Origin of the sequence: Arcobacter suis CECT 7833, from assembly GCF_003544815.1 — a bacterium.
Classification (GTDB): domain Bacteria; phylum Campylobacterota; class Campylobacteria; order Campylobacterales; family Arcobacteraceae; genus Aliarcobacter; species Aliarcobacter suis.
Genome location: NZ_CP032100.1, coordinates 346028 through 403698 on the forward strand (window position 1 = coordinate 346028; position 57671 = coordinate 403698).

The 57671-nt window shown below is 27.6% G+C and carries 60 protein-coding genes (2 of these 60 running past the window's edge); 29 read left to right on the plus strand and 31 right to left on the minus strand.

Annotated elements, in window-relative coordinates; all coding sequences use genetic code 11:
* Positions 1-1437: the 5' portion of a fatty acid cis/trans isomerase gene (locus tag ASUIS_RS01665; RefSeq protein WP_118885415.1), read on the minus strand. It extends 897 nt beyond the left edge of the window; the window shows 1437 of its 2334 coding nt (coding positions 1-1437); the start codon lies at positions 1435-1437; its stop codon lies off the left edge, out of view.
* Between the two features lie 101 nt (positions 1438-1538).
* Here ASUIS_RS01665 and ASUIS_RS01670 point away from each other — a divergent pair, with 101 nt between their 5' ends.
* The 3 genes from ASUIS_RS01670 to ASUIS_RS01680 are packed head-to-tail and all read left to right on the plus strand — an operon-like array spanning position 1539 to position 3975.
* On the plus strand, positions 1539-2417 hold the full coding sequence (locus ASUIS_RS01670; RefSeq protein ID WP_118885416.1) for an aspartate carbamoyltransferase catalytic subunit: 879 nt from the start codon (positions 1539-1541) through the stop codon (positions 2415-2417).
* Between the two features lie 3 nt (positions 2418-2420).
* Positions 2421-3392: an aminodeoxychorismate synthase component I gene (locus ASUIS_RS01675; protein WP_118885417.1), complete on the plus strand. Its 972-nt coding sequence runs from the start codon at positions 2421-2423 to the stop codon at positions 3390-3392.
* A 10-nt stretch (positions 3393-3402) separates the two neighbouring features.
* Positions 3403-3975, plus strand: a complete 573-nt coding sequence (locus ASUIS_RS01680) for an aminotransferase class IV family protein (RefSeq protein ID WP_118887613.1) — start codon at positions 3403-3405, stop codon at positions 3973-3975.
* Here ASUIS_RS01680 and ASUIS_RS01685 read toward each other — a convergent pair.
* Complete coding sequence (locus tag ASUIS_RS01685) at positions 3957-4595, minus strand: transglutaminase-like cysteine peptidase (protein WP_118885418.1); 639 nt, start codon at positions 4593-4595, stop codon at positions 3957-3959. The two genes, ASUIS_RS01680 and ASUIS_RS01685, sit on opposite strands and share 19 nt — an antisense overlap.
* Positions 4596-4635: 40 nt before the next feature.
* On the opposite strand from ASUIS_RS01685, the gene ASUIS_RS01690 reads away from it, so the two are divergent.
* Genes ASUIS_RS01690 through ASUIS_RS01700 form a run of 3 tightly spaced genes read left to right on the plus strand, consistent with a single transcriptional unit; the run spans position 4636 to position 6084 of the window.
* The gene (locus tag ASUIS_RS01690) at positions 4636-5070 is read left to right on the plus strand and encodes a hypothetical protein (RefSeq protein WP_118885419.1); all 435 of its coding nucleotides are present in this window, start codon (positions 4636-4638) and stop codon (positions 5068-5070) included.
* Between the two features lie 14 nt (positions 5071-5084).
* Entirely contained in the window at positions 5085-5771 is a 687-nt protein-coding gene (locus ASUIS_RS01695) for an AzlC family ABC transporter permease (RefSeq protein WP_204513367.1), read from the plus strand.
* Positions 5764-6084: a branched-chain amino acid transporter permease gene (locus ASUIS_RS01700; protein WP_118885420.1), complete on the plus strand. Its 321-nt coding sequence runs from the start codon at positions 5764-5766 to the stop codon at positions 6082-6084. The genes ASUIS_RS01695 and ASUIS_RS01700 overlap by 8 nt, the downstream gene beginning before the upstream one ends.
* Positions 6085-6110: 26 nt before the next feature.
* Here the strand turns inward: ASUIS_RS01700 and ASUIS_RS01705 are convergent, their stop codons facing one another.
* The 6 genes from ASUIS_RS01705 to ASUIS_RS01730 all read right to left on the minus strand — a co-directional run bounded on the left by ASUIS_RS01705 (position 6111) and on the right by ASUIS_RS01730 (position 9509).
* A complete protein-coding gene (locus tag ASUIS_RS01705) occupies positions 6111-7109 on the minus strand; it encodes a beta-ketoacyl-ACP synthase III (RefSeq protein ID WP_118885421.1) in 999 nt (332 codons plus the stop codon).
* A 31-nt stretch (positions 7110-7140) separates the two neighbouring features.
* The gene (gene plsX / locus ASUIS_RS01710; RefSeq protein WP_118885422.1) at positions 7141-8145 is read right to left on the minus strand and encodes a phosphate acyltransferase PlsX; all 1005 of its coding nucleotides are present in this window, start codon (positions 8143-8145) and stop codon (positions 7141-7143) included.
* Entirely contained in the window at positions 8145-8297 is a 153-nt protein-coding gene (gene rpmF / locus ASUIS_RS01715) for a 50S ribosomal protein L32 (RefSeq protein WP_118885423.1), read from the minus strand. Before rpmF ends, plsX begins: the two co-directional genes overlap by 1 nt.
* A gap of 11 nt (positions 8298-8308) precedes the next feature.
* Positions 8309-8644: a hypothetical protein gene (locus tag ASUIS_RS01720; RefSeq protein WP_226799956.1), complete on the minus strand. Its 336-nt coding sequence runs from the start codon at positions 8642-8644 to the stop codon at positions 8309-8311.
* A gap of 68 nt (positions 8645-8712) precedes the next feature.
* Positions 8713-9126, minus strand: coding sequence for a nucleoside-diphosphate kinase (ndk, locus tag ASUIS_RS01725; protein WP_118885425.1), 414 nt, complete (start codon positions 9124-9126; stop codon positions 8713-8715).
* Positions 9127-9233: 107 nt separating this feature from the next.
* Entirely contained in the window at positions 9234-9509 is a 276-nt protein-coding gene (locus ASUIS_RS01730; RefSeq protein ID WP_118885426.1) for an NADH-quinone oxidoreductase subunit I, read from the minus strand.
* Between the two features lie 264 nt (positions 9510-9773).
* On the opposite strand from ASUIS_RS01730, the gene ASUIS_RS01735 reads away from it, so the two are divergent.
* From ASUIS_RS01735 to ASUIS_RS01755, 5 genes are all read left to right on the plus strand, one after another.
* Positions 9774-10370, plus strand: coding sequence for a peroxiredoxin (locus ASUIS_RS01735; protein WP_118885427.1), 597 nt, complete (start codon positions 9774-9776; stop codon positions 10368-10370).
* 183 nt (positions 10371-10553) lie between these two features.
* Complete coding sequence (gene rho, locus ASUIS_RS01740) at positions 10554-11882, plus strand: transcription termination factor Rho (RefSeq protein ID WP_118885428.1); 1329 nt, start codon at positions 10554-10556, stop codon at positions 11880-11882.
* A gap of 120 nt (positions 11883-12002) precedes the next feature.
* Positions 12003-12959: a methionine ABC transporter ATP-binding protein gene (locus tag ASUIS_RS01745; RefSeq protein ID WP_118885429.1), complete on the plus strand. Its 957-nt coding sequence runs from the start codon at positions 12003-12005 to the stop codon at positions 12957-12959.
* The gene (locus tag ASUIS_RS01750) at positions 12959-13597 is read left to right on the plus strand and encodes a methionine ABC transporter permease (protein WP_118887615.1); all 639 of its coding nucleotides are present in this window, start codon (positions 12959-12961) and stop codon (positions 13595-13597) included. Before ASUIS_RS01745 ends, ASUIS_RS01750 begins: the two co-directional genes overlap by 1 nt.
* Before the next feature lie 10 nt (positions 13598-13607).
* A complete protein-coding gene (locus ASUIS_RS01755; protein WP_118885430.1) occupies positions 13608-14426 on the plus strand; it encodes a MetQ/NlpA family ABC transporter substrate-binding protein in 819 nt (272 codons plus the stop codon).
* Positions 14427-14638: 212 nt separating this feature from the next.
* On the opposite strand, the gene ASUIS_RS13540 is transcribed toward ASUIS_RS01755, so the two are convergent.
* The gene (locus ASUIS_RS13540) at positions 14639-14815 is read right to left on the minus strand and encodes a hypothetical protein (RefSeq protein ID WP_192894415.1); all 177 of its coding nucleotides are present in this window, start codon (positions 14813-14815) and stop codon (positions 14639-14641) included.
* On the minus strand, positions 14812-15336 hold the full coding sequence (locus ASUIS_RS01760; RefSeq protein ID WP_118885431.1) for a toll/interleukin-1 receptor domain-containing protein: 525 nt from the start codon (positions 15334-15336) through the stop codon (positions 14812-14814). Before ASUIS_RS01760 ends, ASUIS_RS13540 begins: the two co-directional genes overlap by 4 nt.
* Positions 15337-15438: 102 nt before the next feature.
* Here ASUIS_RS01760 and gdhA point away from each other — a divergent pair, with 102 nt between their 5' ends.
* The 6 genes from gdhA to ASUIS_RS01790 all read left to right on the plus strand — a co-directional run bounded on the left by gdhA (position 15439) and on the right by ASUIS_RS01790 (position 22105).
* Positions 15439-16791, plus strand: a complete 1353-nt coding sequence (gene gdhA / locus ASUIS_RS01765) for an NADP-specific glutamate dehydrogenase (protein ID WP_118885432.1) — start codon at positions 15439-15441, stop codon at positions 16789-16791.
* Between the two features lie 114 nt (positions 16792-16905).
* Complete coding sequence (gene murI / locus ASUIS_RS01770; protein WP_118885433.1) at positions 16906-17691, plus strand: glutamate racemase; 786 nt, start codon at positions 16906-16908, stop codon at positions 17689-17691.
* On the plus strand, positions 17688-19682 hold the full coding sequence (locus ASUIS_RS01775) for a DNA polymerase III subunit gamma/tau (RefSeq protein WP_118885434.1): 1995 nt from the start codon (positions 17688-17690) through the stop codon (positions 19680-19682). The genes murI and ASUIS_RS01775 overlap by 4 nt, the downstream gene beginning before the upstream one ends.
* A 65-nt stretch (positions 19683-19747) precedes the next feature.
* Positions 19748-20587, plus strand: a complete 840-nt coding sequence (locus ASUIS_RS01780; protein WP_118885435.1) for a thioredoxin domain-containing protein — start codon at positions 19748-19750, stop codon at positions 20585-20587.
* An 18-nt stretch (positions 20588-20605) separates the two neighbouring features.
* Entirely contained in the window at positions 20606-21544 is a 939-nt protein-coding gene (gene hemC / locus ASUIS_RS01785) for a hydroxymethylbilane synthase (protein WP_118885436.1), read from the plus strand.
* An 18-nt stretch (positions 21545-21562) separates the two neighbouring features.
* Positions 21563-22105 carry a hydrolase gene (locus tag ASUIS_RS01790; RefSeq protein WP_118885437.1) on the plus strand — a complete coding sequence of 181 codons (543 nt, stop codon included), beginning with the start codon at positions 21563-21565 and terminating at the stop codon, positions 22103-22105.
* A gap of 10 nt (positions 22106-22115) precedes the next feature.
* On the opposite strand, the gene ASUIS_RS01795 is transcribed toward ASUIS_RS01790, so the two are convergent.
* The 5 genes from ASUIS_RS01795 to prpB all read right to left on the minus strand — a co-directional run bounded on the left by ASUIS_RS01795 (position 22116) and on the right by prpB (position 29316).
* A complete protein-coding gene (locus tag ASUIS_RS01795) occupies positions 22116-23120 on the minus strand; it encodes a GGDEF domain-containing protein (RefSeq protein ID WP_118885438.1) in 1005 nt (334 codons plus the stop codon).
* A 120-nt stretch (positions 23121-23240) separates the two neighbouring features.
* Entirely contained in the window at positions 23241-24419 is a 1179-nt protein-coding gene (gene prpF, locus ASUIS_RS01800) for a 2-methylaconitate cis-trans isomerase PrpF (RefSeq protein WP_118885439.1), read from the minus strand.
* A 100-nt stretch (positions 24420-24519) separates the two neighbouring features.
* Positions 24520-27120 (minus strand): Fe/S-dependent 2-methylisocitrate dehydratase AcnD, encoded by a 2601-nt coding sequence (acnD, locus tag ASUIS_RS01805; protein WP_118887616.1) that lies wholly within the window; start codon positions 27118-27120, stop codon positions 24520-24522.
* A 105-nt stretch (positions 27121-27225) separates the two neighbouring features.
* Positions 27226-28377: a bifunctional 2-methylcitrate synthase/citrate synthase gene (gene prpC, locus ASUIS_RS01810; protein WP_118885440.1), complete on the minus strand. Its 1152-nt coding sequence runs from the start codon at positions 28375-28377 to the stop codon at positions 27226-27228.
* Positions 28378-28431: 54 nt separating this feature from the next.
* Complete coding sequence (prpB, locus tag ASUIS_RS01815; protein ID WP_118885441.1) at positions 28432-29316, minus strand: methylisocitrate lyase; 885 nt, start codon at positions 29314-29316, stop codon at positions 28432-28434.
* Positions 29317-29491: 175 nt separating this feature from the next.
* Here prpB and ASUIS_RS01820 point away from each other — a divergent pair, with 175 nt between their 5' ends.
* The gene (locus ASUIS_RS01820) at positions 29492-30469 is read left to right on the plus strand and encodes a hypothetical protein (RefSeq protein WP_118885442.1); all 978 of its coding nucleotides are present in this window, start codon (positions 29492-29494) and stop codon (positions 30467-30469) included.
* An 8-nt stretch (positions 30470-30477) separates the two neighbouring features.
* Complete coding sequence (locus ASUIS_RS01825) at positions 30478-31404, plus strand: D-2-hydroxyacid dehydrogenase (RefSeq protein WP_118885443.1); 927 nt, start codon at positions 30478-30480, stop codon at positions 31402-31404.
* 19 nt (positions 31405-31423) lie between these two features.
* Here the strand turns inward: ASUIS_RS01825 and ASUIS_RS01830 are convergent, their stop codons facing one another.
* Genes ASUIS_RS01830 through ASUIS_RS01845 form a run of 5 tightly spaced genes read right to left on the minus strand, consistent with a single transcriptional unit; the run spans position 31424 to position 35183 of the window.
* Entirely contained in the window at positions 31424-32083 is a 660-nt protein-coding gene (locus ASUIS_RS01830; RefSeq protein WP_118885444.1) for a hypothetical protein, read from the minus strand.
* On the minus strand, positions 32080-32787 hold the full coding sequence (locus tag ASUIS_RS01835; RefSeq protein ID WP_118885445.1) for a hypothetical protein: 708 nt from the start codon (positions 32785-32787) through the stop codon (positions 32080-32082). Before ASUIS_RS01835 ends, ASUIS_RS01830 begins: the two co-directional genes overlap by 4 nt.
* Before the next feature lie 24 nt (positions 32788-32811).
* Positions 32812-32946, minus strand: a complete 135-nt coding sequence (locus ASUIS_RS13880; RefSeq protein WP_268877101.1) for a hypothetical protein — start codon at positions 32944-32946, stop codon at positions 32812-32814.
* Positions 32946-33953 (minus strand): OmpA family protein, encoded by a 1008-nt coding sequence (locus ASUIS_RS01840; protein ID WP_118885446.1) that lies wholly within the window; start codon positions 33951-33953, stop codon positions 32946-32948. Before ASUIS_RS01840 ends, ASUIS_RS13880 begins: the two co-directional genes overlap by 1 nt.
* A 6-nt stretch (positions 33954-33959) precedes the next feature.
* Entirely contained in the window at positions 33960-35183 is a 1224-nt protein-coding gene (locus ASUIS_RS01845) for a MotA/TolQ/ExbB proton channel family protein (protein ID WP_118885447.1), read from the minus strand.
* Positions 35184-35353: 170 nt separating this feature from the next.
* Here ASUIS_RS01845 and ASUIS_RS01850 point away from each other — a divergent pair, with 170 nt between their 5' ends.
* The 8 genes from ASUIS_RS01850 (at position 35354) to ASUIS_RS01885 (ending at position 40321) form a co-directional block, all read left to right on the plus strand.
* Positions 35354-36646 carry a L,D-transpeptidase gene (locus ASUIS_RS01850; protein ID WP_118885448.1) on the plus strand — a complete coding sequence of 431 codons (1293 nt, stop codon included), beginning with the start codon at positions 35354-35356 and terminating at the stop codon, positions 36644-36646.
* A 21-nt stretch (positions 36647-36667) separates the two neighbouring features.
* Positions 36668-37234: a TetR/AcrR family transcriptional regulator gene (locus ASUIS_RS01855; RefSeq protein WP_118885449.1), complete on the plus strand. Its 567-nt coding sequence runs from the start codon at positions 36668-36670 to the stop codon at positions 37232-37234.
* A 92-nt stretch (positions 37235-37326) separates the two neighbouring features.
* Positions 37327-37713, plus strand: coding sequence for a tautomerase family protein (locus ASUIS_RS01860; RefSeq protein WP_118885450.1), 387 nt, complete (start codon positions 37327-37329; stop codon positions 37711-37713).
* Complete coding sequence (locus tag ASUIS_RS01865; RefSeq protein WP_118885451.1) at positions 37710-38582, plus strand: DMT family transporter; 873 nt, start codon at positions 37710-37712, stop codon at positions 38580-38582. The genes ASUIS_RS01860 and ASUIS_RS01865 overlap by 4 nt, the downstream gene beginning before the upstream one ends.
* Positions 38579-39121 carry a cysteine hydrolase family protein gene (locus ASUIS_RS01870; RefSeq protein WP_118885452.1) on the plus strand — a complete coding sequence of 181 codons (543 nt, stop codon included), beginning with the start codon at positions 38579-38581 and terminating at the stop codon, positions 39119-39121. Before ASUIS_RS01865 ends, ASUIS_RS01870 begins: the two co-directional genes overlap by 4 nt.
* A gap of 164 nt (positions 39122-39285) precedes the next feature.
* Complete coding sequence (locus ASUIS_RS01875) at positions 39286-39855, plus strand: BON domain-containing protein (RefSeq protein WP_192894416.1); 570 nt, start codon at positions 39286-39288, stop codon at positions 39853-39855.
* 4 nt (positions 39856-39859) lie between these two features.
* Positions 39860-40006, plus strand: a complete 147-nt coding sequence (locus tag ASUIS_RS01880) for a lmo0937 family membrane protein (RefSeq protein WP_118887617.1) — start codon at positions 39860-39862, stop codon at positions 40004-40006.
* 42 nt (positions 40007-40048) lie between these two features.
* The gene (locus ASUIS_RS01885; RefSeq protein ID WP_118885454.1) at positions 40049-40321 is read left to right on the plus strand and encodes a sll1863 family stress response protein; all 273 of its coding nucleotides are present in this window, start codon (positions 40049-40051) and stop codon (positions 40319-40321) included.
* Positions 40322-40488: 167 nt separating this feature from the next.
* Here ASUIS_RS01885 and ASUIS_RS01890 read toward each other — a convergent pair whose 3' ends face one another.
* Positions 40489-40971, minus strand: coding sequence for a hypothetical protein (locus ASUIS_RS01890; RefSeq protein ID WP_118885455.1), 483 nt, complete (start codon positions 40969-40971; stop codon positions 40489-40491).
* A gap of 183 nt (positions 40972-41154) precedes the next feature.
* On the opposite strand from ASUIS_RS01890, the gene recQ reads away from it, so the two are divergent.
* Complete coding sequence (recQ, locus tag ASUIS_RS01895) at positions 41155-43260, plus strand: DNA helicase RecQ (RefSeq protein ID WP_192894417.1); 2106 nt, start codon at positions 41155-41157, stop codon at positions 43258-43260.
* A gap of 4 nt (positions 43261-43264) precedes the next feature.
* Here recQ and ASUIS_RS01900 read toward each other — a convergent pair whose 3' ends face one another.
* Positions 43265-43828 (minus strand): HPP family protein, encoded by a 564-nt coding sequence (locus ASUIS_RS01900; protein ID WP_118885457.1) that lies wholly within the window; start codon positions 43826-43828, stop codon positions 43265-43267.
* A 137-nt stretch (positions 43829-43965) separates the two neighbouring features.
* On the opposite strand from ASUIS_RS01900, the gene ASUIS_RS01905 reads away from it, so the two are divergent.
* Complete coding sequence (locus tag ASUIS_RS01905; protein WP_118885458.1) at positions 43966-46152, plus strand: response regulator; 2187 nt, start codon at positions 43966-43968, stop codon at positions 46150-46152.
* A 24-nt stretch (positions 46153-46176) separates the two neighbouring features.
* Here the strand turns inward: ASUIS_RS01905 and ASUIS_RS01910 are convergent, their stop codons facing one another.
* The 9 genes from ASUIS_RS01910 to ASUIS_RS01950 all read right to left on the minus strand — a co-directional run.
* Positions 46177-47289 (minus strand): glycosyltransferase, encoded by a 1113-nt coding sequence (locus ASUIS_RS01910; RefSeq protein WP_118885459.1) that lies wholly within the window; start codon positions 47287-47289, stop codon positions 46177-46179.
* A 77-nt stretch (positions 47290-47366) separates the two neighbouring features.
* Entirely contained in the window at positions 47367-47858 is a 492-nt protein-coding gene (locus ASUIS_RS01915; RefSeq protein WP_118885460.1) for a YgjP-like metallopeptidase domain-containing protein, read from the minus strand.
* A gap of 36 nt (positions 47859-47894) precedes the next feature.
* Complete coding sequence (locus ASUIS_RS01920) at positions 47895-48596, minus strand: hypothetical protein (protein WP_118885461.1); 702 nt, start codon at positions 48594-48596, stop codon at positions 47895-47897.
* A 174-nt stretch (positions 48597-48770) separates the two neighbouring features.
* Complete coding sequence (locus tag ASUIS_RS01925; protein WP_118885462.1) at positions 48771-50798, minus strand: dynamin family protein; 2028 nt, start codon at positions 50796-50798, stop codon at positions 48771-48773.
* On the minus strand, positions 50798-53152 hold the full coding sequence (locus ASUIS_RS01930; RefSeq protein WP_118885463.1) for a dynamin family protein: 2355 nt from the start codon (positions 53150-53152) through the stop codon (positions 50798-50800). Before ASUIS_RS01930 ends, ASUIS_RS01925 begins: the two co-directional genes overlap by 1 nt.
* A gap of 93 nt (positions 53153-53245) precedes the next feature.
* A complete protein-coding gene (locus ASUIS_RS01935) occupies positions 53246-53977 on the minus strand; it encodes a fumarate reductase iron-sulfur subunit (protein WP_118885464.1) in 732 nt (243 codons plus the stop codon).
* A complete protein-coding gene (locus ASUIS_RS01940; RefSeq protein ID WP_118885465.1) occupies positions 53977-55962 on the minus strand; it encodes a fumarate reductase flavoprotein subunit in 1986 nt (661 codons plus the stop codon). The genes ASUIS_RS01935 and ASUIS_RS01940 overlap by 1 nt, the downstream gene beginning before the upstream one ends.
* Positions 55962-56762, minus strand: coding sequence for a fumarate reductase cytochrome b subunit (locus ASUIS_RS01945; RefSeq protein WP_118885466.1), 801 nt, complete (start codon positions 56760-56762; stop codon positions 55962-55964). Before ASUIS_RS01945 ends, ASUIS_RS01940 begins: the two co-directional genes overlap by 1 nt.
* 210 nt (positions 56763-56972) lie before the next feature.
* Positions 56973-57671 carry the final stretch of an NADH-quinone oxidoreductase subunit N gene (locus ASUIS_RS01950; protein ID WP_118885467.1) on the minus strand. 822 nt of this gene lie beyond the right edge of the window, so the window shows 699 of its 1521 coding nt (coding positions 823-1521); its start codon lies off the right edge, out of view; it ends in the stop codon at positions 56973-56975.

Genomic DNA, 57671 nt, shown 5'->3' on the forward strand with positions numbered 1-57671 from the left:
TCCTTTATGAACTGATGCTGAATCAAAATGTCTATATATGGTTAATATTGAATCATTTTCTAGGTTTTTATTACCTTTCCAAATAGCATCTAATTTTAATCCATTTGGATAATATTGATTATAAATTAAAGCTTTATTTGTGTGATATTTTTTAGATAATTCATAATCATCTAAAGCTTGAAAAGTTTTATATAAACTTGGGTCTTCTCCATATTCATTTGGAATTGAAAGATTAGGAATATTATCATGTAAAAAATATTTATCTTGGATTGATAAATCATATTTTGGATCTAAAAAAGTTACCCAGAAATGATCTTGAATTACATTTAAAGCAATTTGTCCTTTGCAAACTGGTCCTCTAATAAAAGTTGTAATTATATAACTAACATCGTCAAGTAAAAATTGGTATCTACTTGATGCTGGAATTTGTTCAAATGTTTTTAGAGCATTTGCTGATATTCTTGTATCATAAGGAGGTAAAAAAGGTTTCTGTTCCCAGCTTGGGTCAATAAATAATTCTTTATATCTTTTAAGTTTTTCATCATTTAATTTATAAAGCATATGAGTTTTGTGAACAATTGTAGATTCTATTTTTTGAAATCTATAATAAAACGGTTTTTTTATTTCATCATAGGGAAATCTTGTAGCAATAATTTGTGGTTTTATACCTGTTGGAGTGCTTGACCGAATTAATTCATAAAAATCCCCACTTTTTTCATCAAATGAAATATGAGCTAAAAAAAGATGTTCATAAATATATCTAGCTGTTACTTGATGTTTTATATCTTCATTATTAAAAAAGTTTTCAAATTTTTTAATTTGTTCCTTTTCAAAATTCGTACCAATAATATTTTTTGTATCATTTATAGCACCTTGTTTAAGCCAAGTCATTAAAAGATTATATTCTTCTTTTTTTAAAGCTGGAAAACCATAAGGCATTCCTTTATGTGGATTTTCATCAAAATAGTCTGTTAATTCTTCTTTATTTTCCACACAAGATAATTCATCATTTTCAGGAGAATATGTTCCTATACTCAAAGGATTCTGCTGTTTTTGGAAAAGATACTGCATCATTATAGATTCATTTGATTCTTCCATTGAATCAAGAACTGAAGTAAAACCTTTTTTTCTCCATTGTTTTTCATTTGTTGCATCAATAAAAAGTCTAGTTGGATTTGCAGCAGTAATTCTATTTTCATAAATGCTTTTTTTAGTTGAACCTCTTTGAATTCCTTCAAAAGATGATAGTTTTAGTTGGCAAGGTGAATTATAACAAGAGTGACAAGATACACATCTTTTATCTAAAATAGGTTTTATTTCATTTATAAAAGATATATTTTTATTTAGTTCTTCAAATTTTACAGGTTCAAGAGGTTTTGTAGAACAAGCGGTAAAAAGTGTAATAAATAGTATAAGTAAAAAAAATTGAAATTTCATATGTATATTAAATCCCTAAAAATAAAGTTTGTCATTATACAAAAAGTTTTATTTTTTAAACAGCTTTTTGCTAGAATCCAAATTAAAATTAAAGGAAGAAAATGCAGCACTTGATTAGAACTTCTGATTTTTCAAAAGAAGAAATATTAGCCATTTTTGATGATGCTAGAGAGTTTTTAAAATTTAAACCAAATGAAATTTTAAAAGGCAAAATCATTGTTACTTTGTTTTTTGAGAATTCTACAAGAACTAGAAGTTCATTTGAAATTGCAGCTAAAAGATTGGGTGCAGAAGTTGTATCTTTAGATGTTGGAACATCTTCAGCTTCAAAAGGTGAAACAATATACGATACTGTTGCAAATATAAATGCAATGAACCCTGATGCTATTGTTGTTAGACATTCTGAGTGTGGTTTACCTGAAAGTTTAAAAGGTTTTGTAAATTGTCCAATTATAAATGCTGGTGATGGAAGACATTCTCATCCAACTCAAGCTTTTCTTGATTTATTTACAATTTATGAACATTTTAATGGTCAAACTGAAGGAAAAAGAATAGCAATTGTTGGAGATGTGAGAAATTCTAGAGTTGCTGGATCAAATAGAAGATTGCTTCCAAGATTTGGAATAGAAGTAAATTTAGTTGCACCTGATTGTTTTAAATATGAAAGTGATGATTTTAAACAATATAATAATATTAGAGAAATAATTGACGAACTAGATATTATTATGAGTTTAAGAAGTCAGCTTGAAAGACATAATTTAACTTATTTTGAATCTTTAAATGAATACGCTAAAGATTATTGTATTACAAATGAATTAGTGGGAAATAGAGATATTATACTTTTACATCCAGGTCCAGTTAATAGAAATATTGATATTAGTGATGAAATGTTAAAAGACCCAAGAACAAAAGTATTAACTCAAGTTACAAATGGTGTTGCAATAAGAGCAGCAATTTTGAAAAAATTAATTCTAAAATAAAATTTGAGTAAAGAGTTAATAAAAGAAAGACTAAATAAACTTGGTTCTTCAAAAGAGCCATTTTTATTTGTTTTATCTTATGATTTAGATAAATTTTATATTGAAAAAATTTCAGAAATTTCTTCAACAATCAAATTTGAATTAAACTTCAAAGAACATCAAAAAATAAAAACAACTCAAAACAGCAAATTAGAAAAGTTTCCTCTTTCTTTTGAAAATTATAAAAGAAAATTTGATATTTTACAAAATGAGATAAAAGAAGGAAACTCTTATCTTTTAAATTTAACTGCAAAAACAAATATAAAAACTACTTTTTCATTAGATGAAATTTATGAAAATACTAATGCAAAATTTAAATTAAGATTTCAAAATCAAGATGAAAATTTTGTTTGTTTTTCTCCTGAAAGATTTATAGAAATAAAAAAGAATAAAATCTTTACTTATCCCATGAAAGGAACTATTGATGCTTCTTTTGTGAATGCTGAAGCTAGAATTTTAGGTGATATAAAAGAGATGGCTGAACATACAATGGTAGTTGATTTGTTAAGAAATGATTTGGGAATAGTTGGTTCAAAAGTTAGAGTTGATAAATTTAGGTATGTTGAAAAAATAAATGCAGGAAATAAAAAACTTTTCCAAGTGAGTTCAAAAATATCTGCAACTTTGCAAAATAATTGGCATGAAAGAATAGGAGATATTATCACTTCAATTCTACCAGCTGGATCAATTACTGGAACACCAAAAAAGAAAACAGTTGAGATTTTAAATAAAGTTGAAGATTATGATAGAGGATTTTACACGGGAATTTTTGGAGTTTTTGATGGAGAAAATCTAGATTCTTCTGTAATGATTAGATTTATAGAAGTTGATAAAAATGGCGAATTATTTTATAAAAGTGGTGGAGGAATTACTAGTGATTCCAATGTAAATTTAGAGTATCAAGAATTACTTGATAAAATATATTTACCTTTTTAAAGGACAAAAAATGAAAAATAATATCTATTTTGAAACTATAAAATGTGATGATTTTGAGATCTTTAATTTAGATTTTCATAATAAACGAGTTGCTAATACAATTGGTTTAAATATAAATTTACAAGAGTATATTTATCCATTAAGTGAAGAGTTGCTTCGATGTAAAGTTACTTATAATGATTTTGAAGTTATAAATGTAGAATATTTTGTTTATAAAAAAAGAGAAATTAACTCTTTTAAATTGATATTTGATAATAAAATTTCATATTCAAAAAAATATTTAGATAGGGAAAATTTAGATAATTTATTTTTACAAAAAGAAGATTGTGATGAAATTATTATTGTAAAAAATGGTATTGTAACAGATACAAGTATTGCAAATATAGCGATATTTTATGATGATGTTTGGATAACTTCTAAAAACTGTATATTAAAAGGAACAACAAGAGCTAGGCTTTTGGAAGAGAAGTTTTTAATAGAAAAAGATATTAGTATTGAAATGCTTCAAAAAGCTTCTAAAATCGCTTTAATGAATGCAATGATAGGTTTTGATATTAAAGAAAATTATTCATTTAAAGTATAAACTCTATTTAAAAGTTTTTCCCATTTATTATCTTTACCCCAATTTATATTTACATTTTGTGTGAATTTTTCATGAGAAAATCTATAAGAATCAATTTCATTAAAAGCAAATTTTGGGATTAATTTTGTCCTTTTTGTAAGAGGAATAACTACAGAACTTAAATTATCTAAAACTAAAGAAGTTGATTCTTTTGTTTCTAAATATAATAAAATCATATGTGAAGTTTTTTCGCCTTTTATATCTACAACTGCAAAATATAATTTTTCTTTAGGAATACCTAATTCTAATAATGTAAAGTATTTAGCAATAACATAATCTTCACAATCTCCATGTCCTTGAAGTAAAAATTCTTTTGGTGTTGCCCAATAATCAAGTGAAGCTTGAGTTGATATATCATGTGCTGGAAGTATTTTATTTATAAAAGAGTTTACATGTGATAATTTTTTAAGAAGCTCATAATCTTTTATTTGTATTTTTAACTCTTTATATTTATTTAATCGATTTTCAATAAATGATTTTTTATTTGAGTTAGTTATATATTTAAGATCTTTTTCATTTAATTTAAATTCATAAGCAAGAGCATAATTGATAAGGAAAATAAGGAAAATAAGTTGTTTCATGAGTTATAATAACATTAAATTTTTGAAATAGGTATTAATTATGGTTAAAGATATTATAGAAGACAATGGGTATAAAAGTTTAGTTGAAAAACAAATAAAAGAGAATGTACTTTTTTTATTAGAAAAAAATAAAGAGTTTTCAATCACCGCAAATATTGAACCTATTAGTTTCACACCAGAACTACCAAAAGTTATAAAAGATCAAATGCACAAATTTTCTTTATTTATTTTGAGTAACTATACATATACAACAGTTCAAGTTGACGATAATTATATTAGTTTTGAAGCAGGATTTGGAAATGAAAATTTTGGAAGTGTGGTTAAAATTCCACTTTATGCGATTTTCCAGATTATTATTGATGAATCAATTTTATATATAAATTCAGTTGCAACTGTAGAAAAATTTAATAAAGATTTGAAAAAGAATTCATTTAATATTTTTAAAAATAATCCAAATAATAAAAAATTTAACTAAATAGCAACATCAAATTGAAGTATAAAAATGAACTAAAAAAAGCATTTCAGATTTCTATCCCCATTATGATGGGATATTTAGTTTTAGGTTTTGCTTTTGGTTTATTGTTGGTATCTTTTGATTACTCTTGGTATATAGCTCCGATTATGTCTTTTTTTATTTACACAGGAGCATTACAATTTCTTGCAATAAACTTTTTTAATATAAAAGTAGGTTTTGTTGATATTGCAATAGCTTCATTATTTGTAAACATTAGACAATCTTTTTATGGATTATCCCTTTTAAAAAGATTTAAAGATACTGGAAAGTTAAAAGCATATTTAATTTTTGCCTTATCAGATGAAACATATGCTTTATTAACTTCCATCCAAGATGATGAAAGTTTGAATAAAAAATGGTATTACTTTTTTTTACTTTTTCTTAGCCAATTGTATTGGCTTATTGGTTCAACTTTAGGCGCAATAATTGGCATTAACATAAAATTTAATACACAAGGTTTGGAATTTTCATTAACAGCACTTTTTGTTGTACTTTGTATAGAACAATACAAAAATTTACAAAATGTTATACCTTTTATAATAGCACTAGTTTCATCTATTTCTACACTTGTTTTTATTCCAAGTGATAAAATGTTAATTGTTTCAATAATTTTATCTTTAGTATTAATGTTTACTTTCAAAAAAAGAATTGAAAATGAATAATAATGAAATATTTATAGCAATTCTAATTATGTCAATAATTAGCTATTTTATAAGAGCTCTTCCTTTTTTATTTTTTAGAAATAAAGAATTACCTTCATGTTTCTTATTTATAGGAAAATATTTTCCCTCAGTTGTTATAACAATATTAATAATTTATACTTTAAAAGATGTAAACTTTTTATTAGTGCCTTATGGATTAAAAGAGATTTGTAGTATTGTTTTTACAGGAATATTGCATTTAATTTTCAAAAATTATTTGATCTCTATATTTTTTGGGACGATTTTATATATGGGATTAGTGCAGTTAGTATAAAATAATATAGGTTAAATTAACCTATATTATTTTTTTGGTGCGAATTTAAATAGAGCAGAACCCCAAGTTAATCCACCACCGAAGGCATCAAAAAGTATAGTATCACCTGCTTTTATCTTACCTTCTTCAAAGGCATAGTTCATAGCCATAGGAATAGATGCAGCTGATGTATTACCATATTTATCTACAGTAACAACTGTTTGCTCATCACTGAATCCTAAAGCTTCACCTACAGCTTTTATAATTCTAAGGTTTGCTTGATGAGGAATAAAGTGAGTTATTTCCTCATTTGAAAGATTATGTTTTTGCATCATTACTTGAACATCTGATGTTAATGTTTTAACAGCAAGTTTGAAAGTTTCGTTTCCTTTCATTTTTATGCATGCCATTTTGTTTTCTAAAACTTCTTTTGAGCAAGGATGTTTACTCCCCCCTCCAGCCGTTTTAATTAAATCTTCATAATTACCATCACTTGAACAATTCACATCTATAATTGATTCTTCTTTATTTGATGTAGCTGAAATGATTGCAGCACCTGCACCATCTCCAAAAATAAAACAAGTTCCTCTATCTGTATAATCAAGAATAGAAGAATAAGTTTCTGCACCAATAATTAGTACATTTTTTTTCATTCCTGATTCTATGAATGCTTTTGCTATTGAAACAGCATATACAAATCCAGTACATGCAGCACTAATATCAAATGCCATAACAGGAGGAAGTCCTACTTTTGACGCTATTAAACACGCTGTTGATGGCATACATAAATAATCAGGAGTAACAGTAGCACAAATTACTAAATCAATTTCTTCTTTAGATATTCCTGCTCTATCAATTGCAACTTGAGCTGCACGTGCACCTAAATCAGATGAAGCTTCATCAACTTCAGATATTCTTCGCTCTTTAATACCAGTTCTTTTTGTAATCCACTCATCACTTGTATCAATGATTTTCTCAAAATCTGCATTCGTCATAATCTTAGGAGGAATATAAGCTCCAATAGATCTAAAAGCTGCATATGTCATTTACATATCCTTAAATTAAATACCGTAATAATTAAATTTCTTGATTATTACTATATTTTGCTAATCTTTGTTCAATAATACTATCTAAATTTGAACTTGCTGCATTTATTGCCTGAAATATGGCATTTTGAATTGCTTTTGGATTTGATTTTCCATGGGCAATAATCACGGGAGCTTTTACACCTAATAGTGGAGCTCCTCCATATTCAGCATAATCAACTCTTACTTTTAAGTTTTTGAAAACTTTTCTCATAAGAACTGCACCAGCTATTGAAATTAATGATCTTTTCAAATTCTTCTTAATAATTTTTCCGATTGTATCTGCAACACCTTCGGCAGTTTTAAGTAAAATATTACCAACAAAACCATCGCAAACAACAACATCAACTGTTCCTTTGAATATATCACTACCTTCAACATTTCCTGCGAAATTGGGAATTTTTGATATTAATTTGTAAGCTTCTTTTGTTACTTCATTACCTTTACTATCTTCTTCACCATTACTTAATAAGCCAACAATTGGTTCATCAAGTCGAAGAACATATTGAGCATAAACTTGACCCATAACCGCAAACTCAAATAAGTTTTTAGCATCACTATCAACATTTGCTCCAACATCTAATACTAAGGTATTTTGATTTTCACTTGTAGGCATTAAAGTTGCAATTGCAGGTCTATTTACGCCTTTTATTCTTCCAATTCTTAATGTTGCTAATGACATTGAAGCACCAGAATGTCCAGCTGAAACTACAGCATCAGCATTTCCTTCACGAACAAGTTCAATAGCTTTATAAATTGTTGATTCTTTTCTTTTAAGTGCATCTGTAGCAGAATCGCTCATACTAATTACATCATCTGTATCTAATATTTCAATTCTTGATAAAAAAATTTGTGGAATAAGAGGTAAAAGTTCATCTTTTTTACCAACTGCGATAGCAGTAAAGTTATTATTTTTTTTAAGTGCGGCAACTAAGCCTTCTATTATAGGCTCAGGACCGAAGTCCCCACCCATAGCATCTATTGCAATTTTTAGCATTAGTTTTTATATTCACCAGTAGTTGGATTAACCATATGAGGCATTTTCCAAGTTCCATCACTATCTTTAACAGGTTTTTTTAATGTTATTTTGTAGTGAGTTCTTCTTTTTGCTGATCTAGTATGAGATACTCTTCTCTTAGGTACTGCCATTTTAATTCTCCTTAAAATTCTTTTTCAAAATTATCACCAAGTTGTACGCATTCGTTACACATGTGATAGTCGCTTTTGATACTATTTAATTCGCTTTCGATAATTTCATCAAAATCAATTAAACTGTTTTCAACTTCTATTACTAAATATTCACTTTCATCACTTTTGTAAACACCATCACTTAATAGCAAATGAAGTTCTTCATCAACTTCAATTTCTTCAGTTATGCCACATCTACAACAATCGATGTCAGTACTACCTTTGAGTACTGCGTCAATCTTTACTAATGATTGCGATATTTTACAAAAAGTACCTTCAATTTTAACTGAATTGTGAACAATTTCCAATTCTTTGCTTAATTGTGGTACTTTTCTAAATTCTATTTTCATTATAAATTGTATTAATTAACTATAAATTAACAAATTTCTTTTTGAGCAAAGAAAAAATTAATTTCATTTGCTGCATTTTCTAATGAATCAGAACCATGAACTGCATTTGCGTCAATTGATTCTGCAAAATCTGCTCTGATTGTTCCAGCTGCTGCTTCTTTAGGATTAGTTGCACCCATTAATTCTCTATTAATTGCCATTGCGTTAACACCTTCTAAAACTGTAACTACAACTGGTCCTGAGATCATAAATTCAACTAAATCTTTAAAGAAAGGTCTTGCTGCATGAACTGCATAAAAAGCTTCAGCATCAGCTTGGCTTAATTGCATTTTTCTTGTTGCTGCAATTCTTAATCCAGCTGTTTCAAATCTGTCTAAGATTTTCCCAACTACATTTTTTGCTACAGCGTCTGGTTTAATGATTGATAATGTTTGTTCCATTACTTGTATTCCTCGATTTTTTTAAAGTCGCGGATTATACCTAAAAATAAAAAAAAAGGCAAGTAGTTAAAACTACTCACCTTTTTTTATTTAAATAATGGTTAAAATTAATCTTCAACTACAGGAGTACCAGCAGTTCCTCTGTCTTCTTTTTCAATTGAACCAGAACCAGCTTCATCCCATACAATACATCCTTCAGTTGGACATGCATCAGCACATGCAGGAGCATCATTATGTCCTACGCATTCAACACATTTGTCAGCGTATACATAATATGTATCTGCTCCTGTTGGATTCTCATCATTATCAACGATTGCTTCTACTGGACACTCATCTAAACAAGCATCACAACTAATACAGATATCAGTAATTTTTACTGCCATAGTATATCTCCTAATTAAAATTTAGAAAACTTTATCACAGTAAATATAAAATTATCTTTAAAATATTTAGATTATCATTCTTAAAATGCCCTATATTAAATGAATGAAGAATCATTTATATCATTAATGTATTATAAGATAAAAATTATCAAATGATAATATTTTTTACAAATTTAGAAATTTAAGGAAACTCACAGTTTCTTTTATAAAATATTGTTATATAATTTCAATACAAAATTTATTATTAAAAAAAGGAATTAAAATATGTTAGTAACTAAAAAAGCTCCAGATTTTACAGCAAAAGCTGTACTTGCAGATGGTCAAATTGTAGAAAATTTTAACTTATATGAAAACATTGGTGAAAAAGGTGCAGTATTATTCTTTTACCCACTAGACTTTACGTTTGTTTGTCCATCTGAAATTATTGCTTTCTCAAAAAGAATTGAAGATTTTACTTCAAGAGGAATTTCTGTAATTGGTTGTTCAGTTGATTCTCAATTTTCTCACTTTGCATGGAGAGAAACACCAGTTGAGCAAGGTGGAATTGGAAGAGTTAAATTTCCATTAGTAGCTGACCTTTCAAAATCAATCTCAAGAGACTATGATGTATTATTTGGTGAATCAGTTGCATTAAGAGGATCATTTTTAATTGATGCTGATGGAACTGTAAGACATGCTGTAATTAATGACTTACCATTAGGAAGAAATATTGATGAAATGATTAGAATGGTAGATGCAATGTTATTTACAAATGAGCATGGTGAAGTTTGTCCTGCTGGATGGGCAAAAGGTGACGAAGGTATGAAAGCTAACACTGCTGGTGTTGCTGAATATTTAGCAAAAAATGAAGGAAAATTATAATATTTAACTATATTATATGAAAAAAAAGGTATCAAATTTTTTTTGATACCTTTTTTTATGTAAAGCTGTTTTATTGACAATTTTTCAAATAAACACTACAATGATGCCAATACTTTAACAAAAACTACAAATAAACTACAAAAACTACATAAACATATGTAAAATCAAAGGTAAAAAACACTCATGGAAGAGTCTATAGAAGAAACAAAAACAAAAACCCCAACTTCGAAAAAAGCAAGAACACATATCCCTGTTGAAGGTTATAAGATTGAACAATTAAGGGAATTTCCTTTAGAAGAACTTATAAATATTGCAAATGAGCTTGAAGTTGAAAATCCACAAGAGTTAAAACGACAAGATTTAATGTTCACAATTTTAAGATCACAAATTGATGCTGGTGGATTTATTTTATTTACTGGTATTTTAGAGATTAAAGAGGGTGGATTTGGTTTTTTAAGAGCAATTGATGGGAATTTTTCTGATACTTCTAATGACTCTTATGTAAGTGCTACTCAAATTAGAAAATTTGCACTTAGAACTGGAGACATCGTCTCAGGGCAAGTTAGACCTCCTAATAAAGAGAGTGAAAAATACAACGCTTTATTAAAAATTGAAGCAATAAACTACTTACCCGTAAAAGAGTCTAAAAATAGACCTTTATTTGATAACTTAACTCCACTTTACTCAACAAAAAGATTTAACTTTGAATATGAATCAACAAGAATGACAGGAAGAATGCTTGACTTATTTGCTCCAATGGGTAAAGGTCAAAGAGGTCTTATTGTTGCACCTCCAAAAACTGGTAAAACTGAACTTTTAAAAGAATTAGCACATGCAATCAGTAGAAATCATCCTGAAGTTACATTAATGGTTTTATTAATTGATGAAAGACCAGAAGAAGTAACAGATATGCAAAGAAGTGTAAGGGGTGAAGTTTATAGTTCAACTTTTGATTTACCTGCTCATAACCATGTAAGAGTTGCAGAAATTGTTATTGAAAAAGCAAAAAGACTTGTAGAGATGAAAAAAGATGTAGTTATTTTACTTGATTCTATTACTAGACTTGCACGTGCTTATAATACGGTAACACCATCATCTGGAAAAGTTCTTTCAGGTGGAGTTGATGCAAATGCTTTACATAAACCAAAAAGATTTTTCGGAGCTGCTAGAAATATTGAAGAGGGTGGAAGTTTAACTATTATTTCAACTGCACTTATTGAAACTGGTTCAAAAATGGATGAAGTTATTTTTGAAGAGTTCAAAGGAACTGGAAATAGTGAAGTTGTACTTTCAAGAAATGCAGCAAATAAAAGAGTTTACCCAGCTCTTGATATTACAAAATCTGGAACTAGAAAAGAAGAATTACTTCTTACTCCTGATGTTCTACAAAAAACTTGGATTTTAAGAAATGCAATTTCTCAAATGGATGAAGTTGAAGCTCTTAAATTCTTATACTCAAAAATGCAAAAAACTAAAAACAACGAAGACTTTTTTAACTCAATGAATGAATAGACGAAGTGCATATAGCACTTCTTTATTTTATTAATTATACTAACTTACTTAAAAATTACATTTTTAACTCATATCTTATTCCTTTTTCTATATTATTGCGTCTCTTATAAGGATAAAAAATTGATTAAAATTAAAAATTTAAACAAACATTATGGTGATATTAAAGTTTTAAATGATATTTCTATTGACATAAAAAAAGGTGAAATTTTTGCTATTGTTGGACATAGTGGTGCAGGAAAATCCACATTAATGCGTTGTATTAATGGCCTTGAAAATTATACTAATGGCTCACTAAAAGTTAATGATAAAGAGATTAAAGATTTACAAAAAAATGAATTAAGAGAATTTAGGAAAAATGTGGGAATGATATTTCAACATTTTTCATTGATTCAAAGGAAAACAGTATTTGAAAATATTGCTTTGCCAATGCAACTTTGGGGATATAAAAAAGAAGAGATTTTAAAAAAAGTAAATGATTTATTAGTGCTAGTTGGTTTAGAAAAAAAAATAGATTCTTATCCAAATCAATTAAGTGGAGGACAAAAGCAACGTGTTGCAATTGCTAGAGCTTTAACTTTAGATCCAGATATTTTACTCTCAGATGAAGCAACATCTGCTCTTGATCCAAATACTACAACATCAATTTTGAATCTATTAAAACAGATAAATGAAAAGCTAAATATAACTATTATTTTAGTTACACATGAAATGGAAGTTGTAAAACAAATTGCTCAAAAAGCTCTTTTGTTAGAACATGGAAATATTATTGGTTTTGATACAACAGAAGAGTTATTTTTAAAGCCTGATATAAAAATGAAAGAATTTCTAGGTGAAATAGAAGTTGTACCAAATTATGGAGTTAATATAAAAATCTATTTTCCAAAAGATAATGCTTTTCAATCTTTTATTACCAAAATGGCTAGGGAACTTGACAAGGATTTTAATATTGTGTGGGGAAAACTTGAAGAGATAAATGGTCATATTATTGGAAATATGGTTATAAATATTGAAGAAAAAGATAAAGAGTTAGTTACTAATTATATAAAAGAACATGATATTGTTTGGGAGATATTATAATGACAGATATTTTAACTACAGCACTTGGCGAAACTATTTATATGTCATTTGTATCTACATTTTTTGCTGTTATAATTGGTTTCTTTTTAGCAATTATTTTAACACTTACTTCAAAAGATGGTTTAAGAGAAAACCTAAAAGTATATGCAACTTTAGATGTTGTTATTAATACTTTGCGATCTTTTCCTTTTATTATTTTAATGATAATTTTATTTCCTGTTACAAAATTTTTAATAGGTAAAAGTATTGGAACAACGGCTGCTATTATTCCTCTTACAATTGGAGCTGCACCATTTATTGCAAGATTAATTGAAAGTGCATTTAAAGAAGTAGATTTTGGAGTAATTCAAGCTGCAAAATCATTTGGAGCGAGTGATTTTCAAATCATATTTAAAATTATGTTAGTAGAAGCCCTTCCTTCTATCATCTCAGCAATTACCTTAACTTTGATTACAGTAATTGGATTTTCAGCAATGGCAGGTGCTGTTGGTGGCGGAGGATTGGGTGATGTTGCCATTAAATATGGTTATTATAGATTCCAAACAGAAACAATGATTTATACAGTATTAATCTTAATTATTTTGGTACAAGCTGTTCAAAGTTTGGGCAATTATTTATATAAAATTACAAAAAAATAAAGGAAAAATTATGTTAAAAAATATTTTAAAATTTGCACTTGCATGTGTTTTGACACTTGGATTTAGTGCTTGTAATGATTCTAAAGAAGTTAAAGAAACAAAAGTTGAGAAAAAAGAGATAGTTATAAAAGTTGGAGCAACTCCAGTTCCCCATGCTGAAATATTAGAAGCTGTTAAACCTATATTAAAAGCAAAAGGTTATGATTTACAAATTGTAGAGTTTACAGATTATGTAACTCCAAATATTGCTGTAAATGAAGGTGAATTAGATGCAAATTTCTTCCAACATTTACCATACTTAGAAGAGTTTAACAAAAACAAAAATACAGAACTAGTAAAAACTGTAAATGTACATTTAGAACCAATGGGATTATATTCACATAAAATAAAAGCATTAAGTGAATTAGCAGATGGTGCAACAATTGCAGTTCCAAATGATCCAACAAATGAAAGTAGAGCTTTAGATATTTTAGCTAAACAAGGTCTTTTAACATTCAAAAATGTTCCATTTAAAACAGTAATTGATATTGTAAATAATCCAAAAAATCTACAAATCAAAGAGTTAGATGCACCTCAATTACCAAGAGTTTTAGATGAAGTTGATGCTGCAATTATTAATACAAACTATGCGCTACCTGCAAATTTAAATCCATTATCAGATGCAATAGTTTTAGAATCTAAAGACTCTCCTTATTCAAATATTATTGTAGTAAAAAGAGGAAATGAAAATAAAGATTCGATAAAAGCATTAGATGAAGCTATTAATTCAGAAGATATTAGAACATTTATTAAAGAAAAATATAAAGGTTCTATAGTAGAAGCTTTTTAAAAATACATAAAAAGCAGGGCAGTATTACATAGATAATATTGCTTATGCTTATTTTAAATAGGAATAATTACTTACTAATTCTATAAAAAGAATATATCTCAGTATAAAGATTATTAGATTAACTTATCATAGAAGAAAAGAAACTTTTAGAAGTTAAATACATAATCGTAATTCTTTCTATATTGGATTAAATGAATCCTTTTAATGAAATTTTATTTTAAATAATCTGGCTTACTTCCAATTTGAGGTTTTGAAATTAATGGTTTATCAAAAATACAATGTATTAGCTCTTTGATTTGCTCATCATATTTTGAATCATCTGGCATATATAATGAAATTAGCTGTTGAAGAAATGAAGGAATACTCGTTTCCGCTGTACCACTTCTCAATATGGGTATATATTTTTTATTATCCGTAATATTTTGCAAATTTCTGCATTTAGTATTGAGTATTCATATCCTACTCCACCACGTCTTCCTATTGCCTCTGTTTGATAATTTTCAGTAAATATAATAAGTACTTTATCTGATTCTTTTAACGCTGTTTCCATAAAATACGGAGCATTAGCTCTTGGTCTTAATTCATATCTATCTAATATAGGCTCTATACCATTTTCAGCTAGGTTATTTGCTAAATTTAATACCGAATCTTTGTGTTCATCATTATCCCAAGAAACTTCTTGCTTATCTTTATTATGAGTTATTTGAGATAATATATATTTGTTAAATAAATCAATATATAGCTTATTAATAAAGTAATAATTTTCATCAGGATGAATAATTAAAAAATCAAAGTCAATAAGAAATCTTTTGATAATCATATATTTTAATTTAAAGGATGATGAGTTAATTAAAACAGCTTTATTATATGTATTATCAGAAATAAAAGATTTAGAAAATATATTATTCAAATAGTATATTATTTATGTATATGATTAAATTTTATAATTATTGTATAAAATATAGACTATTTTTGATAAAATATATTCCAATTTTAGAAACAAGGAATATATATGCCATATTTAGAAGAAGTTTTTAACTATCTTAAAAGAACAAGTCCTGCACAAACAGAATTTTATCAAGCAGCGGAAGAAGTTTTATATTCACTGCAACCTTTGTTAGATAAATACCCAAAATATAGAAAACACAAAATTATTGAAAGAATTGTTGAACCGGAGAGACAAATTATGTTTAGAGTAAATTGGCTTGATGATAATGGTGAAATTCAAGTAAACAAAGGTTTTAGAATAGAGTTTAATTCTGCACTTGGACCATATAAAGGTGGATTAAGATTTCATCCAAGTGTAAATGCAGGAGTTATCAAATTTTTAGGATTTGAGCAAATATTTAAAAATGCACTAACAGGTCTTCAAATTGGTGGAGGAAAAGGTGGAAGTGATTTTGACCCAAAAGGAAAATCTGACAATGAAATCATGAGATTCTGTCAAGCATTTATGAGTGAATTATTTAGACACATTGGGGCAAATACTGATGTTCCTGCTGGGGATATTGGAGTAGGTGGTAGAGAAATTGGATATATGTTCGGTATGTACAAAAAACTTGCAAATAGATATGAAGGTGTATTAACTGGAAAATCATTAAAATGGGGTGGTTCACTAGCTAGAACGGAAGCCACTGGTTATGGGTGTGTTTATTTTGCTAAATATATGCTTTCTGCTCGTGGTGAAACATTAGAAGGTAAAAAATGTTTAGTTTCTGGTTCTGGAAATGTGGCAATTTATACAATTGAAAAATTATATCATTTAGGAGCATTACCAATTACATGTAGTGATTCAAAAGGTATGATATTAGATGAAGAAGGAATAGATTTACTTTTATTAAAAGATTTAAAAGAAAATCAAAGAGTAAGTTTAAGTGAATATACAAAATATAGACCAAAAGCTGTTTATACACCAGTTGCACAATATCCTCAAGGAAGAAATGCAGTTTGGTCAATTCCTTGTTTTGCAGCATTTCCAAGTGCAACACAAAATGAATTAAATTTAGAAGATGCAAAAGTTCTTCTTGCAAATGGTTGTGTTTGTGTGAGTGAAGGAGCAAATATGCCATCAACTGCAAAAGCTGTTGATTTATTTGTGGAAGCAAAAATTGCTTATGGACCTGGAAAAGCTGCAAATGCAGGTGGAGTAGCAACTAGTCAACTTGAAATGGCACAAAATGCTTCTATGGTTTCTTGGACTTTTGAAGAAGTTGATGCAAAATTAGCACAAATTATGAAAAATATTTTTGATACAGCAAGTTCAACAGCAGCTGAATTTGGACAACCTACAAATTTAGTTTTAGGAGCTAATATTGCTGGATTTAAAAAAGTAGCTGATGCTATGATTGAGCAAGGTTTAGTATAATCTTTTTTTACAATACTCTAATTTTAGAGTATTGTATCTCTTCTTATCTTTCCCTAATAAATATATATAAAAACTTATGTTAAAATAATTCCTTATTACAATAAAAGGTACAAATTGAAAGTAGGCGTGTTTGATTCTGGGCTTGGCGGATTGACTGTTGTTAGTTCAATTCAAAAAGTGTTTAAAGGTGCAGAACTTTTTTATATTGCTGATACAGCTTATGCTCCTTATGGGGAGAAAACAGCTGAAGAAATTCTAAATAGATGCGATAATATTACTAGATACCTTTTAGAAAAACATGGAATTGAAGCTTTGATTGTTGCTTGTAATACAGCAACTAGTGCTGCAATTAAACATTTAAGAGAAAAATTTCCTTTTTTAATAGTAATTGGAACAGAACCTGGAATCAAACCTGCTATTTTAAATACAAAAACTTCGCATGTTGGAGTATTGGCAACACCTGCAACTTTAAAAGGCGATAAATATCAACTTTTAGTAAATGAGTTATCAAATATAAAAAAGGTAACCCTTTATGAACAAGCTTGTGTCGGTTTAGTTGAACAAATAGAAAAAGGTGAAATAAACTCACCAAAAACTTTTGATATGTTAGCAAAATGGTTAGAACCTATGAAAAAAAATGGTGTTGATACTATTGTTTTAGGTTGTACTCACTATCCATTAGTTGATGAAGTTATAAAAAAAGTTATGGGAAATGATATAACTTTAATAGAAACAGGAAATGCAATTGCTAATAGATTAAAACTTTTAAGTGAAGAAATAGGGCATATAAACGAAGGAAAACTTGAAATAAGTGTTTGTTTTACGGGTGAAATAAATAAACAGATGATTGAAAAGATTTTAGAAAATAAAAATATAGAAGTTAGGAAGTGTACAATATGAGTCAAGAAGTTTTAGAAAAAAGAGTTTTAGCATTAAAATATAGACCTCATAGATTTGAAGATTTAGTTGGCCAAAGTACAGTTTCTCAAACTCTTTCATTAGCTTTGGATTCGGATAGATTATCACATGCTTATTTATTTTCAGGTCTTAGAGGAAGTGGAAAAACTTCAACTGCCAGAATTATGGCAAAAGCGCTTTTATGCTCAAATGGACCAACTTCAAAACCTTGTGAAGTTTGTCCAAATTGTGTAAGTTCAAACTCAAATAGACATCTTGATATTATTGAGATGGATGCTGCATCAAATCGTGGAATTGATGATATTAAAGATTTGATTGAACATACAAAATATAAACCAAGTAGCGCTAGATTTAAAGTATTTATAATCGATGAAGTTCATATGCTTACAACTCAGGCATTTAATGCTTTATTAAAAACTTTAGAAGAACCTCCTGGTTTTGTGAAGTTTATATTAGCTACTACTGACCCATTAAAATTACCAGCAACAATTCTTAGTAGAACTCAACATTTTAGATTTAATAAAATTGCGACTTCTGATGTAATTCATCATTTAGCTCATATATTAAATGAAGAAAATATAAATTATGAAAAAGATGCTTTGGAAATACTTGCAAGAACTGGACAAGGAAGTTTAAGAGATACTTTGACTTTACTTGACCAAGCTATTATTTTTTCTAAAGGAAGAATAAATACAACAAGTGTTGTTGATATGTTGGGATTAATTGACCCAAAACTTATGGATGATATTTTTTCAATTATTTTAAATAAAGGTGATATAAATCAAATAATTAAAGACTTAGAAAGTTATGAAGTTTCTCAAATTTGTGATGAAATGACTATTTATTTAAAAGATAAAATGCTCTCACGTGATACAAAATTTGACTTGCTTTTATTTGATAGATTTTTTAGAATTTTAAGTGATGCAAAACATTTACTTGCAATAAATAGTGATGGTGGTTTTGTTTTAATTTTAACTTTTATGAAAATGATTGAAGCTACAAATTTAAAAACTATTGATGATATTATAAATCAAGTTGAGAAAATTGAAGTTAGAAAAGAAACTCCTATTTCTAAAGCTGTTGAAAAAATAGTAGAAAAAGTTGTTGATGTTCCTATTGAAAAAACTGAAGAAAAAGTAATTGAAAGAGTTATTGAGAAAATAGAAGAGATAAAAGAAGTTTTTGTTGAACCTGAAACAAAAATAGAAGAAGTTACACCTTTTGATGAGGTATTAATCCAAAGTAATACTATTATGGATTTAGGAATCATTGATGCTATTGAAGTTGTTGATTATTCAACTCCATTTGATGATTTACCAATGACTCCTCCAACTGTTATTGCAAAAGAAATTGAAATTGAAAAACCAAGAGAGATTGCAATTGAGCCAATTATTGAACATCAAGTTCAAGCAAATATTTTTGAAGAGATAGAAATCGTTCCTATTGAAGAAGTATTTGAAGAGGAAGATGATATTCAAAATGAGTTATATGAAAAATTAACTGCAAAAGTTTATGATAGAGACCCTGATTTAGGTGAATGTTTTGAAAAAAACTTTATATTTAGTGGTTTTGAAAATAATAAACTATACATAACTTCTTATGCTCAAGATGAAGATAGAAAGTTTTTATATAAACATTTTGGAATAATAAAAACTTTTGCTCAAGATATTTTTGGAAATGATGTTGAGTTAGATTTCAAAAAGGAAGAACCCTCCGTACTAGAGAATCAAAAAGTAGAGATTGAAACTCAAGAAAAAGAAGAGGCATTTCAAGAAGAGATTTCAAATGATACAGGTTCAATGCTCGAAGAGATTGAAATGGGTTCAGGTTGTGTGGCTGATATGCATAAAAGTGCAGTTACTCAACCATCACAACAAGAGTTACAGTTGAATGATATTTTAAATTCAAAAATGCTTGATAAAGCGAAAGAGCTTTTTGATATAAAAAAGATTACAGTAAAAGCAAGAAGTTAAAATATTAACTTTTTATTAATATAAAATAGATAGACTATAAATTAGCTTTAAAAAAGGAAAAATAGATGAATAAATTCTCAAAAATATTATCAATAAGTATTTTATTATCAAGTGCATTATATGCAACATCTAGTGATGAAAATGTTATTAACTTTGAGCAAAAAAGAATATCACAAAATCCAAATGTAAAAATTAAAAATATAAAAATAAGTACAAAAAAAGAGTTACCTTTAAAAGGTTGGAATGGTTATATCTTAGATGTTGAAGCAACAGTTCAAGGCAAAGATATAAATGCAAAAGATATTCTTTTCTCTGATGGAAAATATATATCTTTAGAATTAATTGATTCAGAAACTGGTAAATCTTTAAAAGATTTAGTAACTCCAAATTTAACTGATAATTATCATGATAAATCAAAACTAATTGCAGGTAATCATAATGCAAAAGATAAAATAGTAATTTTTTCTGATCCATTATGTCCATTTTGTAAAGATTATGTACCAGATGTTATAAAATATGTAAATAAAAATAGTAATAATATTGCTTTATATTATTATCATTTTCCATTAATGGCACTTCATCCAGCAGCAGCACCTTTATCAAAATTGATTGAAATTGCAAAAGAAAAAGGTATAAAAGATGTTGAAGTAAAAGTTTATGAAACAGATTGGGAAAAATATTTTGATGTTAAATCTGTAGATGAAACTAAAATTTTAGAAGCATTTAACAAAGAGTTTAATACAAGCATAAAATTAGAAGAGATTTCTTCTTCTGCTATAAATGCAGTTCTTGAAAAAGATATTTCAATGGGTGAAGAAGTTATGGTTTCTGGAACTCCTACAATATTTGTAAATAAAGTAAAAGATTCTACAAAACTTAAATATGAAACATTAGGTAAAAAATAAATTTATTAAGAAGGTAATATGGAAAAATTAGTAATAGCAACAAGAAGAAGTCAATTAGCTCTTTGGCAAAGTGAATATGTAAAAGCAAAACTTCAAGAACACTATCCAAATATGCAAATTGAACTTCAAGAATTTGTAACAAAAGGTGATAAGATTTTAGATGTTCCACTAGCAAAAATTGGAGGGAAAGGTCTTTTTACAAAAGAACTTGAAGTTGCAATGCTTGAAGGAACTGCGCATTTAGCTGTTCACTCTTTAAAAGATGTACCAACTCAATTTGAAGATGGTTTACAACTTGCTGCTGTTACTAAAAGATTTGACCCAAGAGATGCACTTTTAAGTAATAAATATTCTTCAATAGATGAATTACCAATTGGTGCAATTGTTGGAACTACAAGTTTAAGACGAAGAATGGCTATAAAAATGCTAAGACCAGATATTGTTTTAAAAGATTTACGAGGGAATATCAATACTAGAATTGCTAAGTTAAATGCTGGTGAATATGATGCTATTATTTTAGCAGCTACTGGAATTCAAAAATTACAAATTGAAAATGAAGTTAAGTATTTTAATCCAATTTCAACAGATGTAATGATTCCATCAATGGGACAAGCAACACTTGGAATTGAAACAACAAATGACCCAAAAGTTTTAGAAATAGTAAAAGTTTTAAATGATAAAGATGCACATATAGAATCAACAATTGAACGAAGTTTTGTGGATACTTTACAAGGTGGTTGCCAAGTTCCGATTGGTGTAAAAGCAACAATTATTGATGAAAATTCAATCAGAGTTCAAGCTATTGTTGGACTTCCTGATGGAACTGAATATATTAGTGAAGATATAACAGCTAGTATAAAAGATTATGAAAAAGTTGGTCAGAAATTAGCTCAAAATTTTATTGACCAAGGTGCAAAAGAGTTGTTAGATAGAGCAGAGAAATTAGCTTTTAAATAAATCCCAAGGAGAGATAAAATGAGAATAAATGTAGAAGACGCACTTTTTTGTTTAGTGGATGTTCAAGAAAAGTTATATCCACATGTTGTAAATAAAGATGAAATTGAGAAAAATTTAATCACATTAGTAAAAGGATTAAAAGTTCTTGGAGTTCCTTTTGTTGTGAATGAACAATATAAAAAAGGAATAGGGGAAACAATTCCTTCTTTAAAAGAATTAGTTGAAGAGTATCCTCATTTTGAGAAAACAACTTTTTCTTGTTATAAAAATGAAGAAACAATTGATGCTATAAATGCTACAGATAAAAGAGTTATAATAGTTGCAGGAATTGAAACACATGTTTGTGTTTTACAAACTTGTATAGATTTACTTGAAGGTGGATTTGAAGTTGTTTTAGTTACTGATTGTTGTACTTCAAGAAAACAAAAAGATACAGATATGGCAATAACAAGATTGCTTCAAGCAGGAGTAATTCCTACAACTTATGAATCTTTACTTTTTGAATTAACAGTAAATGCAAAAAATCCAGTTTTTAAAGAGATTTCAGGTTTAGTAAAATAAGAATTTTTTCTTATTTTACTATTGTATTTTTACCACTTTTTTTAGCTTCATACATTTTTTTATCAGCCAAGCTTAGAATCTCATCATAAGAAGCATATTTTTTATCAAACTCTACAATTCCAATACTAAGAGTGATCTCTCCAAATCTTGTAGCTAAGAATTTTTCTGAAGTTACGCTCATGATTCTATTCATATGTTCATTTGCATATTGAAGAGAGTTATCGATGCTAATTATACAAAACTCTTCGCCACCGAGTCTAAATACATAATCCAAACCTTTTCTTGTATTATCTAATAATATTTCTGCAAAATATTTTAGTACAACATCTCCACCTTCATGACCAAATCGGTCATTTATACTTTTGAAGTTGTCTATATCAATATATGCTAAAGTTGCTTGAGTAGAACCTCTATTTACTTGTGCAAAAACATCAGAACAAACTTTTCCAAAATATCTTCTATTAAACAAAGAAGTTAAAGTATCAGTAATAGTTAATTCTTGAAGTTGATTTCTAATTATTTGATTTTCTTTTTCTAACTCGATTCTTCGCATTTCTCTTTCAATCTTTCTTGAGTAGATTAATGCAATATCATTTATTTCTTCCGGTAATTCTCTAACTAATTTAGAATAAATAGCTATATGTCCTACACAACTACCTTTCCCATCAGTTATGGGAATTCCATAAAAACTTTCAAATTTTTCTTCTATTAAATCTAAAAAATTATATTTTACATGTTCATTTATTTTTATAATTTTATTATCAAAAACAAATTTCCCTGGAATTCCATTTAAATCTATAATATTTGGAACTTTGTCATTTGTAGAATATAAAATTTTTACTTTTGTTGTAGGATTGAAATCTATTGCTTTTGTAATATAAACTAAATCAGCTTGAAATAATTTTTTAATTTCAATTGCTGTATGTTCTATAAATTCATCACCTGTATGGTAAGAAGTTATTTCAAGTATCGATTTTAGAGCTTCATATGGATTAAATTTAAATGAATGATCCATTATTACTTATCTCCTAAATTTTATTGCCAATATGGTAACATAATATTAATAATTAAAGGATAAAAAAAGGCCTGGAAAAAACCCAGACCTTTTTAAAATTGAATAAAGATTTAGAAATTTTTATTTCATAGTGTCAGCAGGAACATGTACTAAACCACTCATAATAATTCTTGCACTTCTACTCATAGTTGCTTTATCAACAATAAATTTTCCATTTTCTTTTTGAATAACTGCACCAACTTTTAAAGTTCCTGATGGATGTCCAAATTCAACTGCTGATTTTTCTCCACCACCAGCAGCAATATTTACTAAAGTACCTTCAATACAAGCAGCAACACCAATAGCAACAGAAGCAGTTCCCATCATAGCGTGATGTAATTTTTGCATAGATAAAGCTCGTACATGTAAATCAATCTCATTTGCTTTAACTTCTTTACCACTTGAAGTAATAAAATCACTTGCTGGTGCAACAAAAGCAATTTTTGGAGTGTGTTGTCTTGTTTCTGCTTCTTTTAAATCAGAAATTAATCCCATTTTAAGTGCAGCATAAGATCTAATTGTTTCAAATCTTGCTAAGGCTTCAACATCAGAGTTAATATCTCCTTGAAGTTCAGTTCCTTTATAGCCAATATCAGCAGCATTAACAAAACATGTTGGAATTCCAGCAGTTATCATAGTTGCTTTAAATGTACCAATTCCTGGAACTTCTAAATCATCTACTAAGTTTCCTGTTGGAAATAACTCTTCACTTGGATCTACAGGTTCTGCAAATTCTAAAACGATTTCTTCAGCAGGAAATGCAACACCATCGATATAATAATCACCCATTTCTTTAACCATACCATTTTCCATAGTTACATAACAAAGGATAGTTTTTTTGATATTTGCTTGCCAAATTCTTACACAACAAACACCATTTTCAGGTACATTTTCAACTAGACCTTCTTTAATTGCAAAAGGTCCAACTGCACTTGATAAATTTCCACAGTTTCCACTCATATCTACAAAATCTTTATCAATTGCAACTTGACAGAAATAGTAATCAACATCATGACCAGGAACATCTGATTTACCAACTAAAATAGCTTTAGATGTGCTTGAAGTTGCTCCTCCCATTCCATCCATTTGTTGTTTATAAACATCAGGACTTCCTACGATTCTTTGAAGTAATTTATCTCTTTTTTTTGGATCTTCTTGTGCCTCTTTAGGTAAATCAGCAATATTAAAGAATGTACCTTTTGAAGTTCCACCTCTCATATATGTTGCTTTTACTGTAAATTGTGGTTCGTAATTACTCATGTTTTTCCTTTAAAATATTTGATAAAATTGTTTGAAAAAATCTTAGGATTTCTTTAAACAGTTTTAGAAAATTCTAAAGAGCAAAAAGCTCTTTAGATATTTATTTTTTTGAAGATGCAATAACATCTTTAGCGAATTTTTGTAAAATTCCACCATTTTTGTAAACATCAACTTCAGCTGAAGTATCTAATCTACATAAAACATCGAATTTAACAACTTCACCATTTGCTCTTGTCATAACAACTGTTAAATCACATCTTGGAGTAATTTCACCATCAATGTCAAATACTTCAGTTCCATCAATAGAATAAGTATGTCTAGTTTCACCTTTTTTAAATTGTAATGGTAATACACCCATTCCAACTAAGTTAGTTCTATGAATTCTTTCAATTGATTCAGCAATTAAAACTTCAACACCTGCAAGTCTAACACCTTTTGCAGCCCAGTCTCTTGAAGATCCTTGACCATAGTTAGTTCCAGCGATTATAATTAAAGGTTGTTTTCTAGTTGTGTAAGTTTCAATTGCTTCCCACATTCTTGATTCAACACCCTCTGGCATAATTTTTGTCAAACTTCCTTGTTTAACTTTTCCATTTTCATCTTTAACCATTTCGTTAAATAATTTTGGATTTGCTAAAGTTGCTCTTGAAGCAGTATGATGATCCCCTCTATGTGTTGCATAAGAGTTTAAATCTTCAACAGGTAATCCCATTTTTAAACAATATTCACCAGACGCAGATGTTGGTAAAATTGCATTTGATGGAGATAAGTGGTCTGTTGTAATATCATTAGGGAATACACCTAATGGTCTCATATTTTTAAGAGCTGGCATTTGCATATATTCATCTTCCCAGTAAGGAGGTTTGTTAATATATGTTGATCTTGTATTCCATTTGTAGAATGGATCTACTTTAATTCCAGCTAAACCATTTCTTGCAAACATTGGGTCATAAATAGCAGCAAACATTTCAGGTTTAACAGCACTATTTACAACAGCATCAATTTCAGCATCAGATGGCCATAAATCTTTTAACTTAATGTCATTTCCATTTTTATCTTTTCCTAAAACATCAGTTTCAATATTAAATCTGATACTTCCAGCAAGTGCATAAGCAATTACAAGTGGAGGTGATGCTAAAAATGCTTCTTTAATAAATGGGTGAATTCTTCCATCAAAGTTTCTGTTTCCAGATAATACAGCTGTTGTATAAATACCCGCATCAGCAGCAGCTTGTTGAATTTTTGGATCTAAAGCACCTGACATACCATTACAAGTAGTACAAGCAAAACCTACAATTCCAAATCCTAATTTTTCAAGTTCTGGCAATAATCCTGATTCTTTTAAATATAATTCAGCAACTTTTGAACCCGGTGCTAAAGATGATTTAACCCATGGTTTTCTTGTAAGCCCTAGTTCATTTGCTTTTTTAGCTAATAATCCAGCTGCAACAACATTTCTAGGATTTGATGTATTTGTACATGAAGTAATTGCTGCAATTAAAACAGCACCATCTGGCATAACATCATCAGAAATTGTAATATGTTTAGAAATTCCTGCTGCTTCTAAAGTTGAAACAGGAAGTAATTTATGAGGTTGAGATGGACCAGCTAAAGTTCTTGTAACTGTTGATAAATCAAATTCAATAGTTCTAGCATAAGTAGCATGTTCAAAAGCGTCAGCCCATAAACCATTTGCTTTAGCATAAGCTTCTACTAATTTAACTTGTTTTGCTTCTCTACCTGTTATTTTTAAATAATCAATAGTTTTGTCATCAATAGCAAACATCGCAGCACTTGCACCATATTCAGGAGTCATATTAGAAATAGTTGCTCTATCTCCTAAATCAAGATATTTGATTCCAGTTCCAAAGAATTCTAAGTATGCAGAAATAACATTGTTATCTCTTAAGTAAGAAGTCATAGAAAGTGCAATATCAGTAGCAGTTATACCTTCAGATCTAACACCTACAATATTAACACCAATAATTTCTGGAACCCTCATATAAGAAGGATTTCCTAACATTACGTTTTCAGCTTCTAATCCACCAACACCAACAGCAATAACACCAAGTGCATCAACGTGAGGAGTATGTGAATCTGTACCAACTAATGTATCAGGAGATGCAATACCATCGATATTGTGAACAACTGGAGACATTTTCTCAAGGTTAATTTGGTGCATAATTCCATTACCTGGAGGAATAACGTCAACATTATTAAATGCTTCTTTAGTCCAGTTAATAAAGTGGAATCTATCTGCATTTCTTCTATCTTCAATATCTCTATTTTTTTGGAATGCATCTGGATCAAATCCACCACACTCAACTGCTAATGAGTGGTCAACTATTAATTGAGTAGGAACTACTGGATTAACTTTTTGTGGATCACCACCTTCTTTAGCAACTGCTTCTCTAAGACCTGCAAGATCAACAAAAGCTGTAAGTCCAAGAATATCGTGACAGATAACTCTTGAAGGGAACCAAGGAAAATCTTTGTCGGTTCTTTTTTCAATTAATTGAATTAATGAATCTTTTAAATCAGCACTAGGGCATTTTCTAATTAAGTTTTCTGCTAATACTCTTGAAGTGTAGTTTAATTTTGCAAAAGAACCAGGAGTAATATCCTCTACAGCACTTTTAACATCATAATATTTAACACCATCAATACCAGCAAGGTCTTTAAGATATTTTTCGTTTGTCATATTTTTTATATCCATTTAGTTTATATTTAAAAGGATGAGCAAAAGCTCATCCTTATATTGTTTGCCAAAGTGGCACTAGAATATTTTATAAAGTGGTCTAAGTTCTTATCTTTGTTCTAAAGGAACAAATTTTAAACCTTCAGGTCCTGTGTAAGTAGCTGATGGTCTAATGATTTTTCCATCTTCTCTTTGCTCAATCACGTGTGCACCCCATCCAGTAACTCTAGCGATAATGAATATTGGAGTAAACATATCTGTTGGAATTCCCATTTGGTTATAAGAAACAGCAGAGAACCAGTCAAGATTTGGGAACATTTTCTTTTGATCCCACATAATTGTTTCAATTCTTTCTGCAACATCATACATTAACATGTCGTTGTTTTCTTCAGATAAATCTTTAGCAACTTTTTTAATTACTACGTTTCTTGGGTCACAGATACTATAAACTGGGTGTCCAAATCCGATAATAATCTCTTTTTTTGCCATTCTTTCTTTGATATCTGCTTCTGCTTGATCAGCTGAAGAATATCTTTCTTGAATTCTAAATGCAACTTCATTAGCTCCACCGTGTTTTGGACCTCTTAAAGCTCCAATTGAACCTGTGATACAAGAATACATATCTGAATTTGTTCCAGCAATTACTCTTGAAGTAAATGTTGAAGCATTAAATTCATGTTCTGCATAAAGAATTAAAGATACATGCATAGCTTTAACCCAAGATTCTCTTGGTTTTTCACCATGTAATAAATGTAAGAAGTGTCCACCAACAGTATCATCATCAGTTACAACATCAATTCTTTTTCCGTTGTATGCAAAGTGGTACCAGTATAATAAAATAGAAGAAAATGATCCCATTAATCTATCAATAATATCTTGAGCTTCATTTTTTGGATGTTCTTCTTTTTCTTGATTTAAAGCTCCAAGTACTGAACAACCAGTTCTCATAACATCCATTGGATGACAAGTTTTTGGTAATTGCTCAAGTGCTACTTTAACACCATTTGGAATATCTCTAAAAGATTTAAGTTTAGCTTTATAAGCTGCTAACTCTGCTTTATTAGGTAATTTTTCGTGTACAATTAAATATGCAATTTCTTCAAATTCAGCTTTATCAGCAAATTCTAAAATATCATATCCTCTATAGTGTAAGTCATTTCCACTTTTACCAACTGAACATAAAGCTGTATTTCCAGCAGAAGTTCCAGAAAGTGCAACAGATTTTTTTGGTTTAAACCCCGAAGTTGTTTCAGTACTCATATTTTCCCCTTAGTTTAAGTATAATTTTGTTTTATATTGGTGAGATAAAGCTAATTACTTAGCTTTACCTTTTGAAAATAATTCATCCATTTTTTGCTCATAAGCATGGTAATTTAACATATCGTATAATTCCATTCTTGTTTGCATTGTATCAAGAACACCTTCTTGAGTACCTTTGTCTTTTAATTCTTGATAAACAGCAAGTGCAGCTTTATTCATTGCTCTAAATGCTGATAATGGGTAAAGAACCATATCAATTCCAACAGAAGCTAATTCTTCAGTTGTGAACATTGGAGTTGCTCCAAATTCAGTAATGTTCGCTAAAACAGGAACACTCATTTGATCTGTAAATTCTTTGTATTCTTTTAAAGTATGAACAGCTTCTGCAAAAATAGCGTCAGCTCCAGCTTCAACATAAGCTTTTGCTCTGTCGATTGCAGCTTGTTGACCTTCAGATGCATGAGCATCAGTTCTAGCAATAATATAGAAATCTGGGTCTAATTGCATTTTAGCATCAACAGCAGCTCTGATTCTATCACACATTTCTTCTGTAGATACTAACTCTTTATTTGGTCTGTGTCCACATCTTTTTGCTGCAACTTGATCTTCAATATGCATACCAGCTGCACCTGATCTGATAAATTCTTTAACAGTTCTAGCAACATTAAACGCATGTCCCCAACCAGTATCAGCATCAACGATTAATGGAGTATCACAAATAGAAGTAATTCTTCTAACATCAATACATACATCTTCAATCATTGTCATACCTAAGTCTGGTAAACCGTAAGAAGCATTAGCAATACCTCCACCTGATAAGTAGATTGCTTTATGTCCTACTTTTGTTGCTTGTAATGCTTGGTAAGCATTAATAGTTCCTACGATTTGTAAAGGAGACTCTTCTTTTAAAGCTTCTCTAAATTTTTTTCCTGCGCTCATACACATCCTTTAAATTTAACTTGAATGTCATTATACATGATTTATATATTTGAGCGATGTATGATTTTTGAAAGATAAATCACAATTTATTTTATAAATAGAGCTAATTGTACAATATTTGGTTTTTTGTTAAGAAATGGTACAATAATATAAATATTACATTTAAGGTGTTGTTATGAATTATAAAAATTCAATAGAAAAATTCATAGAAATTTTCAAAAGATCGAACTTAAGTATTTCAAAATTTGCAGTTTTGATAAATAAGGATAGAAGAACGGTTACATCGTGGATTGATAAGGTAACAGATATTGAACCAAACAAAGAAATTAAAGATAAAATTTGCCAAACATTTAGGTATCCTGATTATATTTGGGAAGATGGTTGTAATGGAGAAGAGTTCTTAAAATCAATAACTCAAATACCTCAAAAAGAAGTAAGAATTATAGATGAAGATTATCAAGGAAGATTAAAATATATATTAGAACAAGAACAAAATAGAAGATTTGTTATTCAAGCTCAATTTCCAGGACCCATGTATAGGGATTCTGCTGTACAAAAAGTGTACAAAACTACTAATAGTGCTGATATAGAAGAATTAAAACAAGCAAGAATAGATCAGATGTTAAGATATGACTATGACACAACAGAATGGTATTCAATAAAATCGGTCTTATCTTTTTGTTTTGCAATTATTGGAAACTTTTATACAAAAGAAGAGAAGATAAAAATATTAGAGTTAATTTATGAATTATTTAACAATAACTATAATAAAAAACTTTTCTTATTTGACTCTTTCTCAAGAAAAGTATATGGGATGGAAACAACATATATTTCAATAAATGTAAAACAAAAAATTCTATTTTTTAAATCACCAATTGAATCAGTTTTTATAGAAATCAGAAATAAATCATTGGTTGAAAGAATGCATAAATATTATAGTTCACCAATTGAAGCACCTTCTCATGTAAACTTTTTAGAATCTGTAAAAATCATAAAAATTTTACAAGATGCTTTAAAATATAATAATGATATAAAACAAGCTTACGAGATGATAAATAGAGAAACAAACTATGGAGAACTTTTTTATAATAATCTAAGTATAGATTTACAAAAAGAGGTAACTGCTCCAAAACCAGGACAAAGAAGAAATTAGGAGAAAATATGAAAATAGTTATTTTAGATAGAGCAACTTTAGGATTTGATATTGATATGAGTATTTTTGAGACTTTAGGAGAAGTTGAATCTTTTGATGTAACAAATGAAACTCAAACTATAAATAGAGTAAAAAATGCAGATATAGTAATCACAAATAAAGTAGTGATTTCAAAAGAAGTTATGGATAATTCAAATCTGAAACTTATTTGTATAAGTGCAACTGGAACAAATAATGTGGATTTAGAATATGCAAAACAAAAAAATATTCAAGTAAAAAATGTAGCTGGATATTCAAGTTCAAGTGTAGTTCAATTAGCATTTTCAATGATTTTTCAGATTGTTCAAAAACTTGATTATTATAAAAAATATGTGGATGAAGGAAATTGGCAAAAATCGCAAATTTTTACACATATAGATAAACCATTTTTTGAGCTTGATAGTAAAAAAGTTGGAATTATTGGACTTGGTGATATTGGAAGAAATTTTGCAAAAAAAGCAAAAGCTTTTGATTGTGAGGTGATGTATTATTCAACAAGTGGAAAAAATCCTAATAGTGAATATAAACAAGTTAGTTTAGATGAGTTATTAAAAACTTGCGATATTATCTCTATACATTGTCCATTAAATGAAAATACAAAAGATTTGTTAAATTATGAAAATATGAAAAATATGAAAAATGGTGCAATTTTATTAAACCTTGGTCGAGGTGGAATTATAAATGAAGCAGATTTAGCAAAAATTATAGATGAAAAAGAAATTTATTGTGGAATTGATGTTGTTGCTGTTGAGCCAATTTTAGAAGATAATCCACTTTTAAAAGTGAAAAATAAACAAAGACTTTTATTAACTCCACATATTGGTTGGGCAAGTATCGAAGCTAGAACTAGACTTGTGAAAATGGTGGCTGAAAATATAAAAGAGTTTTTAAAATAGCAAAATTATTTTTGCTATTTTAGTGTTTAAAAACTCTTCTTTTTTTTATCTTTTTTAATTTTATATATTTTTTCATTAAGTAAGTTATATCAATAATGTTATTTCTAAATTCTGTAAGTCTAGTTTTATGAAAATCTTGTTGAATAGAAGTGAATGCTGAAAAATATTCTTTTTTTATAATTTCATCTATCCCATAATAATAATTTAATTTCAATTTGTAAATATATAAAAAACTTAATACTTCTTTTTTATTATTTAAATCTATATTCCATATTAAGAACATATTATTTTTTAGTTCTATAAAATATAAATTCTTTTTATTTTTTCTTAAATTATCAAAGGGAATCATTAAATCTTCAATTTTAAATATAACATAATTCGATTTATTTGAAGAGTGAATATTAATTTTTAAATGATCAATTTGAGAATCATCAATTAATAATCTTTCAATCCCTATAAATAAATCAATTAATGGTTTTTTTATATATCTAGGATTTTTATTATTTTCAAGTAATATTTGATATTTATCTTCTATAAACCAATCAATTTTAAAATAAATTGGTCCAGTGAGAAGATATTTTGTATTTTTTAATAGTTTTTTGATTTTTTTATCAAGATAATTTATCTTATCACTATTAGTACTTTCAATTATTTTATCTATGTTAATTTTGAATTTCATTTAATTAAATTCTTTTCAATTAACTCTGTATATCTTATTGTTTGATTCTTAAAATCTTTTATTTTACTTAAATGAAATGTTTTATTAGACATAAAATTTTTTGTGTAGTAGTTATAAGGGTTCTTTTGTTTAAAAAGAATTAAATCTTTTATATCTTTTTGGTTCAGAACATTTGAAAAAGAAGTTACTAATCCTTTTTCAAATTCTAAAAAAATATTTTCATTATCTTTTTTTAATACATTTTGAATATCAAAATAAATGTAAAATACTATAGGATGAACAATATTATATTCGGTAGATTCATTTTTAGAAATCCAATAGATATTAATTTTTTTAATTTGACATTCATCAATAATTAATCCATCTTTTCCTTGTAAAGGTTCAATTATTGGGTTAATTAAATTGTCTAAATCAGCAATTTTGTCTGTATATGTTTTTTCATACTCGGATATATAAAAAACTATTTGAAGATTTACTTCTCCTATTATAATCCAATCAAATTTTTTAAGTTCATTTTTGATTTTCTGTTTGAATAATTCTTTTTTTGATTTTTTTGATTGTACACTTATTAATTGGTCATATTCCAATTCAAAAGAAATTTCACAATTTTTATGAATAGGATTTTCTCCAAAAGGTGATGAATATTCTAATGAATGGTCAAGCTCATTATAATAGTAAGATAGATTTGAGCTAAATTGTTTCATAATTTAGAAATATATATTTCAAATTTATTTCCCAAAAAAGAATTTCTTAATTTTTCTAAAGAAAGAAAATCTACTTTTCTTCTTTAGTTTTTCACTTACATCAGCTCTTAAAGCTTCAAGTTTTTTAGGTGTATAAAGAGTTTCTTTTAATATTTCCATTACTCTTTTTCTCCTAAATAATTTTGAAGTTCTTTTACTGCTTCTTCATTTTTGATAATAAATTTAATTTCAATTCTTCTTGAATTATCTTTATCTTCAACTCCATCTTTATAAATTAAATCAGAAGATGATTTTCCACTTGAACTTACATATTTATTTAATAAATCTTTGTTTATATTGTTTGATTCATATAAAAACTGCATAACTTCCAAAGCTCTTTGTTGTGAAAGTTGTAAATTACTCAAATACGAACCGTCACTATTTGTATGCCCTTCAATAGTGATTCCATGGATATATTTTCTAATTTCTTTATCTTCAAGTAGAGTTGTAATATAGTTTTTTAGTATTCCATTTAACTCTTTTTTTGATTCTTCTTTTAGTTTATATGCACCTTGGTCAAATAAAATATTTGAAGAGAATTTTATAGCTCCACTTTTTTCATCTATATTTATAGATTTTCCTAATTTTTCTTTTAATTTTGTAATAACATTTAGTTTTATTCCAGTTAAAGTTTTGATTTTTGCTTTTGTGATATCAAACTCTTCAACGGTTTTTTGGTGAGCTTTTTCTTGTTCTAAAAGTTTATTTAATAAAACTGTAAGTTCACTATCTTTTAAAGTTATCTGGTTTTGTCTATTTTCAAGTTCAGTTGTTTGTTCTTTATCTTTTAATTCATAACCCAATAAAACATCTTTTAGTTTTTGAAGTTCTTCATTATTTAGATTAATAGTTTCATTTGATTTTGATAATTGAGTTGATAATTCTGATTTTTCAGCTTCAAGATTTTTTATTAAAGTATTTAATTTATTTAAAACTTCATTTTTATTTATTAACTCTTCTTGACTTTGATTTAAAGCTTGTTTTTCTTTTTCTAAGTTATTTTGCGAATAAACATATTTTATTACAATAGCTCCAAGAACTAAAATAAATACAAAAAGTAAACCTGCCATCAAATCTGCATAAGAAATCCAGAAGTTTTCTTCGTTTTTTTGTTCGTTATTGTACATTTTTATCTACTTTGATAGTTCTTTAAATTCTGTTAAATCTTCTATTATTTTTACTGTTTGTTGGTCTATTGATTCTAGGGAAGTTTGTAGTTTATCTGCAAATTTAGTATCATATTCATCTAAACCTTGTTTAAATTTCCACTCGATTTTTTCCATATCACTTTTCATTGTTTCAATACTTTTTACAATATTTGAATAAATTGCTTTTAGATTATCTGAACTTAAATTGTCTAAATGACCATTTAATTTCCCAATGCTATTATTTAAAAGTTGAGCACTAAGAGTATAAGAATCTTTTGATTGTTCAAAACTTTTGATTGTTGTACTCATATTTAAAGTCATATCTTTTAACATTGTTGATAATTTTTCATTATTATCAATATTTTCACTAATTTTTGTTGATAAAATTAACTCTTTTTTTAGAATTTCATCAAGAATTTCAACTCTTTTTTCTATTAAAAGATTGATATTATCCATCATATTACTTGAAGTTAATTTTTCAAATACTTCTGACATTTTAGAGAAATTATCAAGATTACTTTTTATATGAATTGATTCAATATCAATTTTTGTCCAAAAAAATGATTTAGTTGATTCTTTGATTAAAAAAGCATCATGTTCAAATCTACTCATTCCGATTTTTTCAAAAAAAGTCCACCAAATTGATAAAAATATTCCATAAATTGAAACATAAAATGCAGTTCCAACTCCACCTAAAAGTGATGAAATTTCTTGTTCAAGTGCAGTTGTAGTTCCAGTTGAAAAATCCGGCATACTAAGTGCAATTGATATGAAAGTTCCTAAAATACCAAGTGTTGGGAAAATTCCTGAAGCTATTGAAGAAAAGTTTGTATTTCTTAGATTACTTGTATAGTCTTTTAAAAAATCATCAAAACTTCCATTTGCTTTTGTTGAATTGTCGATTGTTAATAAATTATTATCAACATACTCTTTTAAAGAAAAAAACATCGCTGTATATTGAGTTTTAAATTTGCATGAAACATAATAGGCATTGTGTTTTACAAAAAATAAATAAATAAAATAAATAAATCCTATTAAAATTACACTGTGAATTTCTACAGTTAAAGGTAATTTTCCTAAATAACATAAAATTATTACTACAAATAAGGCACTAGGAATTGTAAGTAAAATAAATATTCTAGATATAGGTTTGCAAGTTGTTTGATATTTTATTGAACTTAAGTCAATTAAATTGTCGTTTGATAACATAAATATTCCTTATGATAACGGTTATAAATTAATCTGAAAGTTTAGCATATTTATTATTTTTTAATATAAAAATTTGATTATTCTATTCAATAATAGAAATTATTTTGTGAGTTTATAAGAATTAAAAGGTAAAATAACGAAACGACACTAATAGGGAATAAGATAAAATCATGATAAAAAAAGTTTTACCTTTATTATTTATGCTTAGTAATATTTCAGTTCTTTACGCTTCACTGGAAAAATATACAATTTCAGTTTGTATAACTTCAAGTCTTGAAAATGCACTAATATGTAAATATAAAGTTTTAGCAGAAGATGTAAAATCAGATGTTTTTATAGTAAAAGAAAATGGAAAATATTTAACAAATATTGGTATTTTTACTGATGAAAATAGTGCAAAATATGCTATAAAAATAGCACCTTCTTATGTAAAAAAACAAAAGCCATTTGTAAAAGAAATATCAAATGAAGTAATAATATTAAAATCTAAAAATGAACAAGTTATTGATTTAACTCTTCCCGTAGAAGAGATTGTTATGAATAATGAAACAGCAAAAAATAAAACAAAAAAAGATGAAAAATTAATAGATTTGGTTTCAACTACTCCAAAAGCAGAAGAGTTGACACTAGTACAATCATATCCTTTTGATGAAGGACAAAAACTTAACGGTGAACCTGTTAAAAAATGGAAAAAACCAGTTGTTTATACAAAAGAAGAGTTAGAATATATTGAAGAATTAAAAAAAATAAGTATGGAAGAGTTTGATAAAGCTGATGAAGAAAAACAACAAAAACCTATTCCTTCAAAAATCGATAAACCAAAAGAAATAGTTCAAGTGGTAGAACAACCAGTAAAGGTTGAAAAACTTGTTGATAATATTGAAAAAGTACAAAGAGAATATAAGTATGAAAAAGTAGAAAAAATTCAGAAAATAGAACAACCTAAAATAAAAAAAGAAAATGAAATAAAACCTCTTTCAAATGTTTCTGATTATGAAGAGATTTTAATAGAAGTTGATTCTGTAAATAATTTTATGAGTGTAAAAGCAAAAGTAGATAATCAAATAAAAGATATAAAAACATATAAGGTGTCAACTGGAAAAGATGACGTTAAAAAACCTTTTGGTGCTGGAAAAGTCTCTAAAATATCACTAAATCCAGTTTGGTATCCAACTGCTGATACAATAAAAAGTTTCAAAAAAAGAGGAATAAATCTTCCTTCAGTTGTTCCTCCTGGAAATAAATACAACTATATGGGCGCTGCAAAAATAAATCTTACCCATGAAGTTGATGGAAAAAATACATTTAGAATTCACGGAACTTTAAATGAAAAAACAATAGGAACAAATGAATCAGCAGGATGTATTAGAATGAAAAATGGTGATGTTGTTCAATTGGCAACTTTATTAAATCAATTTTCAGATTTAAAAAGTCTGAATGATGTAAAAGTTATTTTGAAGTAAAAATAAAAATAAAGAGAAGTTATGAATAACCCAAGAGAAAAGTTACTAGAAGTCGCTTTTAATGAGATTTATCAAAATGGATATACAGCAACTTCAATAGATAAAATTTTAAAACAAGCTTCAATGAACAAAGGTTCTATGTATCATTTTTTTAAGTCAAAAAAAGAGTTAGGATTAGCTGTTGTAACTGAAAAAATCAATTCTTACATAGAAGATAAATATTCAGTTTTACTAAAATATGAAAAAAATATTTGTGAAGAATTATTGAAACTTATAAAAAATAGAGATAATTTTGATTTTACTTGTGGATGCAAACTAAATAATCTTATGCAAGAATTATCTCCTATTGATGAAGATTTTAAAGTAGCTTTAGAAAAAGTATATATTAGATTTGAAAATATTATTGAAGAAGTTTTAAATAAAGCTATAAAAAATGGCGAAATAAAACACAATGATACAAAAGCTTTATCTATGTTTGTAGTAGCTTCAATAGAAGGATGTTTAGGAACTGCAAAAAAATCACAAGATGGAAATTATTTTCAAACTTGTATTTCTCAATTAGAACTATTTTTAAACTCTCTTAAATAAATCAAAACTTTCTTTTTCAATCTTGACTAATCAGTCAAGATTTCGCTATAGTTCTACTTGACTAATTAGTCAATAAAATTAAAGGATTTAAAATGCCTTATATAAATGTAAAACTAAATGTTAAAGAAAGTGACGAGGTAAGGGAAAAGATTGCTGATATTGTATTGGAAAATACAACAACTATTTTAAATAAAAAAGCAGATGTAACTTCTGTTTTAGTTGAGTTTGTTCCCCAAAATACTTGGAGTGTTGGTGGAAAAAATTATGTTACTTTTTATTTGGATATAAAAATCACAAAAGGTACAAATACAAAAGAACAAAAAGCAAACTATATAAAAAAGTGTTATAAAGATTTCCAAGAATTATTAGGAGAAATAACTCCAGCTAGTTATATTGTAATAGACGAAGTTGATGGAGATTCTTGGGGATTTGAGGGATTAACACAAGAATATAGATATATACAAAGTAAAATATTGTGAGTTGGTATATTCAAAAATCTATTTTACCTTTTGGTTTTATATTTTTATATGGAAGTGGATTTATTTTTGCTCAATATGGTTTGGTTCATTCATCTCCAATGATTTTTTTGACAATTCGGTTTTTTATTACTTTTTTGATTTTACTTTTGATTACATATATTTTGAAAGCTTCTTTTCCTAAAACAAAAAAAGAGTTTTTTCAAATAGCAATTGCTGGAAGTTTAACGGTTGGAGTTTTTTCGATAGGTGGATTTTTATCTATAAGTTATGGAATAGCAGGGGCAACGAATGCTTTGATTATTGCACTTCAACCAATAATAGTTACTTTTTTAGCTTTAAAGTTTTTAGATGAAAAAATAAATAAAAGAGTTTGGTTAGGATTAATTATTGGATTTATTGGAGTTGGTTTTGTTGTCTTTTCAAAATTTGATAATTCTAGTTCTTCTTTTATTGGTTTATTTTGGTCAATAATTTCATTATTGGGATTAAGTTTTGGAAGTTTATATCAAAAAAAATATTGTACAAATATGAATCTTTTTTCAGGTGGAGCAATACAAACTTTTAGTTCAACGATTTTAGTTTTGCCTTTTTTATTTTTTGAAGATATTAAAATAGATTGGAATATAGAGTTTTTTATTGCTTTATTTTATATGGCAATTGGAGTAAGTATAGGAGCTTTATCGTTATTGTATATCATGATAAAAAATGGCGAAGTTTCAAAGGTATCTTCTATTTTTTATTTAGTTCCCGTAAGTGCAGCGATTGTTTCATATTTTTTATTAGGTGAAACAATGGATTGGAGTGTTTTAATAGGAATTATTACGGTAATTATAGGAATAACATTAATCAATAAAAAGGAGAAAAAATGAGTAAAGCATTAATTATTATAGATATTCAAAATGATTATTTCCAAGGTGGAAATTGTGAATTGGTAAATCCAATGGAAGCTAGTTTAAAAGCTAAAGAGTTGTTGGAATATTTTAGAAAAAATTCTATGCCAATATTTCATATTCAACATATAAATCTAAGAGAAGGTGCAAAATATTTTTTGTCAAATACAAAAGGTGTGCAAATACATGAAAATGTAAAACCACTTGAAAATGAAATCATCATAGAAAAAAACTTTCCAAATAGTTTTTTAAAAACAAAGCTAGAAAATGAATTAAAAAAACAAAATATAAAAGAGTTAGTAATCTGCGGAATGATGAGTCATATGTGTATAGACTCAACCACAAGAGCAGCCTTTGATTTAGGATATGTTTGTACAGTTGTGCATGATGCTTGTACAACAAAAGATTTAGAATTTTTAGGAAAAAAAGTAAAAGCAAATGAAGTTCATAACTCTTTTATGTCTGCACTTGGGAGTGTTTTTACGAAGCTTATGAAAGTTGAAGATATTTTGAAATAATAGATTTATATAAATAAACCTTCCTTTTGTCCTTTTGGAGACTTTTTTAACCTAAATAACAGTTTAATTTAAGAATTCCTTAAATAAGTGCTTTATTTAAGCTTCCTTTTAACATTAATAGGACTACAATGAATTGTCTTATGATAGACACAAAGGAAAGAATTATGAAACAAGGTAAATTTTTAAAAGCAGCAATCGTTGCTACCATTTTAATCGTAAATACAGTTCCTCTTCTTGCAACAGAAGTCTCAGATACAACAAAATCGAAATCTACTATTGGAGAAAAGATTGATGATACTGTTATTACTACACAAGTAAAAATGGCATTAATGAAAGATTCTTCAACAGCTACTTTAGGAGCAGATGTTACAACTACAAATGGTGTCGTACTTCTTCAAGGTACTGTTCAAGATAATTCAGAAAGAGATATGACTACAAAAGTTGGGGCATCTGTTCAAGGAGTTAAAAGTGTTCAAAATGAGATGAAAGTAATTACTGAGCAAACAAGCACAGTAGGGGAAAGACTTGAAGATACAGCTATTACAACAAAAGTAAAAATGGCATTAACTTTACATGCTTCAACAGGGGCTTTACGAACTACTGTTACTACTACGGATTCTGTAGTTACTGTAGGTGGAAAAGCTAAAAATAAAGCTGAAAAAGAACTTGTAAGTAAAATTGTTGAAGATGTTAAAGGTGTTAGAAAAGTTATTAATAATATGACAGTTGAATAATAATATGTTGTGGGCAGTATCATTACTCATAATTTTATGGGTACTAGGGATAGTTAGTAATTATACATTGGGTGGATTTATCCATATCTTATTGGTAATTGCAATTGTCATTGTACTAATCAGAGTGATTCAAGGTCGACGTGTAGTTTAAACTACACGTTTTTATACATAGATAATCAAAAAAGGATTTATGATGAATGATCAAGAATTATATCAACAACAAAAACAAGCGCAATTAGATAAGTATGAAGTAAATTTAAGCGAACTAAAAAATTTAACTTCTGAATTTGATGCGGATGCCAATAGAAAACTTGATAAAAAAATAAAAAGTGTAGAGTTAAAGATAGAAGAAGCAAAAACAAAATTAAAAGCATTTTGTAAAGCTAGAAAAGAAGAATTAGAAGCTGAAAAAAAAGCTATTGATGAAACTTTTATTGCAATAAATACTCATTTAGCAATGAGCTAGTGTTCCTAAAATGAAACGAAACAATAATTCTATTTGAGGGTATTTATTTTACCCTCAATATTAACTACGAGTTTTGCAAGACAGAAAAGATAAAACAATAAGTGAAAGAACCTAAAGGGCTTCGAAGCCATTGGTCATATTCTCAAGAGTTTAAAAAATATATATATTTAATCACTAAAAGTAAAAGACATTCCTTTTCCTGTATGACAATTACCAAAAATTTCTCCTTTTGTAAAATCAGTTTTTTTGTCATATTCAAGGTATACAGTAAGTCCAGAAATTTTATCATCACGAAGTGATTTTGAATCATTAAAAAGCCATACTTCCTCAATAATGTTACCTGTAGGATTATTTGTATGTTGTACTATGTAAGCTTCTATAAATTGTTCTTTGCCATAGCCACATTTTTTTTCAATATCTGCATATAGCATATTAATATATCTTTCATTTAAGATACTTTTCCCTTTTACTCCTGCCCAGTTTTCAATATATCTTACTCCTTTTTTATCAGGGAAAGAGTTGTCTTTTATCATTCTAACGGGTGCTTTTGCCTTAATAAGGCTCTCATTCCATGTTGTAGATGGATTTTGATTTGCACATCCAGTAAGTAAAGTAATTAAAGCAGTACCAACTAATACTTTGTATTTCATATTATTCTCCACAAATTTATATTCTAATTATTCTTAAAAATAACTAATCAATCATACATTTTATATTAAATAGACTTAAAATAATAATATAATCATTGATTTAAATATGGATTATCATGTAATATTAATTAGGATAAAATAACCTTTTACTCTCACCTTATTCAAACTATGTTACCATCCCAAATGAATAAAAAATACCAAATACTAAAAGATATTTTCGGACACGATGCTTTTCGTTCTTTCCAAGAAGAAGTTGTTGATTGCATTCTTAACAAACAAGATGTTTTGACAATTTTGCCAACTGGTGGTGGAAAATCACTTTGTTATCAACTTCCAACACTTCTTGTGAATGGAACTACTGTTGTAATCTCTCCTCTTATTGCACTTATGCAAGACCAAATAAAAGCACTTAATGATTTGAATATTAGTGCTGAAATGATAAGTTCAGCTACTTCAAATGATGAAAATAGTTTCAGCCTTCAAAAGCTTTTAAATGGTGAGTTAAAATTTATTTATGTAGCACCTGAAAGATTCACTTCAAATGAGTTTGTTTCAGTTTTACAACGAATAAATATAAACTATTTTGTAATAGATGAAGCTCACTGTGTTTCGGCTTGGGGTCATGAGTTTAGGGCTGAATATAGAAATCTTGATAGATTAAAAAGATTTTTTCCAAATACTGCAATTTGCGCATTTACAGCAACTGCTACAAAAAAAGTTGAAGCTGATATATCTCAAAGTCTGAATTTACAAAATCCAAAACATTTTCGTGCAAAAACTGTAAGAGATAATCTTGATATAAAAGTAGAACCTCGAATCTCAAATGGGAAAACACAGATATTAAATTTCCTAAAAACTCACAAAGGTTTATGTGGAATCATCTACACTTTTACAAGAAAAGAAGCAGAATCAACAGCCGAGTTCCTAAGTGAAAGTGGATATAGCGCAAAAGCCTATCATGCGGGACTTAGCAATGATAGAAAAAATGAAGTTTTTAATGATTTCGTATATGAAAAAATAGATATTGTTGTGGCAACCATCGCTTTTGGAATGGGAATTGATAAATCAAATATTCGTTTTGTAATTCATACGAGTTTGCCTAAAACCCTTGAAAATTACTATCAAGAAATAGGGAGAGCTGGTCGTGATGGCGAAATGTCTTATGTTTATATGCTTTATTCAAAATCTGATGAGGTAAAAAGAAAAATCCAAATCGAAGAAGCTATTGATGATGGTTATAAACAAACTGGGCTTGATAAATTGGAGTTTATGTATAGATATTGTGTAAGCAATAATTGCCGTCATAAAATGATTGCAGGATATTTTGAAGATGAGATTGAAGCTTGTAAAACTTTGTGTGATAACTGTACCAAAGGTGAAGTGGAACAGGTTGATGTGAGTGTTGATGCTCAAAAACTTTTAAGTGCCATTTATAGAAGTGAACAAAGATTTGGATTAAATCATATTATTGATATTTTAAGAGGTTCAAAAAATCAAAAACTTTTAGAGTTTGGACATGATAAATTAAGTGTTTATAATTTGGGTGCGGATAAAAGTAAAAATGAGTGGATAGCAATTGCCGATAAACTAATCGATATTCAAGCTTTGATTTTAGGGGAATTTCGAGTTTTAAAAATTTCAAATTTAGGATTAGAGATTTTAAAAGGTAAAGAAAAACTTTTAATTGATAGTGATAAATTAGGAATTGCTTCAAAAATTCAAGAAGAAGAAACGGAACTTAGTTTTGATGAATTAGTTTATGAAAGATTTAGAACTTTACGAAGAGAAATTGCCCTTGAAAGCGAAGTTCCAGCTTACGTGATATTTGGGGATAAAACTTTAAAAGAGTTTGCAAATAAACTACCAACTTCAAAAGATGAAATGTTAAATATAAATGGCGTTGGTCTTGTAAAATATGAAAAATATGGAGAAACTTTTTTGAATTTATCTAAAGAGATAAAAGAAGAATTCAAAGAAAAACTAGAAAATAAAGAGCCACTAAAAAAACTCACAAAAACATATTTAGAAACTTTTGATTTGATTCAAGAGGGCAAAAGTGTAGAAGAAATATCTCAAATTAGAGATTTAGGATTAACTTCAGTTCTTAGTCATATTTCGGTTTTGACTGAACATGAGAAGATTTCAAAAGAGAAAAAAGATGAACTTTTAAAACCTTTGGAAGTTCCAGAAAATATAAAAAACTGGATAGAAGAGGGCTTAAAACTTGATAGTTTTAAAGAATTAAGACAACATTTATATTTGTATGAATATTTAAAAAAAGAGTTATAACTTTTTATTCATCACTAAACCATCTTCTATTGTAATCTTTTAAAGATTCAGGATAATATCTATGTTTTGGGATATTATTTACAACAACGGCAATTATTAATAAAATAAAAGCTCCTGTTGTAACAGGAACTAAAACATATAAAAAACCTAATTCATGTATTTGATTGCTTCCAATAACTGCAATTAAAGCAGTTGCCCCACCAGGCGGATGTAAAGTTAGGGTTAATTGCATAAAAAATATTGAAGTGGCAACTGCAAATGCTGAACAAAACAGAATATTTCCATAAAAAATTTTGTAAGAAATAACTCCGACAATTGCAGATATTATATGCCCACCAATAAGATTTCTAGGTTGTGCTAAAGGAGAATTTACAGCTCCATAAACTAGCACAGCACTCGCTCCAAAAGAACCAATAACCAAAGTTAAATCTGTATCTTCTAAAATATCACTATGAAAATATGAAATTGCAAGTATTCCTAAAAATGAGCCAATCCACGACCAAAAAAGATTTGATTTTTCTAAAGGTTCAGAGTTTATTTTTTTGAATTGTTTTAAAAATGTTTTCATATCTCATATTATCAAAGAATATTTCTTAAATAAATGATTTGAATCAAGTTATAAAACAAAAATCAGCAATAAATTAACTAAATTTCTATAATATACACAAATAAATAATAAAATAAAACTCAAGGTAAAATAATCTAGTGAAACAAGAAAAAAATTTCATTTTTGATAAAATAAAGTGTAATATCCTTATAGTAGATGATTCCAAAACAATTAATAATGTTTTAACTAAAAAATTTAAAACCAATGGATATACAACTTTTAATGCTTATACTTTATTCGAAGCTAGAGAAATAATCAAACAAAATGAAATTCACTATTTGATTTTGGATATAAATCTTCCTGATGGAAAAGGTTATGATTTATTGGATGATTTAAAAAATAATTCAATAAAGGTTTTTATATTAACAAGTCAAAAAGATGAAGAAAAAAGAGAATTTTCATTTAAAAAAGGAATTATTGACTTTATTATAAAAGATAGTATTTTGTTCCAAAAAATAGAACAAATAATAGAAATGATTGAGAAATTAGAAAAAAATAAAAATGAAACAATTTTAATAATAGATGATTCAGTTGTAATTCAACAGCAACTAAAAGATTTATTTGAAAATAGAAATTATGATGTTTTACTTGCACCAGATGAAAATAAAGCACTTGATTTAATAGTCTCAAAACAACCTGATTTGATACTTTTAGATGTTCAACTAAAAAATACAAATGGAATACTTTTTTTACAAAAATATCAAGAACTTATAATTACAGAATTTAAAATACCAGTTATTATAATAAGTGGAACTATTGATATTTTGATTACAAGAGATAGTTATAAAGCAGGTGCTGTTGATGTTATAAAAAAACCTTTTTTGATTGAAGAGATGAATTTAAAAATTGATTTATGGATAGATTATAAAAGAAAACAAAAAGAGTTAAACCGTTCAACTCAACTTTTAAATGAATACAAAAATGCAGTTGATGAAAGGTCTATTGTTTCAAAAACAAATGACAAAGGAATAATAACTTATGTTAATGAAAAATTCTGCAATATTAGTGGATATTCAAAAGAAGAGTTAATTGGTAAAAATCATAATATTGTAAGACATGAAGATACAAAAGATGAGCTTTATCAAGGACTTTGGGAAACTATTCGTCATCAAAAAAAGAGTTGGACAGGGCAAATTAAAAACAAAAAAAAAGATGGAACATATTATTGGGTAGATACTTTAATAAAACCTATTTTAGATAAAAATGGAAATATAGAAGAGTTTATCGCCCTAAAAAATGATGTTACAGAACAAGAAGATGTAAAAGAGTATTTTAAAATAAAACTAAAAGGTTCTCAAAAGAATTTAAATTATTCTATTAAATTATCAAAAGAATATGAAAAAGCTATTGATTCAAGCAATATTTTATTAAGAACAAATTTAGACAAAAAAATAAATTATGTAAATGATAAATTTATACAATTAACTAAATTCTCAAAAGATGAACTTATTGGCGCTGATTATAGAATTTTTAAACATTCAGAGATAAAAGACAAAATTTTTGAAGATTTTGATTCTTTATTGGATTCAAAAAATATATTTCATCAAATTTTAAAAAATAAATCAAAAGATAATGAGACTTATTGGATTAATATAACTATTATTCCAATCAAAAATGATAAAGAAATCATCATTGAATATATGTGGATTATAAATGATTTAACAGAACTTTTTAATCTAAATGAAGAGATTCAAAGTACACAAAAAGAGATTATTTATAAAATGGGTGAAATTGGAGAAACAAGAAGTAAAGAAACAGGAAACCATGTAAAAAGAGTTGCTGAATATTCAGGATTATTAGCAATTTTATGTGGGCTTGATGAAAAAGAGGTAAATATTCTTTTAGTTGCTTCACCAATGCATGATATTGGAAAAGTTGGTATTTCTGATTCTATTTTGAAAAAACCTGGAAAACTAACAGTTGAAGAGTTTGATATTATGAAAGAACACTCAATGATTGGATATAACATTTTAAAAGATTCAAAAAGAGATATTTTAAAAGCAGCAGCAATTGTAGCAAAAGAACACCATGAAAAATATGATGGAAGTGGTTATCCTTGTGGTTTAAAAGGTGAAGAGATTCATATTTATGGAAGAATTACTGCCTTAGCTGATGTTTTTGATGCTTTAGGAAGTGAAAGATGTTATAAAGAAGTTTGGGAAGATGAAAAAATATTTCAACTTTTCAAAGAGGAGAAAGGAAAACATTTTGACCCAAAACTTATTGATTTGTTTTTTGATAATCTTGATAAGTTTCTACAAATAAGGGAAAGATATAAGGATTGATAATTTTATAAGAAGAAAATCTTCCTATAAAATATTTAATTGGTGAGATAAATCAGCCGCAATTCTTTCGTAGTTTCTAACAGCCAATAATCTTTCTTGACCTTTTAATCCAACTTGTGTAACTTCGTCTTTTGATAAAGAGATAATATATTCAAGTTTTTTCTGAATTGATTCTTTATCAAAAGCTGTAAACCAAGCACTAGCATTATCTTCAAAAATCGAAGCATTATTTTCATTGTCACTCATAATACAAGGAACGGCACTTGAGTAGTAATCAAGCACTTTCATAGGAGTTGAACTATTAAATAAAGCAATATCTGGAAGAGGAGATAATCCAACATCAGCAAGTGCAATTAGTTCTAATAACTCTTTTCTTGTTTTTGCATCGTAAATCTCAATATTATCTTTTAGATTTGGAAAATCAATTAATAAATGGTCTAAAAATTCTGGGTCTTTTGTAGAAATCATTAGTTTGAAATTTGAATTATGAATATCACTAAAAGCTTCTAAAATAGTTTCAAATTCTCTTAATTTATCTAAAGTTCCCGCATAAAAGAATCTTTTTTCATTTCCTTCATGTTGAATATTTTCATGTAAAACTTCAGGGTCAATAGCCGATGGAATTACGAAAGTTCTTGTTTTTACATCTTTGAAATAATCATTTTTCATTTGAAATGAAGTTGGAAGGAAAATATCACATTCGTTTATTAAACTCACTTCACTATATGTTTGTATTTTATTGCTTATTACATCTAAAATTGATTTTTTATTGTTTGCTAAGTCAGTTTCAAGTTTTGCAATTCTTTTAGGGAAAGATAATCTAAATCCAACTTTGAAGTTATATTTTGCTTTTTGTTTTAATATCTCTTTTAATAAATCAGTATTATTTCTAACAACTACAAACTGATATTCACTTAAGTTTATTCCATGTTTTTCTAATTCTTCTAAAATATGATGTTTTGATTTTTCAGGAATAATTATTCTTCCATCTTCTTTTATCTCTATTTCTGATTTCTCTTTAGAAAAAAATGTTGTATTTATATCAAAATGTTTTGTTAAATATTTTTGAAATAAAGGCCCTATAAAACTGTGATCTGCATATTCATCTTGGTCTGTAATATATAAAAACTTACTCATATTAACTCCTTGAAATTCTTTGAAAGATTATATCATTTAAAAGTTGCAACAAAAAAGCATTTTAGTTATTTTTATAGTTAATAAAGTTTTCCAAGTAAATCAACATGGGTTAAATAAACTCGCAAATCAAACTCAACTTGATGATAAGAGGGCATTACAAAAGTGCAAAGATTATAAAAAGCTTTATCATGCTCTCTTTCTTTAAAGTGGGCAAGTTCATGAACAACAATCATTTGTAGAAATTCTTCGGGCATATTTTTAAAAACTGAGGCAACTCTGATTTCATTTTTTGATTTTAGTTTTCCACCTTGAACCCTTGAAACTATCGAGTGCATTCCAAGTGCATTGCTAATTACATTTATTTTTCCATCATACATTACTTTTGAAACTTGATATTTTTTGAAATATTCGTTTTTGAAATCCATCACATAAGAGTATAAAGCTTTATCATTTGTAAAGCTGTGAGCGTTTGGATATTTTGTTTTTATATATGATGATAGTTTTTCTTTTTCAATTAAAACTTTGATTTTATCTTGTAAATCTTTTGGGTAGTGGCTTATGTATTTCATGGGCGGATTATAACTTATTGTGTTGTAATGCTTCCTTTAGCTCAATATCTCCAATGGATTTGGTCTATTATTTCTCATAATTTGGGCAACTTTATCTTCTCTTTCTTTTTTTATAGAGTTGTAATTTTCTAAAATATCTTCATACCAAGATAATATTTCTTTATAAGTTTTACTTGCTAATTCAGTTGGACTTTCATCTAAAGATATTTTAAAATCTCTAATTTTATCTTTTAAATATTTTTCCATATCCTTTTCTTTTATTTGTACAAAATCAGAATTTTTAGGAATCCAAGAAAAAAAAGATTGCAAAGAAATTGCACACATAAAACGCAAAGTCTCTTTATCATCTAAAGTTTTTAATTTTTCAAAAATCGCTTTATTAAAATCTTCATTATCACTTATCAAAGAAGTTGCAATAAAACTACTAACTACATCATCAAAACGAATATGTGAAGCATCGTAAATTTTGCCGTTTTCATCTTCTTCTATTATGAGATTTTTTAGTTCTTTTATTTCCTCATAAGAAAGAGATAATATCTCTTCTTTAGTGATATATCTATCTTCAATTATTGAAAAAACTTTGTTTTGTTCTTTTTCATTAAAAGAAACTCCTACTTTAGATACAAGTTTATCAAAATTATCTCTTTTTATTAAATCAACACTTGATGTACCTGACAGCTCTTTTTGAATTAAATTATCAACATTTAATGATGAAATTAGAATATTATCTGTATCCATGTTACTTTCTTTCATTTAGATTAGTGAATAGAAAGTAACATTTTTTATCTTATAACCAATTTAATTATATATATTTGAAAAATTGAATATTATATTTCAACAACAGAGATTAATACAATTAATTTCTTTAATAAAGTTATTGAACTTGCTGCTTGAGGAAGAAAAAGAAGAGATTTAAATCTCTTCCTTGATTTTTTCTAAATCATTAATTTTTTCTAAATATTGCTCTTTTCTTGATTTTACAAAATTTATTCTATCTTCGTTTATTTCTAAATATTGCTCTTTTGAGTATTTTACAATTTTAAATAAGTAATTTCTTTTTGAAGTTAAAAAATCTTCGATTTTTTCAAATCCAAAATTTGCTTTTAGTTTTGCCACAATTTCATCTTCTCTTGGATGTGAAATAGAAAATTTAGATGGCTCTTTTTTATATAATTCTTCTGATTCTAAAATTTGTTGTTCAAAGTGAGCAATAGTTGCTTGTGTTGTTTGAATATATGAATATGATAATGCTCCATTAAAATATGCAAACTTTTTTCTAATAGCTGAAATATTTTCTAAAATTGCTGTATGGTATGTTTTTAAAACATTTTCATAAACTTTTGCTGCAAAGTGTCTAGTGTTTGAGAACTCTAAATCAGAACCGATTTCCCTTTGTTTTCTAATAAGTTCATAAGGTTCTTGCCATTTTGTAACTTCATTTTTGATGATATTATAAGCATCTCTAAATGCTTCATCTGTATCAAGTTCAATGTTTTTTAGAAGTTTAATTGATCTTTTAAACATTTTATCAATAGTTTGGTCATCATAAAAAAGTTTTTTATAAATACTATCTGAATCAATCCAATAGGTTTCATAATCATATTTTTCAATTTTTGAACCTATAAAACTTTTTGTCTCTTCGAATCTTGTTGCAGTTTTCTTTTTGATACCTTTGTAAGTTTCATGGGCAATTTTTTCCATAATAGTTTCTAATGAATTATAAATATTAAATAACTCTTTTGAATATTTTTTATAAATATTTTCAAAATGCTCAAGAACAGAATTTTCACAACCTTTTAAAACTTCGATTAAAGCATCATAGATTTTTGTGATTGTTTCATACTCTTTGACTAAAATATCACAAATTCCTCTTAAATCTTTTTTAATGGCAAATTCTTTAGATTCAGCGGCTTGTGGTCTAATTGTATTTTCAATAAACTCTAAAACTTCATTAATATTAGATTCTTTTAAAAGCTTCATATCTCCTGACATATCTTTTGAGTTAATTTCTTCAATTTTTTTATGGAATGCTCCAAATGAATCTTTGAAGAAGTCTAATGAATCAATACCAATATTGTTATTTAACTCTTTTTTGAACTCTTTTGTAATTGCTTCAAATTCATCATCAAGTAAAACTCTTTTTTGATGCGCTCTTGATTCAAGTGCCATTCTTGCAGAAATTGGAGTAACTTGAGCAAAATATTTTCCAAATTTTTCTTTTACATAATTTGTAGTAGTTTCAACTTGATCAGGAGTTAATTTATCCTTTTGATTTAAAACGCACAAAGACTTATTTTTAAAGTGTTGCATATATTCATCAAGAACTTCTGCTTCTGAAAGTTTTCCTGCATTATCAATAAGAGTTAGCCAAATAATCCCTCCAACATCCCTTAAAACTTTCCTTGTAGTATCCGTATCGCTTTGAGATTGTGAGTTCAATCCTGGTGTATCAACAAAAGAAATATCTTTTAAAATATCCATTGGCGCATAAAGTGTAAGATATTTTATATCTTGCATTTCATTTTCTCTTTGGTCTGTAAAATCAGCAATTGATTCTATTGGAGCAAATTCTTGAGCACCTGAATAATAAGTGATTTTTAGTTTGTATTCTTCCCCATAATTTATAAAATTTACTTTAGATGTAACTGGTGTAATTCCCGTTGGTAAAATATTTCTTGCAAGTAGAGCATTTAAAAAAGTAGATTTTCCAGAGCTAAATTGTCCTGTAATTGCAATTTCCATTGGATATCTTGCTCGTCTAATTTGTTTATTTAAAATACCAATAAGTTGATTTGATGGTAAAAATTTTTCATCAAGTAATTTTGTTTGAACTTTTTTTATGTCTCCAACTAAACCATCTTCATAAACAATTTCTTGTAAAGAATAAGTTTCTTTATACTCATTTACAAAACTTTTTAGGATATTTAGATTTGCACTCATTAGTATAATCCTTTTATTGTTATTGAAATATTTTCAAGTTTTTTAATATTTTTATGAATATCAATTGATAATTGGGCTCTATTTTTATCATTTTCTTCAAATGAATTAATTTGATTTTGAAGAACTTCTTCGTCATTTTTAAGTTTTTGTTCAAATGTTTTTAATGGAGCATTTAAAGTTGTAAAAAATGATTCAATTAAAAGATTACTTACTTTTTTTGCTTTTGATTTAATATCTTCTTCAATTGAAGTAAATTGATTTTTAATAAGTAATTCCATTTCCCTATCTAATTCATTTAGTTTTGAATCTTTCGCTTTTGAGACAGCATCAATAATTAAAGAAACCAAAACTTCATTATTTGATGTTAAAAATCCTGATTTAAAATCATCTTGGAAAAATCCTCTAGCATCAAAATTTTCATTTTTATGACCAATTGTAAAACCTAAATCATGATATTTTTGCTCGCATTGTTCCCCAATAGTTTGTGATTTTTTGATAAATTTATATCTATAATCTCTGATTACATCGATAATTCCATCTTTTATTGCAGTTTCAACAATAACTTTTATTCTAGAATTTTCAGGTCTTTTTTTAGTTTTTTCAAAAGAGTATCGAACATCTCCCACAACTCTTTGTTTTATAACCGTTTGTAAATCTATAAGTTCACTTTGTAAAAAAGTTTCTAGGGATTTTATATACTCTTTTGAGTCATTTTTATAATAATTTATATCTTCATTCATTGCTTGAAAGATTCTTGTATTAACACTTTTTCTTTTATTGAAATCTAAAAGTTCTTTTTCTAATTCATCTTTAGATTTTGAAAGAAGTCTTAATTCATAGTTATAAAAAGAGTTTTGTTTTTCAATTATTCTTTGTAATTGGTTTTTTGATGATTGAATTACTAATTCACCTTTTTGTGAGTTTGAACCAAAAAGTGTTTCAGTTAAATATTGTTCAATCTCTAAAATACCAGTTTGTTCAAGTGTATAACCAGCATTTATTGCTTCTTGTTCTCTTCCAGTTCTATGTAGTAGTGCCATTCTTCCAGAAATTGGGATGAACTTGATAGTTTTTAAAATATAATCAAGCTGAGAATCTTTGTTTTGAGCACGTAATTGTTTTTCAATAGATGTTTTTGTATATTTAATAACTTCCTCAAGTTGCTCTTTTGAAACTGTATCAGCTCTTGTTATAACAATTAAAAGTTTTGAGATATTTTGGTAAAGTAGGGCATCAATAATAAACTCAACATCTTTTAAAGTAGCACTTTGAGATACATTCATAAGATGTAACATCATATCACATTGACTAATATACTCTTTTGTAATCTCTTCCCTTTGTATAACTGGGTCGTCAAGGCCTGGAGTATCAACGATTTCAATACCATCAGATAAAAAATCTAGTTTAGAGCCAAGTTCCACATATTTTACCAAGTTACATTTTTTACCACTTGCTTCTGCTGATGTGTAAGAAGATAAATCGTTAATATCAACTTCATCAAATCTAGAAATTGGTTTAATATAATTTTTTAATTCATCTCCAAAGATTTTATTTGTTTCATTTACAAAATCTCGCATTGATTCTAATTGTTCAGCTGATTTTTTTATTCTATCCCACTCTTGTTGATTCCAGTAAAATACTTTTGCATTATCAGTAGGATTATGTTTTACGATTGTTAAGTTTGCAGTTTCAGGAACAACAGCACTTCCTAAGATTTCTCTTCCCATTAAGGCATTTAACATTGTAGATTTACCAGCATTCATAACACCTGTAATTCCAATTGAGAATTTTTGCGTATCTAAATAATTTTTTGTAGCTTTTATTTCATTTGAGATCTCTTCATTTGTAATATCAGTTTGAAGTTCTGATATTAATTCTTCAATAGTAGATTTTAACTCTTTGAATGATGATTTTTCAAGTTCTATATCAACTTTATTACTAGAAGTTATAGTTTCTTCATCTACAATATCTAACTCTTTATAATCAAATAAAGATATTAATTTATCGTAATTTTCACCATTGATTATATTTTCACTTTTTAAATATTCAAAAGAAGAATGTAAAACAGAAATATTTTGTTTTGATTTATTTGATAATATTGATTTCACAATATTGTATTGTAAATGATTCAATTCATTTATATTTGAAGGACTTTTTATTTTTAATTGTTGGCATAAAGTTTTAAATGAAGTTAATGGCAAATATTTATCATAATTTTTTCTTGTTGCACTAATAATTAAAGCATAAATTGTAAATATTTCTTCATTTACTGTAGTTTCAATCGGTTCTAAATCTAAATTTTGTTCAAAAGTTATACCGTGATACAGTAAAAAATAATCATTTGCTAAACTCATTTTAATTCCCCTAAAATATAAAAAGTTAAATATCACTACTGATATTTAACTTTTTATATTTTTATTAACGAAGGAAAAAATCCTTCGTAATAATTATCTTAGTGCTACTAATTTTCTTCTTAAGTAAGCAATTTTATTTTGTAATGGTAAATGTTTTGGACAATGGTCTTCACAAGCCATTAATGACATACAACCAAAAATTCCATCATCATCACCAATTAATTCATAGAAATCTTCAGCTGTTCTTTTATCATGTGGGTCAACTTCAAATCTTGCAACTCTGTTTAATCCAACAGGTCCAACGAAGTTAGGTCTCATTAATGCAGTTCCACAAGAAGCTACACAAATTCCACACTCAATACATCTGTCTAATTCAAATGTTTCATTTGCTACATCTGGATCGATTCTATCTTCTAATTTAGAAATATCTACTTCGTGATCATTATGAATCCATGATTCAACTCTTTTAGACATTCCATCCATCCATTTACCTGTATTTACAGATAAATCTTTAATTAATTCAAATGCTGGCATAGGCATTAATTGTAATTTTCCAGTTGGATAATTAGCAATTAAAGTTCTACAAGCAAGAGTTGGTTTACCATTAACAACCATACCACAAGAACCACAAATTCCAGCACGACAAACGAAGTCAAAAGATAAATCTGCATCCATTTCTTCTCTAATTTTCATTAAAGCAATAAATAAAGTCATCCCTGGAGTTTCTTCTAAATGATAATCCACGAAATGAGGTTTTGAAACCTTAGATCTTGGATTGAATTTTAAAACTGATATTGTTATATCTCTACCTTTTTCAATACTCATTATAAATCTCCTGCTCTTTCGTTTTTCTCTCTATAATTCATAGGTAAATCAAATGGCATTAATGCATGTTGAATTTCATGTCTATCTTTACCTTCTGCTTGTAATTTTTCAGTCATTTCATCAACTTCTAATTGTCTTTTTTCAGATAATTCATGTTCTATAATCATACCTTTAGCACCATAACCTCTAAATGCTGGTGGTAATTCCATAGTCATAATATCTAATGCTTCATAAGAAATTGTTGGAAGAGTTTGATTTTCATCTGGCCAAGAAGTTAATGTTCTATTTAACCAATTTGCATCATCTCTTTTTAAATAATCTTCTCTATAGTGAGCCCCTCTTGATTCAGTTCTCTCTAATGCACCTTTAGCAACACAAAGTGCTACTTTTAACATTCTAGGAACTCTATATGCTTCTTCAAGTTCTGGATTACCAACTCTTTCTTTTGATTTAACATTAATTTGTTTTGTTTTTTTCAATAATTCTTCTAATTCATCAACAGCAGCTTTTAAGTTTTCACCATCCCTGAAGATTCCAACTTTTTGATCCATTAAGTTTTGCATTGTATTTTTAATTCTGAAAATATCTTCAGTTCCATTATAAGTTAAAATTTCATTTAAATAAGCATCTTGTTTATCTAAGAATTTTTGAACTGTAGATGTTGGAATTGTTACATCATTTGATAAACAATAATCAGCAAAATAGTTACCAATAATCATCCCTGCAACAACTGTTTCAGAAACAGAGTTTCCTCCAAGTCTATTAAATCCATGCATATCCCAACAAGAAGCTTCACCACAAGCAAATAAACCATTTAAGTTCTGTGATTCACCAGTTGGTTTAGTTCTAATTCCACCCATAGAATAATGTTGCATAGGAAGAACTGGCGCCCATCCTTTTTTACCTTCATCAGCTGGATCAATTCCATTAAAAATTTGACAAATTTCTTGAACGTCTCTTAGATTTTTTTCAATATGCTCTCTACCTAAAATAGAAATATCTAACCATACATGGTATCCATAAGGTGAAGGTACACCTTTACCATTTCTGATATGTTCAATCATTCTTCTAGAAACAACGTCTCTTGAAGCTAGTTCTTTTTTCTCAGGTTCATAATCTGGCATAAATCTGTGACCATCAACGTCTCTTAAAATTCCACCATCTCCTCTACAACCTTCAGTTAATAAAATCCCTGATGGTACGATTGGTGTTGGGTGAAACTGAACAGCTTCCATATTTCCTAAAGTTGCAATTCCAGTTTCAAGAGCGATAGCAGCTCCAATACCTTCACAAATTACAGCATTTGTAGTTTGTTTAAATACTCTTCCATATCCACCCGTTGCGATACATGTACCTTTTGCAACATAAGCTTCTAATTCACCAGTAATTAAATCTCTTACGATTGCTCCATAACATCTACCATTTTCATGAATAATTGATAAAGCTTCTTTTCTATCTCTAATATCAACATTGTGTCTTAATGCTTCGTTTGCAACACCAAATAACATAGTGTGCCCAGTTGCATCTGCTGTATAACAAGTTCTCCATTTTTTAGTTCCACCAAAGTCTCTTGATGTAATTAATCCATGTCTATCTGCATCTTCTGTAATAGTTGTTTTTTTAGCATTGATAACAGCTTCTCTTGAACCTTCTTTAACTCTTGACCAAGGAACACCCCAAGATGCTAATTCTCTAATTGCTTTTGGAGCAGTATGTACGAACATTCTTGCAACAATTTGATCACATCCCCAGTCAGAACCTTTTACAGTATCCGCAAAGTGTAAATCTTCATTATCTCCATCAGACATTTTAGAGTTACCTAAAGATGCTTGCATACCACCTTGAGCAGCGGCAGAGTGTGATCTTTTAACAGGAACTAAAGATAAAACGATTGTATTTAAACCTTTTTTTTGTGCAGCAACAGCAGCTCTCAAACCTGCTAATCCTCCACCGATTACTAATGCATCACAGTAATTAATTTTCATTATGCAATTCCTCCAACACTTTTATTTGTAATATTAAATTCCATTACTTTCGCAGTTGGAGTATATTTTTGTCCAACAGTTCCATTTGCAGCATTTTCCATACCAATTTTCATATAAGCAGCTAATGAAGCAAATCCTAATACTAAGAAGAATACTGTTAATGCCCATTTTACTTTTTTAAGTGCTTTTCTTGTAGCTTTTGGATTTTCACCATCAAACCATCCCCATTTAACACAGAGTCTATATAGACCAATAGTTCCATGGAATTCAACTGCTAATAATAAGAAAATATATAAAGGCCACATCCACTCAGACCAAATTCTATCAGCACTTTCGTAAGGACCAATATCAGCTGAATTTGTCATAATAATATATAGGTGAATAGAACCCATGAAGAACATTGCAAAACCAGTAAAAGCTTGAATAAACCAAAGTTTTGTGTCATCATGATTCATACTTTTTGCATGAGCTTTCATAACTTGATATTGTTTAAAGTTACCAGGTAATTTTCTCATACCCAGAGCTGCATGTACTATAAAAATTACAAATATTACTGCTGCAACTATTGTAACTAATAATGGATTTCCACCCTCAAAAATAAAACTTCCTTCTAAAAGTTTTGTAACTGTGTACATAAAATCTTTAGATATTAATATTGACGATACTAATAACATATGTGCCCACATAAATAAAGCTAAGAATCCACCTGTAAAACTTTGAATAAAATCAAGTTTTGCAGGTAATCTACTCTTTCTTCCTTCTTCTGTTTTCCCCAAATAACCTTCTATTAGGTCACTCATTTGCTATCCTTTCTGCGATTTAGATTTTTTTGAATAATAGTGAAATAATATCTTAAATCTACTTCAAATATCTTTATCATTTTATGAAAAAGAATGTTAAAAAAAAGAAAAAATTAGCTAAATAAACCCCTATTAAGGGGTTTTTATTGAGAAGAGTTTTGTTGAAAAAATTAATTAATAAGAAAGAAGAATGTTACTTATTAACACAGTCTATTTTATAAACAGTGATTGAACTGCAAATTGAGTTAAATTTATGATTTCATCAATATTCATTGCAGGAATAAAAAATACAATAGCCGAACCAATTCCACCTAAAACTGTAAGAATAGCAACAAAAGCTATGGCATAAGTTGAGACTCTTTTATCATTAAATTCTTCACTTATACAAGCTTCATTTGGAGAATAAAAATACATCATTGCTATTAGTTTAAAATAGTAATAAACAGAAACAATAGTTGCAAAAATTGCAACTATTGTAAGTCCAATGTAACCTGCATTTATAGCTTCTGTAAATACATATAATTTACCTATAAATCCTATAGTTGATGGAATCCCAGCTAGTGAAAATAAAAATATAGTCATCATAGCTGCTAAAAAAGGTCTTTGTTTTGCTAAACCTTTAAAATCATCATAAGTTACTTTTACATTTGTTTCAGAAATAATATGTGAAGCTAATCCAAAAGCCCCAAGTGCAGATAATAAATAAGCTATTAAATAAAACATTGTGGCATATGCAGAATCAATATTTATTATTTGACCATCTTTATAACTTAAAGCAATAAATGCTAAAAGTACATATCCTGTATGAACAATAGAAGATGCAGCTAACATTCTTTTTATGATTTGTTGAGTAATTGCTAACCAAGTTCCAAATATCAAAGTTAAAACAATTATTATAGTAATAATTCC

Bases quoted from the DNA above. Each gene is read 5' to 3' on its own strand.
- ASUIS_RS01670 (WP_118885416.1), top strand. From the start codon at position 1,539: ATGCAGCACTTGATTAGAACTTCTGATTTTTCAAAAGAAGAAATATTA.
- ASUIS_RS01680 (WP_118887613.1), top strand. From the start codon at position 3,403: ATGAAAAATAATATCTATTTTGAAACTATAAAATGTGATGATTTTGAG.
- ASUIS_RS01685 (WP_118885418.1), bottom strand. From the start codon at position 4,595: ATGAAACAACTTATTTTCCTTATTTTCCTTATCAATTATGCTCTTGCT.
- ASUIS_RS01690 (WP_118885419.1), top strand. From the start codon at position 4,636: ATGGTTAAAGATATTATAGAAGACAATGGGTATAAAAGTTTAGTTGAA.
- ASUIS_RS01700 (WP_118885420.1), top strand. From the start codon at position 5,764: ATGAATAATAATGAAATATTTATAGCAATTCTAATTATGTCAATAATT.
- ASUIS_RS01705 (WP_118885421.1), bottom strand. From the start codon at position 7,109: ATGACATATGCAGCTTTTAGATCTATTGGAGCTTATATTCCTCCTAAG.
- plsX (WP_118885422.1), bottom strand. From the start codon at position 8,145: ATGCTAAAAATTGCAATAGATGCTATGGGTGGGGACTTCGGTCCTGAG.
- rpmF (WP_118885423.1), bottom strand. From the start codon at position 8,297: ATGGCAGTACCTAAGAGAAGAGTATCTCATACTAGATCAGCAAAAAGA.
- ndk (WP_118885425.1), bottom strand. From the start codon at position 9,126: ATGGAACAAACATTATCAATCATTAAACCAGACGCTGTAGCAAAAAAT.
- ASUIS_RS01730 (WP_118885426.1), bottom strand. From the start codon at position 9,509: ATGGCAGTAAAAATTACTGATATCTGTATTAGTTGTGATGCTTGTTTA.
- ASUIS_RS01735 (WP_118885427.1), top strand. From the start codon at position 9,774: ATGTTAGTAACTAAAAAAGCTCCAGATTTTACAGCAAAAGCTGTACTT.
- rho (WP_118885428.1), top strand. From the start codon at position 10,554: ATGGAAGAGTCTATAGAAGAAACAAAAACAAAAACCCCAACTTCGAAA.
- ASUIS_RS01750 (WP_118887615.1), top strand. From the start codon at position 12,959: ATGACAGATATTTTAACTACAGCACTTGGCGAAACTATTTATATGTCA.
- ASUIS_RS01755 (WP_118885430.1), top strand. From the start codon at position 13,608: ATGTTAAAAAATATTTTAAAATTTGCACTTGCATGTGTTTTGACACTT.
- gdhA (WP_118885432.1), top strand. From the start codon at position 15,439: ATGCCATATTTAGAAGAAGTTTTTAACTATCTTAAAAGAACAAGTCCT.
- ASUIS_RS01775 (WP_118885434.1), top strand. From the start codon at position 17,688: ATGAGTCAAGAAGTTTTAGAAAAAAGAGTTTTAGCATTAAAATATAGA.
- ASUIS_RS01780 (WP_118885435.1), top strand. From the start codon at position 19,748: ATGAATAAATTCTCAAAAATATTATCAATAAGTATTTTATTATCAAGT.
- hemC (WP_118885436.1), top strand. From the start codon at position 20,606: ATGGAAAAATTAGTAATAGCAACAAGAAGAAGTCAATTAGCTCTTTGG.
- ASUIS_RS01790 (WP_118885437.1), top strand. From the start codon at position 21,563: ATGAGAATAAATGTAGAAGACGCACTTTTTTGTTTAGTGGATGTTCAA.
- ASUIS_RS01795 (WP_118885438.1), bottom strand. From the start codon at position 23,120: ATGGATCATTCATTTAAATTTAATCCATATGAAGCTCTAAAATCGATA.
- prpF (WP_118885439.1), bottom strand. From the start codon at position 24,419: ATGAGTAATTACGAACCACAATTTACAGTAAAAGCAACATATATGAGA.
- acnD (WP_118887616.1), bottom strand. From the start codon at position 27,120: ATGACAAACGAAAAATATCTTAAAGACCTTGCTGGTATTGATGGTGTT.
- prpC (WP_118885440.1), bottom strand. From the start codon at position 28,377: ATGAGTACTGAAACAACTTCGGGGTTTAAACCAAAAAAATCTGTTGCA.
- prpB (WP_118885441.1), bottom strand. From the start codon at position 29,316: ATGAGCGCAGGAAAAAAATTTAGAGAAGCTTTAAAAGAAGAGTCTCCT.
- ASUIS_RS01820 (WP_118885442.1), top strand. From the start codon at position 29,492: ATGAATTATAAAAATTCAATAGAAAAATTCATAGAAATTTTCAAAAGA.
- ASUIS_RS01825 (WP_118885443.1), top strand. From the start codon at position 30,478: ATGAAAATAGTTATTTTAGATAGAGCAACTTTAGGATTTGATATTGAT.
- ASUIS_RS01830 (WP_118885444.1), bottom strand. From the start codon at position 32,083: ATGAAATTCAAAATTAACATAGATAAAATAATTGAAAGTACTAATAGT.
- ASUIS_RS01835 (WP_118885445.1), bottom strand. From the start codon at position 32,787: ATGAAACAATTTAGCTCAAATCTATCTTACTATTATAATGAGCTTGAC.
- ASUIS_RS13880 (WP_268877101.1), bottom strand. From the start codon at position 32,946: ATGGAAATATTAAAAGAAACTCTTTATACACCTAAAAAACTTGAAGCT.
- ASUIS_RS01840 (WP_118885446.1), bottom strand. From the start codon at position 33,953: ATGTACAATAACGAACAAAAAAACGAAGAAAACTTCTGGATTTCTTAT.
- ASUIS_RS01845 (WP_118885447.1), bottom strand. From the start codon at position 35,183: ATGTTATCAAACGACAATTTAATTGACTTAAGTTCAATAAAATATCAA.
- ASUIS_RS01850 (WP_118885448.1), top strand. From the start codon at position 35,354: ATGATAAAAAAAGTTTTACCTTTATTATTTATGCTTAGTAATATTTCA.
- ASUIS_RS01855 (WP_118885449.1), top strand. From the start codon at position 36,668: ATGAATAACCCAAGAGAAAAGTTACTAGAAGTCGCTTTTAATGAGATT.
- ASUIS_RS01860 (WP_118885450.1), top strand. From the start codon at position 37,327: ATGCCTTATATAAATGTAAAACTAAATGTTAAAGAAAGTGACGAGGTA.
- ASUIS_RS01870 (WP_118885452.1), top strand. From the start codon at position 38,579: ATGAGTAAAGCATTAATTATTATAGATATTCAAAATGATTATTTCCAA.
- ASUIS_RS01875 (WP_192894416.1), top strand. From the start codon at position 39,286: ATGAAACAAGGTAAATTTTTAAAAGCAGCAATCGTTGCTACCATTTTA.
- ASUIS_RS01880 (WP_118887617.1), top strand. From the start codon at position 39,860: ATGTTGTGGGCAGTATCATTACTCATAATTTTATGGGTACTAGGGATA.
- ASUIS_RS01885 (WP_118885454.1), top strand. From the start codon at position 40,049: ATGAATGATCAAGAATTATATCAACAACAAAAACAAGCGCAATTAGAT.
- ASUIS_RS01890 (WP_118885455.1), bottom strand. From the start codon at position 40,971: ATGAAATACAAAGTATTAGTTGGTACTGCTTTAATTACTTTACTTACT.
- recQ (WP_192894417.1), top strand. From the start codon at position 41,155: ATGAATAAAAAATACCAAATACTAAAAGATATTTTCGGACACGATGCT.
- ASUIS_RS01900 (WP_118885457.1), bottom strand. From the start codon at position 43,828: ATGAAAACATTTTTAAAACAATTCAAAAAAATAAACTCTGAACCTTTA.
- ASUIS_RS01910 (WP_118885459.1), bottom strand. From the start codon at position 47,289: ATGAGTAAGTTTTTATATATTACAGACCAAGATGAATATGCAGATCAC.
- ASUIS_RS01915 (WP_118885460.1), bottom strand. From the start codon at position 47,858: ATGAAATACATAAGCCACTACCCAAAAGATTTACAAGATAAAATCAAA.
- ASUIS_RS01920 (WP_118885461.1), bottom strand. From the start codon at position 48,596: ATGGATACAGATAATATTCTAATTTCATCATTAAATGTTGATAATTTA.
- ASUIS_RS01925 (WP_118885462.1), bottom strand. From the start codon at position 50,798: ATGAGTGCAAATCTAAATATCCTAAAAAGTTTTGTAAATGAGTATAAA.
- ASUIS_RS01930 (WP_118885463.1), bottom strand. From the start codon at position 53,152: ATGAGTTTAGCAAATGATTATTTTTTACTGTATCACGGTATAACTTTT.
- ASUIS_RS01935 (WP_118885464.1), bottom strand. From the start codon at position 53,977: ATGAGTATTGAAAAAGGTAGAGATATAACAATATCAGTTTTAAAATTC.
- ASUIS_RS01940 (WP_118885465.1), bottom strand. From the start codon at position 55,962: ATGAAAATTAATTACTGTGATGCATTAGTAATCGGTGGAGGATTAGCA.
- ASUIS_RS01945 (WP_118885466.1), bottom strand. From the start codon at position 56,762: ATGAGTGACCTAATAGAAGGTTATTTGGGGAAAACAGAAGAAGGAAGA.